Consider the following 56,538-nt stretch of genomic DNA (forward strand, 5'->3'; position numbering starts at 1 on the left):
TTCCGGTGGTTCTTCAGGCCACACTGGCCTTTGAAGCGCGGGTGCCATCTGCAGGACCCAGAGGATGCAGCAAACGTCAGCAGGCCTTGCTTCGCACTATTTACGAGAACGACTTTCCGGATATCGCCCTGCGCGCCTTCTTGGACCGCGGCCTGCCGATCCAGTGTGCGGTGACACCTGGCAGTGATGAAATTCCCGTCTGGTGGTCTGTGGCCTCCCCTCAACCTGGTTTCGATCTGGATACAGAGCGAATTCGGCGTTTGGAGATTCTAGGGATCGACCTGTTGCAGCAGAACGGTCAGGGCCTGGACCTTGTGGGTGCCAATCCGAACTACTTCATGTCAGGAGCATCAGATGCCACATTGCTGCGGCTCTTTGAGCTTGGCCTGCGCGACCAGGCCGACGGCCGTACGCCCCACGGCCTGGTGATCGAGGTGATGCGGCGCCGGTTCGGCTTGGGCACGGCAGATTCCGATTCTGCGGACTTTGCGCGCCTGTATGAGCGGGTGGGAGACCCGACCAGGGAACAGCTACTGCATGTTGAAGCAAAAGCTCCATGGATGTTGCCATCGACTACACAGGCCTTGAGCGGGAATGAAGCGCGTTTGAGGCAATACGTTGCGCAACGTCTGGCGCAATAGCTGTTTGGGGAAGGCGCAGGGTACGAGACGATTGGCAACAACCTGCGAGATCCCCGCAGCAGCAGACTTGCAACTCAACTGGTGACCCCATCCCGCGGCCCTGGCGGAAGTCACGCACGTTCTGGCGCAGACTGATGCCCCTGACCCCCCCCGAAAGGGGCCCGCCAAAAGTCGTGGAAAATAGAGGGTTTCCTGCCGCTGAGTCCCTTGGCAGAACACCCGTCCGGCTTTCCAACTTTTTTGCTCCCCTGAGCCTGTCCATGCAAGACGTTCAAAACTCCAAGATCTCTGTCGAGAAGATCGGCGGCACTTCCATGACCGCCTTTGGCGATGTGCTGCGCCACATCATGCTGCACGACCCCAAGCGCATTTACGGCCGGATTTATGTGGTGTCCGCCTACTCGGGCGTGACGAACCAGTTGCTGGAGCACAAGAAGACGGGCGAGCGCGGCATCTACGCCCTGTTTGCTGAAGGCAAGGGCTACCAGGACGCCTTGACCCAACTGGCCGCCAGCCTGAAAAAGCTGAACGCGGGCTACGCCGACCTGCGCCTGCCGCTGGATGTGGCAGACGCCTTCATCGACCAGCGCGTTGGCCAGGCGCGTGAGTACCTGAACGCCATGCAGCACGTGCTGGCCAGTGGCTATCTGAGCCGCAAGGATGTGCTGCTGGCTGCGCGCGAAGTGTTGGCCTCCATTGGCGAGTCGCACAGCGCGTTCAACTCGGTCGAGATCCTCAAGGCCAATGGTGTCAACGCCATCCTGATGGACCTGGCTGGTTTTGACGACAACGAAGCCTGGACCATCGACGAGCGCATTGCGCAAAGCTTCAAGGGCCTGGACCTGAGCGACAAGGTGGTGGTGGCCACTGGCTACACCAAAGGCACTGAAGGCATCATGCGCGAGTTTGACCGGGGCTACTCCGAAGTCACCTTCAGCAAGATCGCCGTGGAAGTGCGCCCCGCCGAGGCCGTGATCCACAAGGAATTCCACCTCTCGTCCGCCGACCCTAACCTGGTGGGCCTGGAAAACGCCATCGTGGTGGGCGCCACCAACTACGACGTGGCCGACCAGCTGGCTGACGTGGGCATGGAGGCCATCCACCCCAAGGCCGCCAAGCCCATGGAGCTGGCCGGCATTCCCATCCGTCTGAAAAACACGTTTGAGCCCGACCACCCGGGCACGCTGATCACCAAAGACTTTGTGGGCGAGCGCGCACGCGTCGAGATCGTCACGGGCACCGACAAGGTCACGCTGATTGAGATCCACGACCCCAGCATGGTGGGCACTGTGGGCTTTGATGCGGGCCTGATGAACGTGTTCTGCAAGCACGATGTGAGCTACATCCTGAAGGCGACCAACGCCAACTCCATCGCTCATCTGGTGTGGGACAACCAGGTCACGCCCGAACTGGTGGCCGAGCTGCAGGAGGGCTACCAGGTCGTGACGATCAAGCCAAGCGCCATCGTGTGCACCATTGGCTCCAACATCAGCATCCCAGGCGTGCTCGCCAAGGCAGCGCAGGCGCTGGCTGATGCGCAGGTCAACGTGAACTGCGTGTCGCAAACTTTGCGCCAGGTGAACATGCAGTTCGTGATCGAACGCGAAGACTACAAGACAGCCATCAAGGCGCTGAACATGGCCTTGTGCGTGAACTCCGGCACACCCGTTCCGCGCGTTTGATCCCGCCACGGTGTTATCTGAAAGCCCGCTGCATGCGGGCTTTTTTGTGCATGGTGCGTGGTGCTTCTATCCGTTTGCCAACACTGCACCCCAGCCTCACGTTCTGCCCATCCACCAGCAACATAGCCACTTATCCCAGCAAAACCCGTAACGGCAGCCCCGTCATACGCACCCGCGCGCCTTGGTCGCTGGCGTGGCCGCGCCTATTTGCTGCGGTTAGTGTGATTCGCCTGCGCCGAGCGGGGCGCCCGCTCGCGGCGGTTGTGCCACGGCGGCCACCGGCCGTTTGCTTATCAGCAGCACCCCTGCCAGCACCAGCACGGCGCCGCCCATCTGCCAGGCGGTCAGCGGCTCGCCCAGCAGCCATGCGCCAAAGAAGATGGTGAGGATGGGCCCCAGCGTGCCGATCAGCGCGGTTTTGGGTGCGCCGATGCGGCGGATGGCGGCGGAGGTCATGAACACCGGCAGCACGGTGGAGAACACCGCCATGCCCAGGGCATGCAAATACACCGGCGCGGGCTGCACCAGCGCAACCGCCGGCTGGGTGGCGGCGAAGTGCAGCAGGGTGGCAACGGTGGACACCAGCATGGCCAGCGCCGTGAAGCGGGCGGCGCCCAGGCGGCGTATGGCGGGTTCGCTGCCTGCCTGGTAGAACGCATACGACACCGCCGAGCCAAAGACAAAGCCCGCGCCAATCAGCACCGCGCGCGTGTCGCCCGCAATGTGCAGGTCGTGCGCAAACGCCAGGCCAATGCCCGCATACGACAGCAGCAGCGCTGCCATCTCCCGGCGCGACGCGGTTTTGCCGAGGAACAGCACGCCGATCAGGATGGTGAGCGTGGGGTAGGTGAACAGAATCAGCCGCTCCAGGCTGGCGGTGATGTATTGCAGCCCCACGAAGTCCAGAATGCTGGCGCCGTAGTAGCCCAGCAGGCCGAGCGCCACCACCGCCAGCCAGTCGCGCCGGGCCAGCGGTGCCAGATTGCGGCTGGCGCGCCAGCCCACCCAGGCGAACACCGGCACCGAAAACAGCATGCGCAGCGCCAGCAGGGTGACCGAGTCCACCTGTACCGCCTGCGGCACGGCGTAGGCCAGCTTCACAAAGATGGCTTTGAACGAGAAGCCGAACGCTGCGAGCACGGCCAGGGCCAGCCCAACGCGTTCGGGGGACCATGTTTTGATGGACATAGGGGCAACTAACTTGGCAAGGGGCTAAGGGACAAGGGTGGGGCGGACCTTTGAGCGCAGTCCTCTGACGCTGTTTCGTTCGGTTTTTGAATGGTCGGTGCATTTGCAGCAAGGCACAATTGCCCATCTCCCAAGCCAGCGTTCGTTGCAGGCGAACACAGCACCCCCATGAACTACGACCTGACGGACCTGCGCCTTTTTGTGGCGGTTGCGGAAGAGGGCAACCTCACCCGTGGCGCGGCGCGCGCGTTTCTGGCGCCGTCTTCGGCCAGCCACCGCATCCGGCGGCTCGAAGACGCGCTCAACGCCACGCTGCTGGACCGCCAGGCGCGCGGCGTGGCGCTGACCCGCGCGGGCGAGGCGCTGCTGCGCAACGCGCGCCAGGTGCTGGCCAGCCTGGAGCAGATGCACGCCAACCTGTCGCCGTTTGCCACGGGCATACGCGGCCATGTCAGCCTGTGGGCCAACACGCATGCCACGCACACGTATTTGCCCGACGACCTGGCAGATTTTTTGCGCCAGCACCCGCAGGTCAGCGTGAGTCTGGAAGAGCGCACCAGCACCGACATCGTGGTGGCCGTGGCCGGCGGCGAGATTGACGTGGGCGTGCTGGCAGACAGCGGCCACAGTGCAGGCGTGGACCTGCTGCCCTACCGGCAAGACCGGCTGGTGCTCATCGTCCCCCGGGGCCACGCGCTGTCGTCACGCACGGGCGTGGGTTTTGCCGAGGTGCTGGGCCACCCGTTTGTCATGCTGCATGCGGGGTCGTCCATTCACACTTTCACCATGAATGCTGCCGCCGCCCTGGGCCAGCACCTGGACGTGCGAATTCAGGTGCGCAGTTTTGAGGCCGTGTGCCGCATGGTGGGCGCGGGTGTGGGCATTGGCATGGTGCCGCGCAGCGCGGTCAGCACGGCGGGCCTGGCCGAGCCGCCCGTGGTGCTGGAAATGAACGAGCCCTGGGCGCAGCGCGACCTGCAGATTTGCACCCGCAAGGGCGTGCTGCTTTCCGGCTTTGCCGCCGCGCTGGTGGCGCATTTGCAGGCGACAGCGCCGGGCCATGTTGCAGATCCCGTGCAGTAGCTGGCGTGATGGCGCCCGCACCCGTTCCTTCTGGTCAGACCAACCATTCAAAAATGATAGCTGCTAGCGCATGATGTATAAGCGCTAGCGGCCAAAAACACTTCAACTTTTCTATGCAAGCCCTGCTCGACACCATTGCCACCATGCCTTTGCCCACCGACGCCATGCGCGTCTTTCATGGGCGGGGTGGCAAACACCCGGGCGATGAGCAGTGGGTGCTGGACGCCTACCCGCCCGTCTTCGTCGTCACCGGCTTTGCACCGGCCACCGATGAGCAACTGGCCGCTATCGGCGCCGCGCTGGAGGCACGCTGGGCGCAGATTGCCCCGGCGGGCGAGGTGTTGAATTGGGTGTTTCAGCACCGGGGCGAGGCCCTTCGCATGGAGGGCCGCAGCGAGACGCGCTTGATGGCCGGCGCCGTGCCCGACCCGCATGTAGTGACCGAGGCGGGCGCGCGCTACCGCGTGCATGTGCTGCGTGGCCAGAACCACGGCCTGTTTCTGGACATGGCCGAAGGTCGGCGCTGGGTGCGCGACTATGCCGCCGCCCGCAGCACCGACCGCTATGGCCTCAAGGTGCTGAACCTGTTTGCCTACACCTGCGCGTTTTCGGTGGTGGCGCTGCAGGCGGGCGCCAAACAGGTGGTGAATGTGGACATGGCCCACGGCGCCATTGCCGTGGGCCAACAAAACCACCAGCTCAACGGCATCACCACCGGCGCGGCGTTTTTGCCGCACGACATTTTCAGCAGCTGGGGCAAGATCAACCGTAGCGGGCCGTATGGTCTGGTCATCGTCGACCCGCCCAGCTACCAAAAGGGCAGCTTTGTGGCCACCAAGGACTACGCCCGCCTGATGCGCCGCCTGCCCGACCTGCTGGCCCCCGGCGGCCACGCGCTGCTGTGCCTGAACGCGCCCGAGCTGGGCCTGGCGTTTTTGCAGGACCAGATGCGCGAGCTGGCGCCTGAGCTGCAGTTTGTAGAGCGCGTGGCCAACCCAACCGTGTTTGCCGATGTGGACGAGGAGCGGGCGCTGAAGGTGCTGGTGTACCGCGCGCCTGCGTGAGGGGGGATGGCACGCGCGAACGCGATCTGGACGAGGGCGCGAACCATGTTCGTGCGAGTCCCGGGGAGTGGAGCGTTTGGTTGGCTGCCCGTTGCGAACTGTGAACCTACGGACGCAGGAGAGATCGCCCTGTTGCGTGGGAGCAGGGTGTATTCGGCTGCGTTCCGCCAAACGGGTGGCCTCAGGCAATGCCCTGCGCCAGGCACTGGCTACCGTCCTCCACCGACAATTCCGGCTGGCCAGTCGCCGGAGCAGGTGGTGCTCCTGTTTCGGCCTTGATTATTTCTTCCACGCCCCATATCGGAGAACCTTATGCCAGACGATGACCGTTGTTGCGGCACCGGCACCTGCATCATTGATACCGAGGGGCGCTGCTGGTGCGGGCAGGTGTGGAATGGCGAACAAATGTGCCGACCTGCGCTGACGGACGCCATTCCCGACGCCACCCCTGACGCCACCCCCGCTCGCGGAACATGTGCCCCTGATCAGCCGGCAGGCACGGCTCCATGAGCGCCATCGCCCACACGCTGCTCAACAACGACTACACGGCACGCTGCGTGATTGATAGCCAGGCATTGCCCTGGCAGCAGTCGCCATCGCCGCTGGTGCACCGCCGCCTGCTCGAGCGTGACGGGGGCGAGGTGGCGCGAGCGACCTCCATCGTGCGCTACGACGCCGGTGCGCGGTTCGACCACCATTCGCATGGCCTGGGTGAGCAGATCCTGGTGCTCGAAGGCACGCTGAGCGATGAACTGGGTGACTACCCCGCAGGCACGTATCTGCAAAACCCGCCGGGTTCCGGGCACGCTCCGTATTCCATTGATGGCTGCACTCTGTTCGTCAAGCTGCGGTATCTCGACCCCGCTGATACGGAACGGGTGGTCATCAACACCCGCACTGCTTCCTGGTTTCAGGGCATGGTCGGCGGGCTGACGGTGCTGCCGCTCAGTGCTTTCGGCTCCCGTCATACCGCCATGGTGCGCTGGGCGCCCGGCACCTATTTCAATCCCCACCGCCACCATGGCGGCGAGGAGATCCTGGTGGTCGAAGGCGTGTTCTCCGACGAGCACGGCCACTACCCGGCGGGCAGCTGGCTGCGCAGCCCGCATGGCAGCCAGCACCAGCCCTACAGTGTCGAGGGCTGCCTGATTCTGGTCACCACGGGGCACCTGCTGAACACCTGACCGGACACGCCGTCCTGTGTGTCCAGTCCGCTCCCGCCCGGGGGGCGCCGCAAGGGGTGCACCATCTGTGCTCCATTTCAGGGTTTCCGTGATCGGGCCTGGCGCTGGTGGGCATGGGCCTGTCCGTCTTCGGTGTCTGGCTGGCGCGCCGCTGATCCGCCGCAAGCCCTATCGCAGCGTCATCAGTTCGGTGGTGATCACCGTCCACTCGTCTTGCGACACGGGTGTGATCGACAGGCGGCTGCCACGCTGCAGCAGGCGCATGGTGGCCAGCTCGGGCCGGGCCCGCAGCTCGGGCAGGCCGATGAGCCGGGTCTTGCGCAGCGCCTGCACGTCCAGCAGCAGCCAGCGGGGCGCGTCTCGTGGCGATTTGGGGTCGTGGTATGGCGACGCGGGGTCAAACTGCGTGGGGTCGGCCCGGATGCCGCTGGCCACACGGGCAATGCCCGCAATGCCGGGCGCAGGACAACTGGAGTGATAGAACAACACCCCATCTCCCACCTGCATGTCGTCGCGCATGAAGTTGCGGGCCTGGTAATTGCGTACGCCCGTCCAGGGCACCGTGGCGTTGGGCGCGGCCAGGGCATCGTCGATGGAGCACTCGTCGGGCTCGGACTTCATGAGCCAGAACTGGGCCGGGCGGCCAGCGGCGGCGTGCGAGGAGCGTGAATGAGTAGGAGCGGTGACCATGGCCGCATTCTGTCAAAGATGCCGAGGGTGGTGGCGGGCGCCTCAGGCCAGGGCACAGGCGGTGAGCTGCTATCTTTGTGATAGCTGTCCAGGCATGTTCCACTAGCGCTTGTGGCTTAAAACACCATAAATCGGCTGCGATCGCGTTGAAATGAGCCTGCTGTCTACATGGCAGATTGCGCCGCCCGGGGAGGCGCCGCAGAATCTGACAGTGCAAGGCTGGGGGGCGCCGGTCCAGGCCGCATGTGGCGGCATTCACCAGGTCCATCACCCCGTCGGTTTGTTGTCTTTTTTGCCCCGAATTTTGTCCATGACAAGACGCTCTTCTTCAACCCATGCGCAGGGTGCGCGCGGCCCCGCTGCCCGCGGTGGCCAGCGCGCTGGGGGCTGGCTGCTGGGCCTGTTTGCCCTGCCGTTTGCAGCTGTGGGCGTGGGCATGTTGCTGCTTAGCGTGTTGCCCACGCTGTACGACTGGGCGCGCATGCAGTGGTGGCAGCCCGTTCCGGCCACGTTGGAGGCTGCGCGGCTGGAAACCAGCCGTAGCAGCAAATCCAGCTCCTACACCGTCAAGGCTACCTACCGCTATCAGGTGGCGGGACGCGAGTACCAGGGCGAGCGCGTGGCGATCAGCGGTGGTGGCGACAACGTGGGCGATTTTCAGGAAGCGCTGGGTGCGCGGCTGGAGCAGGCACTGCGCGATGGCGCGCCCGTTCAGGTCTGGGTCAGTCCGTCTGACCCGGCAGACGCAGTCATTGACCGCAGCCTGCGGCCCGGCCTGCTGGCCCTGAAGATGGTGTTTGTGGTGGTGTTTGGCGGTGTGGGCGTGGGCCTGCTGGTGCATGTGCTGCGCCCAGCCCGGGCCGCGCGGGGCAGTGCAGGCGGCAGCGCCCAGCCACTGACAGCCGGTATGCCCGGGCGGGTGGAGCGCACGCCCGGCGGGGTGGCCATGTACTTTCCGGCGGGCCGATGGTGGGGACTCAAACTGGCGCTGGCCTTGGTGGGGGCTGTGTTTTTGGCCGTCGGGGCGCTGGTGCCCTGGGAGCAGGAATCATCGGGCGATATGGCGCCGTGGCTGTTCCGCCTGCTGTTTGGCGGTGTGGGCGGTGTGGTGCTGCTGGCCAGCTTCTATGCCCTGGCCAACAGCCTGCGCGTACAGCTGGACCACACCGGCCTGCGCACCGAGCGGCGCCTGCTGGGCCTGATGCTGCGCTGGCACCAGGTGCCCCCGCACGACATTGCCCGGCTGCGGGTGGTGGAGAGCTACACGGTCGAAAGCAACGGCAACCGCCAAGCGTACTTCCGCATCGTGGCTGAGCTGCGGGGTGGGCGGCAGCTCACCATCGCCCAGGACCTGAAGGGGCGCGCCCAGGCCGACAAGCTGCTGGCGTCCATTGGCGGCTGGACCGGCTACGCCACGTGTTGATTTCAGCAGGGTCGCTGAGACGACCTCAACCGGCCTTTCTGAAGGTGAGGTTGATGCGGTGGGCCCCCGTCAGCGGGTGGTGCGCCTGTGGCAAAGGCAACACCCCATGAAAGCGCAACCGCGCGGGCCCGCCCCAGACCACCACGTCGCCGTGCAGCAGCGCAATACGACGGGTCTTGTCCGCCCGCTGCGCGCCGCCCCACAGAAACATCGCCGGAACGCCCAGTGACACCGACACGATGGGGTGGGCGTAGTTGCCTTCATCGCGGTCCTGGTGCAGCGACAGCCGGGTGCCCGGCTCATAGCGGTTGACCAGGCAGGCATCGGGCGCAAAGCCCGGAAAGCCCGCTACTTCCGCAGCATCAAGCGCCAGTTGGCGAAACAGCGGTGGCATGGCGGGCCAGGCCTGCCCGCTGTCTGGGTCGATGGGGTCGTAGCGGTAACCGCTGCGATCACTCACCCAGCCCAGTGCACCGCAGTTGGTCATGGCCACCGACATGCGCAAGCCACCGGGCGTGATGAGATGCCTGAAGGGTGCCTGAGACGTGATCTGCTGCACCGCAGCCAGCAAGTCTGTGGCCTGCCTCAGCGCAAAGCTGCGCAGCACCATGGCGCCGGGCTCCAGCACCTCGGGTGGCTGGGCGGGCTGGGGCGGGTCATCGAACAGGCTGGCGGTCATGGCATTGGTCATGCGTGGCGATGGTGCAGCATGCGACGGCCACCGCGAACGTCGTCACTCTGCGTCATGAAAAATGACGCCCAGCGTGTGCCGCTGCCCGCTGCGCAAGCGGCTCACACCGTGGCGCATCAGCACGCGATACGGCCCGCGCGTGCCCTGCAACGGGCGGTGGTGCACGGCAAAGACCACGGCGTCGCCGCGCGAGAGCGGCACCACCTCGGCCCGCGACTGCATGCGCGGGCGCTGCTCGGTCAGTACGAATTCGCCGCCCGAGAAGTCGCGCCCTGGCTGACACAGCAGGATGGCCACCTGCAGCGGAAACACATGCTCGCCATACAGGTCCTGGTGCAGGCAGTTGTAGTCGCCAGCGGCGTACTGCAGCAGCAGCGGGGTGGGGCGCACCTGGCCTGCGGCGTGGCAGCGGGCAATGAAGTCGGCATGCCGCGCGGGGTAGCGCACGTCGATGCCCATCGCGGTGTTCCACTGGTTGGCGATGGGGGCCAGGTGGGGGTACAGCGCCCCGCGCAGACCTGCCACTAGCGCGGGCAGCGGGTAGCTGAAATACCGGTATTCACCCTGGCCAAAGCCGTGGCGCTGCATCACCACGCGACTGCGAAAGGTGGCCTCACCCGCATGGCCATACAGCCGGGCCAGCGCGGCGCATTCGGTGGCGTCCAGCAGCTGGGGCAGCACTGCGTTGCCTTGCAGGTGCAGGGCCTCGGTGGCGGCATGCCAGTCGATGGCGGCCGCACGCTGGGGCCAAGCCCCATCTGCGGCGGGGGCTGGTGTGGGAGGTGCCACAGCGCTCATGCCACCTTCTCCACCAGCGGCTGGGTGGGCTCCGTAGCGGATTCACGCGTCAACAGCGCTCTTTTGCGCTCCACGCCCCAGCGGTAGCCCGACAGCGCGCCATCGCTTTTCACCACCCGGTGGCAGGGGATGGCCACCGCCAGCGCGTTGGCTGCACAGGCCTGCGCCACGGCGCGCACAGCCTTGGGGCTGCCGATGCGTTGAGCCACCTCGGCGTAGCTGGCCGTCTGCCCTGGGGGAATGGTTTGCAGCACCCGCCACACCCGCTGCTGGAACACCGTGCCACGTACATCCAGCGGCAGGTTCAGCCCCAGGTCCGGGGCCTCGACGAACGCCACCACCTGTGCGACCAGGGCTTCAAACGCAGCGTCGCCCCCGATCAGGTGGGCCTGCGCAAATCGGTCCTGCAACTCATGCAACAGCGCCTCGGGGTCGTCCCCCAGCAAGATTGCACAGAGGCCCCGGTTGCTTTGTGCCACAAGAATCGCGCCCAGCGAACACTGTCCGATGGCGAAACGGATGTCCTGCGCCGCACCCCTTGCGCGGTAGTCGCTGGGCCTCATGCCCAGCACCTGGGCCGACTGTTCGTAGAACCGGCTGCTGGACTGGTAGCCCGCACCGTAGATGGCATCGGTTACCGAGGCCGTCGGCTGGTTGTCGAGCGCGCTGCGCAGCCGTTGGGCACGCTGGTCCACCGCGTAGGCCTTGGGTGTGAGGCCTGTGGCCTGCTTGAAGATGCGGTGCAGGTGTGATGGGCTCAGCCCCACCCGCGCCGCCAGTGCATCGAGCGTGGGGGCTTCACCGGGCGATGCGCTTTCGATGATGCGGCAGGCCTCTGTGACCAGTGCCGCATGGTGCGACAGCGCGCTGGTCTGGCGCGGCTTACAGCGCTGGCAGGGGCGAAACCCGGCGCGCTCGGCGTCGTCGCAACTGCCATGGAATCGCACGTTCTCCGGCCGTGGCGTGCGCGACGCGCAACTGGGGCGGCAGTACACGCCCGTGGTCTGCACGGAATACCAGAAGGTTCCATCCGCCGCCGCGCTGCGTGCCACCACTGCGGCCCAGCGTGGGTCGGCCTGGGTGCTGGTGGCCTGCGTGGCCTTGGCAGAGGTGGGGTGGCGGGTCGGCATGGTGGCGCTGTGGGGAAGGGCGTTCACATTCATCATGGTGCATGGCTCACAAGGTGGGTTGCGATGCCATGCACTCTAGGGATGGGGGGCGTGGGGCGCACTCCGAAGCTTGCTTTTGAATTCTGCGCTTTTTAGGCGCACGCCATTTTCCAACTATTCGCTCATTTATTGATAGCTGTCAGCGCATGATTCACATGCGCTATAGGCCAGAAAGGCTCAAAAACTAAAGCTCGGGAGGCTGCAGCGGCCGGGGCCGCCGTTTGCCTGTGCCGCCCCAGCGCAGCGCATCTTCGCCCGGTATGCCCAGCGGGTTGTTGGCAGGCTCGGTGAGTGGCGCCAGCAGCGCGTGCAGGTCGGCCTCACTGAACTTGACCGCTCCCTCGGCGTCATGGCCCAACACGCCTTGGGACAAGGCCGCTTTGCGGGCCTGCAGCTCCAGCATGCGCTCTTCGATGCTGCCTTCGACCACCAGCTTGTAGACAAACACGGGCTGGTCCTGCCCGATGCGGTGGGCGCGCGCGGTGGCCTGTTCTTCCACGGCAGGGTTCCACCAGGGGTCCAGGTGGATCACGGTGTCGGCGGCCGTGAGGTTCAGGCCCAGGCCCCCGGCCTTGAGGCTGACCAGCAGGATGGGGGCGCTGGTCTCGTCCTGCGACTGGAACTGCCGCACCACCGCGCCACGCTGGCGGGGTGGCGTCTGGCCGGTGAGTGTGAGGTAGGGCAGGGCCAGGGTGTCGAGCAGCTCGGCTGCCAGGCCCAGCATTTCGGTGAACTGCGAGAACACCAGCACGCGGCGGCCTTCATCAACCAGGGCGGGTAGCAGGTCGGCCAGCAGTTCGAGCTTGGCGCGCTCCATGGCGTGGGCTGTCTTCGTCGTCCCCTTCACCAATCGCGGGTCGCAGCAAACCTGGCGCAGCTTGAGCAGTGCATCCAGGATGGCGATTTGCGAGCCTTCAAAACCCTGCCGCTCCAGTGCGCGGCGCACCTGTTTGTCGGCGGTGGTGCGCACGGCCTCGTACAGCTCACGCTGTTTGCCTTGCAATTGCACGCGCAGGATGGTTTCGGTGCGCGGCGGCAGTTCGGTGGCCACGTCCTGCTTGCGGCGGCGCAGGATGAAGGGGCGCACACGCTGCGACAGCAGCTGGGCGCGCAGGGTTTCGCCGTTTTCCTCGATGGGCTTGCGCCAGCGGGCGTTGAAGCTGCGCACATCGCCCAGAAAGCCGGGCATCAAAAAGTCGAACTGCGCCCACAGCTCGCCCAGGTGGTTTTCCAGCGGCGTGCCGGTCAGGCACAGCAGGTGCGGCGCCTGCAGCTTGCGCAGGGCGCGGGCGCTGCGGCTGCCGGCGTTTTTCACCATCTGGGCTTCGTCCAGGATGAGCAGGTGGAAGGGCTCGGCGGCCAGCGCCTCCACATCGCGCCAGAGCAGTGGGTAGGTGGTCAGTACCAGGTCGTGGTCAGCGATGTGCAGGTAACGTTTGCCACGGTCGGCGCCATGCAGGGCCAGCACGCGCAGGCTGGGCGCCATGCGCGCGGCCTCGGCCTGCCAGTTGAAGAGGAGCGAGGTGGGTAGCACCACCAGCGCCGGGCGCTTCAGCCGCCCGGCCTCCTTTTCGGTCAGCACATGGGCCAGCGCCTGTGCGGTTTTGCCCAGGCCCATGTCGTCGGCCAGGATGCCGCCCAGGCCCTGGGCGCGCAGGTACTGCAGCCAGGCCAGGCCTTCAAGCTGGTAGGGGCGCAGCTGCACCTGCAGGCCCTGCGGTGCGGCCACCGGCTGGGGCGCACCGATAGAGCGCAGGCGCTTGGCGAGCTGCGCCAGGCCCGCGTCGCCCTGCAACTGCCAGTCGTTGTTCCAGCCGTTCACCGTGCCCACGCGGTGCACCTGCACGAGTCCTGCGCGCAGGGCCTCGATGCGGCGGGCCTCCCAGGCGCCCAGGCGCAGCGGGTCGCCGTCTTTCAGCTGTTTGCGGGTGGGGTCGGTCAGCAAGTCCACCATGGCGCCCACGATGGCCTTGAGTGGCCCGGCAGGCGCCTCGATGCGCTTGCCGCCGGGCGCGCGCAGCGAAATGATGGCGATGTCATCGATGGCGGCCATCTGCCGCGCGTTGAGCCAGCGGGCGTCGCGGCGCAGCAGGTCGGCCAGCATGGGGGCCAGATCCAGCGTTTCACCGTCGATCTCGATGCCCAGGCTGAGCAGCCAGGCGCCCTCGCGCTCGGGCAGCATGAGCTTTTGCACGGGGCGCTGGCGTGTGCCCAGCGGGCCATCGACTTCCTTGGCCAGCAGCTCGCCAGTGTCGGGGGCGATGACCAGCTTCCAGCGCGACACGGGCACGCTTTCGTGCGCAAAGCCGGGGTGCACCACCACGCTCCAGCCCTCGGTGCGCAACCGGGGAACCACGTCGGCCCAGAAGTCGCCAAAGTGCGCCTCCTGCGCCAGCGTCCACACAGGGCCCAGCGTGGTGGCGGCTGCGCGGTGGCGCCACTGCAGGCTTTTGGGGTCTACAGGGGTCAGGCCCAGGTCCCACACGCGGTCCATGGCGTCGGCTTCAGCCGCCAGGTTGCGCTGCATGCGCACCACCGGGCCACCGGTGTCGAAGAGGTCTTGCACCGGGGCCGGGCGCGCGTTGAGGATGGAGGTGGGGGCCGGCGTCTGCCAGGTGGCGCCATCGTCGGTGCGGTAGGTCCAGTCAATCTGCACCAGCGTCACGCTGTCACCACGCGGGCCCAGTTTGCCCTGGGGCGCCATGCCCAGCAGACCATCGCCCCGACCCAGCGTCATGAGGGTGATGCGCGGGCGAAAGTGGCCGGGGACGACGCCATCGGGTGTGTTGGGCGCCGGGCTGTGGCCCGGCGGGTGGCTGCCATCGCCCCGCAGCTGGGCCATGACCTGCGCGGCCTCGGCGTCGGTCAGCGGGGGCAGCTGCTGCAGGGCGGCGCTGTCAGCACGGTTGCGCAGGGCCTGGGCCCATTGCGCAACCACATGGGCACGGCCTGCGGGGGGCGTGGGTGGAACGGGTGACTGCGGCAGGCTGGGCATGGGCTGGCATTGTGCCCATGCGTGGCGTACCCTTTCGTCTAAACGCTGCGTTGGGTGCCCAGCGCCAGTGCAAACAGCTCGTTGCGAAAGTGGATGCCCAGGCGGCTGAATGCGCGGTTGCGGTAGGTTTTGACGGTGGGAAGGCTCAGGCCCAGGTCGCAGGCAATGCCCTCCTGCGTCATGCCTTGCAGCAGGCGGGCGCACACGTCCAGCTCGCGCTCGGTCAGCCCCGCGTGGGCGCGCAGCAGGCGTTCGCGCAGCGCGGGCAGGCTGTGGGACAGCGCGGGGGCCGTGGCCTGTGTCGGGGGCTGCAGTGCGGGTTGCAACACCCCGGGGCGCTGGGCCAGGGCGATGTGCTTGCGGGTCAGCGCCAGCAGCACCGGGGCCATGCCCTCAAAGTCGCTGATCTGCCGGTCCTGGAACGGCTTTTGGTGCTGGTGGCGGTAGAAGTTGACGGCAAAGACCGAGCCATCGCTCTCGTGTTCGACCACCGACACCCGCTCGGCCACGCCATGGGCCTCGTACACGCGGGCGCGGTGTTCTGCGTCCACCTCGGGCGCCGTCAGGTGGCACAACTGGGTGGGCGCTTCGGCCGGGGCGGCTTCGTCCAGCGAGCGGCCCCAGGTGCGGTCGGTGCGGTAGGGGCCTGACAGGTAGGCCCACCAGCAGTCCTGCGTGGTGTCGGGAATGCCGTAACTGGCCGACATGAACAAGGTGGGTTTGCAATGGCGCCCGGTGCGGTACACCGACCACGACGCTGCGGGCAGCACGGGTGCCAGCTCCTGCAGCATGCCGCAGGCAAACCCGTCGTCACCCAACTGGTGAACCATGGCGCCCAGGGCTGAGCCCGTGAGGTTGGGCGTGGGCGCAATGCTGCTGCCCGAGGTGCTTGCAGGGAGCCAGTGCCTCATGGGTTGCGCGGGGTATGCCGGGTGGGCTTTGTCATTGCTGTCATCTTCAGGGATGACAGGGGTCAAGCGCCACGGGATTTACGCTAGGTGCAACCCCCGCAAGCAGGCTGGGTGCACGCCGCCCCTGGCCGCTTGCCTGCCAGACACCCGAAAGATGGAGCCCATGACCGAACCCTTGCCCTTTGTGGAACCCCGTTTGCGATTTTTTGCCGACCTGCGCGTGGAGGTGGGCGTGCCCCAGGAGGTGGGCCGCACCGTGCACGGCCTGCGTCGGCTCATCCCCATCCTGGGCGGTCAGGCGCAGGGCGATGGCTGGCAGGCCCGGGTGATGCCCGGCGGGGCGGACTTTCAGCTCATCGTGAGCGACACCCTGGCCGAGCTGGACGCGCGCTACACGCTGGAGGCGGATGGCGGCGACTTGATCTATGTGCAAAACCGCGCCGTGCGGTCCGGCCCGCCCGAGCTGATGGCGCGCCTGGTGCGTGGCGAGGTGGTGGACCCGGCGCAGATCTACTTTCGCTGCAGCCCCCAGTTCGAGACAGCGTCTCCCGCGTTGCGATGGATCGGGGAGCGCATGTTCACGGGCACCGGTGCGCGGTTCCCTGATGCAGTAGCCATGCGGTTCTGGGAGCTGATGTAGCCGCACAGCAGTCCCGCATTTCACTTTTTTGATGACCGACAGCACACAACAACACCCTGGAGACCTTGTCATGACCTCTTTTTCCACGCTCACCCGCACCCTGTCCCGCAACTTCTCTCGTCGGCATGCCCTGCGCAGCGTCTGCCTGGCAGCCACGGTGGTGGCGGGCCTGGCCCCCGCCACTGGTGCCCTGGCGCAGACGGCCAGTTACCCCAACAAGCCGGTGCGCATCATCGTGGGCTTTCCGGCAGGCACCGGGCCGGACATCGTGGCGCGGCTACTGGCGCAGAAGTTATCGGAAGGCTGGGGCAACCTGGGCGTGATCGTGGACAACAAGCCCGGCGCCGGGGGGCTGATCGCTGCGACCGAGGCCGCACGCGCCACCCCTGATGGCTACACGCTGATGCTGGGCGAAACCGGACAGCTCAGCATTGCGCCCAGCAGCTACAACAAGCTGCCCTACGACCCGCAAAAGGACTTCGCGCCCGTGAGCCAGGTGGTCACCGCCGACTTCGCGTTGCTCGTCAACCCACAAAAGGTGCCGTCGCGCAATGTGAAGGACTTTGTGGCCTGGACCCAGCAGCAAAAGGGTCTGTTCCTGGCCACCTTTGGCGCGGGTACCCCGGGGCACTTTGGCGCCTTCATGTTTGGCGAGGCCGTGAAGCTCAAGCCCGAACCGGTGCACTACAAGAACACCACCGACGCGCTGGGTGGCCTGTTCAGCGGTGATGTACAAGGCGTGTTTGCCAGCGTGGGCCTGGCTGCGCCCAACGTGAAGGCCGGCAAGCTGGTGGCGCTGGGCACCACAGGCGGCACCCGGTCCAACGCACTGCCCGATGTGCCCACCATCAAGGAGCAGGGCTACCCCAGCCTGGAGTTCAACTCGTGGTTTGGCATCGTGGCCCCGGCCAAGACGCCCCCCGAGATCGTCGCCAAGCTGAGCGCTGACATCATCAAGGCCGTGCAGTCGCCCGAGGGCAAGGCCAAGATGGAAGAGGCTGGTTTCCGCGTGACGGGCACCAACCGCGAGGAGTTCGCACGCATCATCGCGGCCGACACGGTGACCTGGGGCAAGGCCGTGGCCGCCACGGGATTCAAGGCCGACTGAGTCGGCACTGCCCAGTGATTGCCGGGCGCTACGCATTCCGCTCGCAGGGCGGCGCCAGGCGATAGGGGCAACGCCCTTCGATTTCCCAAAAAAATCAGCGCACCTCCCTCAGCGACGCCCTGACGGCCGTCGCCGGGCGTTCCTGCGCCAATGGTTCAACCCCACAAGACCGATCAACCGAGGAGACCACCATGCCATCCCTTTCGCTGGATACCCCCATCGCGCAACGCGTCGCGCTGCCCGCCGCCGTGCTGCTGCCGTTATTGCTCAGTGCGTGCGGCGGCGGCAACGCTGTACTGGTGACCGAGAGCGCCAACCCGGCCGCCGCTTGCGCCGCATTGAGCACCAACGCGCAGCTCAGCAACACCAACTTGTCCACCAGCTATGTCCCACCGGGCACGCGCCGCCCCGGTGGCGCTGCCACGGGCGACTTTTTGCCCGGGCACTGTGTGGTCACGGGGGCCATCAACCCGCGTGTGGGTGTGGATGGCAAGAACTATGCGATCGGCTTTCAGTTGAGCCTGCCCGACCGCTGGAACGGACGCTTTCTGTTCATCGGCGGGGGCGGCAACGACGGCATCCTGCGCGACACCTCGCTCAGCTCCAGCATTTCGGGCGGCACGCCATCGCCGCTGGGGCAGGGCTTTGCGGTGGTGTCCACCGATGCGGGCCATACCGGCACCAGCGCCAGCTTTGGCGCCGACCCGCAGGCGCGCACCGACCATGCCTACAACTCTTACGACAAGACGGCCGTGGCCTCCAAGTCGCTCATCAACACGCGCTACGGCCGCAAGCCGGACTACTCCTACTTCTCAGGCTGCTCCGGCGGCGGGCGCCAGGGCATGATGTTCTCGCAGCGGTTCCCGGACTACTTTGACGGCATCACCGCCGGAGCGCCCGCCATGCGCGTGTCCAGCGGTGCCACGGTGGCCGCCATGTGGAACACCATCCAGTTCAACGCCATTGCGCCCCAAGACGCCAGTGGCAACCGCATCCTCTCCAAGGCCTTCAGTAACAGCGACCTCAAACTGGTGGCCACTGCAGTCAATGCCACCTGCGACGCCGCCGACGGCGTGGTGGACGGCCTGGCCCAGAACGTCAACGCCTGCAAGGCGTTTGACCCCGCCGTGCTGCAATGCGCGGGCGGCAAGACCGACAGTTGCCTGTCGTCCGCCCAGGTGGGTGCGCTCAAGAGCGTGTTCGCCGGGCCCCGCAACTCGGCGGGCAAGGCGCTGTATACGGGCCAGCCTTGGGATGCCGGACTGGCGGCTCCCGGCTGGCGGTCCTGGACGCTGGGTAACTCGACCACGGCCACACCCGACGCACGCTACATCACGCTGATGGTGGATGCCCTGGTCAACGAGTTCTTCACACCGCCGGATCTCTCGTTCAACCCGCTGGCCTTCAACTTTGATACCGACCCCGCACGCATGGCTGCGTACTCTGCCGTCTACGACACCTATGCCGACGACAAACTGGCGGCCTACAAGCAGCGCGGCGGCAAGCTGCTGTTCATCCACGGCATGTCTGACCCGATCTTCTCGGCGTTTGACACGGTGGACTACTACGAACGTCTGGCCGCTAACAACGGCGGCATGGCGGCTACGCAGAACTTTGCGCGGACCTTCCTGGTGCCGGGCATGAACCACTGCTCGGGCGGTCCGGCCACCGACAACTTCGACTCGATCCAGACCATGGTGGATTGGGTAGAGAAGGGCATTGCCCCACAAAGCATCGCGGCCAAGGCGCTGCCCACCAACGCAGACTTTCCCAACCGCACGCGTCCGCTGTGCCCCTACCCGCAGTTTGCCAAGTACAAGGGCTCGGGCAGTGTGGAGGATGCCAGCAGCTTTGTCTGCTCGGCCAGTTGATGCAACGTCAGTGTGAGTCCGTAACGATGCACAAAGGGCCCTCTCGGGCCCTTTGTGCTTTTTGCCGCCGGTTCATTGGGGGTCAGCGCTTGGCCGCTGAAGAGGCCACCGGCGGCGGTAGTCGCAACTGTGCCTGTTGCACCACGCGGATGCAGTCGCGCAGGTGCTGCTCGCCCAGGTAACGTAAGGTGGCGTAGCCAATGGTGGCTGCGATGGCCTGGCCTGCCAGGGGCACGTACTTGGCTGCCTGTTTGGTGCTCAGTCGCAGCCCCACCGTCTGGGTGGCACGGATGACCAGCTCGCGGGTGATCAGCTTGCCGATGAGCACGGACCCCACCAGGCCCACGGCCTTTTGCACCTGCTCCCGCTTTTTCGGGTCCATCTGGTCGATCTGCTCTGCCGACAGGCCGAATTCGGTATTGATCTGAGGGATCAGGCGGGAGAGCAGGGCGGCATCGACCGCCCAGTCAAGCCCCGGCACCGGCACCAAGCTGGCCGCCGCCGCCACCATGGCGCGGCGGTGTAGAAGCTTGCGTGCGCGGCGTACAACCGCGGCCAGTTCAGGGTCTCCAGCGGCCATTTGCAATGAGGTGGGCATGGGTGACAAGGTGATGGAGGTTGAATGGGTGGTGAAAGTGGGTGATCCAGTGTGTGATTCAGGGATCGGGTGGCGGCCGGTTCTGGGGGCGCTACTGCCGCTCAGGATTTGCTTTTGACCAGGCTATAGACCACCAGCAGTGCGGCAGCCCCCAGCACAGAGGCAATCCAGCCAGCGCTGTCACCCTGGGCATACCAGCCCATCGCCATGCCCACATAGCTGGCCAGGAACGAGCCTGCAATACCGAGCAGCGCGGTCATGATCCAGCCCAGTTTGTCGTCCCCGGGTTTGATGGCACGGGCAATCAACCCCACCACCAAACCAATCAGTAGCATCCCAAGCAGTGACAGCATGTTTTTCCCCTTGATAGTTGGTTCAGACGATAGAGTCACTTTACAGATGAGGTAGTCAAATCGCTGTCGGACAATGCCCCCTGTCAGCGTCCCCCAGGTGTGGTGCCGCTCAAAGCCCTGGAGCCCCATGGATGCAACGGGCGCTCGAAAAGGCATCGCTCAAAGCGGTGCGCATGCAGTTCCATGCCCGATATCTGGTGGTCGGTGCGGGCACAGACATAGCGGCCCGCAGGCAGGCTGGTGCAGGCGGCCTCTGTGAGCAGGATCTCGTTGGCCGTGGCAATGTCTTCGCCCAGCTTGCATGCGCAGTTCATCTCCGGGCCAAACAGGTCTTCGCGTGCAATGACCAGGGTGGGGCCAAAGCCTATGCCTGCGCTCACGTTCAGTGCCCGCTCGGGCGGCAACACGGTGTTCATGGCACTCAGGGCGCGCAGGGTGTCCAGCGCGGCCTCCAGGGCCTGCTCGGGTGTCGCGAATACCGCAAACAGGTTGTCCGCCTCCTGCTTGATGACCTCACCGCCATTGCCCTCGATGGCGGGGCGCGCTGCCTGCTCCATCTAGTGGATCATCGCCAGAAAGTGAATGATGCCGTGGCGCTGGGTGATGCGGGAGAAGCCGCACATGTCCAGCACCAGGATGGCAACACTGCGCACAAATGCCTGCTCAATGGCTGCGTCAATCGCTCCGGTGTCGCTGGTGGGGGTCTGGTTGCGCTCTGACAGCAGGCGCTTGAGATAGCCTTTGTCGTGCGCTGTCTCGGTGTCGGGTGGCAGTGCGGGGGTGTGGTGCATGGCAGCGCCCTGTGGGTGGTGTCCGACATGGTAGCGCGGCCCGTGCTGGCGCTGATCAGGTCCAGCCCAAGGCTACAGTGGGCTGTCCCAAGGGCTGGCCGGGTGTGCGCAAGACTTCTCGCATCGCCCCCGCTGCCTGCCCCACTACAGACAGAAAGGTGTACCCACCATGTTCACTACGTCATCCGCCCCCTTGTTTTCGCTCTCCGCTGCGCCAACTCCTGTGGCGAAGAGCCCCGCGTGGAAGCGCTTCCTGGCGCGCCCTGCAGCCATTCTGGTTGCTGCACTGGCCTTGGGCGGCGCACTGTCATGGCCCACCGCCGCCCAGGCGCAAAGCGACGAGGCATCCCTGGCGCGCGGTGCCGTGCCTGACACCACGCCGCAGCAGCGCTACCAGTCGGCCATTCGAGAAGCGGGGGGCGGGCTCAAGGTGAGCCTGGAAGAGTGCCGAACCATGCCGACAGTGCAGCGCAAGGGCTGCGAGTCCGAGGCCCGGGCGCGTTACCAGGCCGATATGTCGGCTGCCAAGGCGCTGTTGCGGGGCGATCCATCTGCGGGACCGGTCAACATCAGCGGCGGCCCGGTTCGCAGCACCGAGACGGTGTATGTGATCAAGCCCTGATGCACACATGAGGGCGCAGCGCCCTCAGTGGTCACGCGCTTATTTTTGCGTCTGGGGTGCCTGGGCGCTGTCGACGCCCTCGCCGGGCGTCACGCGGCGTGCGCCGTTGAAGCGGCGGGCCCAGTAGGCCATTCCCATGTCTTCAACCCGGATCTCCGAGCCGCTGCGGGGCGAGTGGATGAACTTGCCATCCCCCACGTAGATGCCCACGTGGCTGAAGTTGCGGCGCATGGTGTTGAAGAACACCAGGTCGCCGGGTTGCAGTTCTTTCTTGTCGATGATCTGGGTGGCTGCAGCCTGCTGATCGGCACGGCGTGGCAGAAGAAGGCCCACAGTCTGCTCATAGATAGCGCGCACAAAGCCGCTGCAGTCAAAGCCGGTCTCGGCGCTGTTGCCGCCGCGCTTGTAGGGCACGCCCAAAAAACCCATGGCGTTGACCACCAGATCCCCCGCGCGGCCTGCCACGGTCTGGGCCTTGTCAGCCACCTTGTGGCTCACGTCTTCGAGTCGGGTGAAAAGCCCTTTGTCCGCGAGCAAGCGGTCCATATCGTCAGAATTGGTGCCCTGGGGCGCAGCATGCGCAGCGGTGGCGCAGGCAAGGATGAGAATGCATAACCATCTGGACATGGGGACGAAGGGTAACACGGTACGGTTGTTTATCAAAAATAAGCGTTTTTGCAAGCTGTTGATTTGATTCAGATAAATGGATTAGCCTTGGTTTTTCAGATTGCAGGACGCGCGCCAGACCGGCTTTGCACCGCCCAGGTGCTGCCGGTGGCCGGGACACAGGCCATGAGGAGCTTGAGAGCATGGGTTGGAAATCAAATCCGCGGGTGGCGCTAGTGAATAAAGTACGGGCTGCTATATTTTTGATAGTGACTGGGGCGCATGCAGGCAGCCAGGCTCAAAACGCACCGATTCCCGCAGCAGCGGTGTCGCTGGCACCCGTGGCCAGCGGCCTCGCCCATCCGTGGGCGGTGGCCTTTTTGCCAGGCGGGCAGTTTTTGGTGACGGAGCGACCCGGCCGCCTGCGCGTGGTCAGCGCGACCGGGCAGGTGGGCCCTGCGTTGGCTGGCGTGCCGCCGGTGGCGGCGGGCGGGCAGGGTGGCCTGCTGGACGTGGTGACCGACAGCGACTTTGCACGCAACCGCCGCATCTACTTTTGCTTTGCAGAGCCTGCAGCGGGTGGCTCGGCAGGCAACAGCACAGCGGTGGCGCGTGCCAGCTTGTCGGCCGACGCTAGCCGCCTGCAAGAGGTGCGGGTCATCTTCAGCCAGCGCCCCAAGGTAGAGAGCGCACTGCATTTTGGCTGCCGCATTGCGCAGGCGGGAGATGGCAACCTGTTTGTGGCGCTGGGCGAGCGCTACCAGCGCAAGGACGACGCCCAAAAACTCGACAACCACCATGGCAAGGTCATTCGCATCACCCCAGACGGTGCCGTGCCGCCCGACAACCCGTATGCCAAGCAACCCGGCGCCTTGCCCGAGATTTGGAGCTACGGCCACCGCAACCCCCAGGGCGCCACAATAGGCCCCGACGGCAAGCTGTGGATGCACGAACATGGCCCGCAGGGCGGCGACGAGATCAATTTGCCCCAGCCCGGGCGCAACTACGGCTGGCCTGTGATCACCTACGGCGAGAACTACGGCGGCGGAAAGATGGGCGAGGGCACAACCCGCGCGGGCATGGAACAGCCGCTGCACCAGTGGACGCCGTCCATCGCCCCCTCGGGCATGGCATTTCTGACCAGCACGCGCTACGGCGCGGCGTGGCAGGGCAGCTTGTTCGTCGGGTCACTCAAGTTTGGCACGCTGCATCGGTTGGAAGTGGCCAGCGGCAAGGTGCAAAAAGAGGAACGGCTGTTGCAAGGCAATGGCGAGCGCATTCGCGATGTGCGCCAGGGGCCAGACGGCTTGCTGTACCTGTTGACCGACAGCCCACAGGGGCGCTTGCTGCGGCTGCAGCCCGCTGTGGCCCCGTGACTGGTTTTGCTTGATGCAGGTCAAGCAAGCCAGGAGATGGGGGCCCGAACCCGTTGACCCGGGGTGATCCCGCAGCTTGCGGCGGGCTTTTTCGGTATAGGCTGGTGCGATGCACGCCGAGCCCACCCTCTCATCCTCTGCCGTCCCCTCCGTTCCTGCTGCCGTCTTGGCGAACCCGGGCACCGCCCCCGCCGACACTGCGGGTGCGCCACCCCGTTCCCAGCTGGCCCTGCGCCGCGTGGCCATCGACACCTGGCGCGAAAACGTGGCCTACCTGAACCGTGATTGCGCCGTGTACCGGGCCGAGGGCTTCCAGGCCCTGTCCAAGATCGAGGTGCGCGCCAACGGCCGCCGCATCCTGGCCACTGTGAACGTGGTGGATGACCCCGCCATCGTGGGCTGCCACGAGTTGGGCCTGTCGGAAGACGCGTTTGCCCAGCTGGGTGTGGACAACGGCCACACCGTGTCGGTGGCGCAGGCCGAGCCGCCCGAGTCCATGGGCGCGCTGTTTCGAAAGATTGCCAGCGAGCGCCTCACCCGCGAGGACTTTGGCGCCATCGTGCGGGACATTGCCGACCATCGGTATTCCAAGATCGAACTCACCGCTTTTGTGGTGGCCTGCCACCGCAGTGAGCTGGACCGCGAGGAAGTGTTCTTTCTGACCGATGCCATGGTGGCCAGTGGCCGGCGGATCGACTGGCATGAACCCCTGGTGGTGGACAAGCACTGCATTGGCGGCATTCCGGGCAACCGCACCACCATGCTGGTCGTGCCCATCGTGGCCGCGCACGGCATGTTGTGCCCCAAGACGTCTTCGCGTGCCATCACCTCGCCTGCGGGCACGGCCGACACCATGGAAGTGCTGGCCAAGGTGGAGCTGCCGCTGGAGCAACTGGCCGACATCGTGCGCGACTACCGGGGCTGCCTGGCCTGGGGCGGCACGGCCAATCTGTCGCCCGCCGACGATGTGCTGATTTCGGTGGAGCGGCCACTGTCCATCGACTCGGCCGGCCAGATGGTGGCGTCCATCCTGTCGAAAAAAGTGGCGGCGGGCGCCACGCACCTGGTGCTCGACATTCCCATCGGCCCCACGGCCAAGGTGCGGTCCATGCCCGAGGCGCAGCGCCTGCGCCGCCTGTTTGAATATGTGGCGCGGCGCATGGGCTTGTCGCTGGACGTGGTCATCACCGACGGCCGCCAGCCCGTGGGCAACGGTGTGGGCCCGGTGCTGGAGGCGCGCGACGTGATGCGCGTGCTGCAAAACGACCCACGTGCGCCCGACGACCTGCGGCAAAAGTCGCTGCGCCTGGCCGGACGCCTGATCGAATGCGACCCCGATGTGCGCGGCGGCGACGGCTATGCGATTGCGCGCGACATCCTTGACTCGGGCCGCGCGCTGGCACGCATGAACGCCATCATCGCCGCCCAGGGCAGCACTGGGTTTGACCACAACCACCCGGCGCTTGGTGCGCTGACGCTGGACGTGGTGGCCCCGGCCAGCGGCGTTGTCGCGGGCATCGACAACTACCAGATCGCCCGCGTGGCCCGACTGGCCGGTGCGCCAAAGGTGCCCGGCGCCGGGGTGGACCTGATGCACAAGCTGGGCGACACCGTGGCTGCCGGAGACTTGCTGTACCGCGTGCACGCCAGCTACCCGGCCGACCTGGAGTTTGCGCGCCACGCGTGCGAACGGGACAGCGGTTACCGCCTGGGCACCGCCGACGAGGTGCCGCGTGTGTTTGTGGAGTTCTGACCATGTCCCCGCCCGAAGTTGCCTGTTTGCTGTATTTCGACGACGAAGCCGCGCCTGCCCTGCGCCTGGCGCAGGCTGCAGGCCTCACCGCCAAGGCCATCGAACGCCACCGTTTCCCTGATGGCGAACTCAAGCTGCGCCTGCCCGTGGATGCCACAGGCCGAATGCCAAGGCACGCCGTGTTGCTGCGCAGCTTGCACCAGCCCAACGAAAAGCTGGTGGAGCTGCTGCTGGCCGCGCGCACGGCCCGCAGCCTGGGCGTGCAGCACCTCACGCTGGTGGCGCCGTACCTGGCCTACATGAGGCAGGACATCGCCTTCCACCCCGGCGAGGCCGTGAGCCAGCAGGTGGTGGGCGGGTTTCTGGCCGGGCTGTTCGACGCTGTGATCACCGTGGACCCGCACCTGCACCGCATCGACCGGCTGGAGCAGGCCATCCCCGTGCCACAGGCGGTGGTGCTCAGCGGCGCCGAGCCACTGGCCGACCTGATTGCGGAGCAGCGCCCCAACGCCTTGCTGGTGGGGCCCGACGGCGAATCCGCCCAATGGATCGCCCAGGCCGCCGCGCGCCACGGTTTTGACCATGCCGTGTGCACCAAAGTGCGCCATGGTGACCGCCATGTGGCCATCGAGCTGCCCGCGCTCAACGCCCAGGGCCGGGCGGTGGTGTTGCTGGACGACATGGCCAGCACCGGCCGCACGCTGGCGTTGGCAGCACGGCTGCTGCTGCAGGCGGGTGCGGCATCGGTGGATGTGGCCGTGACCCACGCGTTGTTTGCGGGCGATGCACTTCAGGTGCTGCGCGATGCGGGTGTGGGCGAAGTCTGGAGCACCGACTGCATCCCGCACCCCAGCAACGCGGTGGCCATGGCGGGGCCGCTGGCGGCTGCGGTGCGTGCGGTATTGCAGTCCTCCTAGCCAATCACCCCCGCAGGGCTGCGACAATGCGCCACTCTTTGAAAGCGCTGCCGCCCCGGTCGGTGGCCCCACCAACAAACCACCCATCACACCATGCTGCTTGACGCCACCGAATCCCAACTCGTCCTGGTCGATTACCAGGAGCGCCTGATGCCCGCCATCTTTGAGGGCCCCGCCGTGCTGGCCAACGCCCGCCGCCTGGCCGAGATCGCCCGCATGCTGGACGTGCCCGTGTGGGGCACCGAGCAAAATCCTTCGCGCCTGGGCGCCAACGACGCCGCGCTGCGTGCGTTGTGCCAGAAAACCCTGGCCAAGATGCACTTCAGCGCTGCCGAAGAAGGCCTGGGCGAATGGCTGCGCCCACCGGCCAAGCCTCAGGGCGGCAACGCGCGCAGCCTGCCCAAACACCTGCAAAAGCCCGCTGCCGCCCAAGGCGACGAGCGCGGCACCATCGTGATTGCTGGGTGCGAAGCCCATGTCTGCCTGCTGCAGACGGCGCTCGACCTGCTGGAAGACGAGTTTGAAGTGTGGGTGGTGACCGACGCCTGCGGCTCGCGCACCGAACGCAACCGCGACGCCGCCTTTGACCGCCTGGCTGGTGCGGGGGCTGAACTGGTGACCACCGAGATGGTGGCGTTTGAGTGGCTGGGCAGCTGCGAGCACCCGGCGTTCAAGGACGTGCTCGGGCTGATCAAATAGCTCTTTTAAGCTAAATTGGCTGCTGGCGCATGATTTTCATGCGCTGGCAGCTATCAAAATAATAGTGATTCATGCAGTTTCCGGTCAGGCGAAGTAAGGCACCGCCAGCTTGACCGCCAGACCCGCCAACGCACACACGCCCAGCAGCGGCATGACGCCCAGCTTGAAGCGGAACAGCGCCACCAGCGCGCCCACGGCGATCAACGCTGACACGGCGTCGAAGCGGCCGCCAAAACCCTGCGGCCACAGCAGGTGGTACGCAAAAAACAGGGCCAGGTTCAGGATCACGCCCACCACGGCGGCGGTGATGGCTGACAGTGGCGCGGTAAAACCGAGCTTGCCGTGTGTGGCCTCCACCAGCGGGCCGCCTGCCAGGATGAAGATGAACGAGGGCAAGAAGGTCACAAAGGTCACCACAGTGGCAGCCGCTGCAGCGCCTGCAAACAGTGCGTCCGCTCCCCACACCTGCTGCAGCCAGCCGCCCACAAAGCCGACGAATGCCACCACCATGATCAGAGGGCCGGGTGTGGTCTCTCCCAGTGCCAAGCCGTCAATCATCTGTGGGCCGCTGAGCCACTGATAGTGCTCTACCGCGCCCTGGTACACATAGGGCAGCACGGCATAGGCGCCGCCAAACGTCACCAGCGCGGCCTTGGTGAAGAACCAGCCCATTTGTGTGAGCGTGCCTTGCCAGCCCTGGGTGGCTACCAGCAGGCCCATGGCCGCCAGCCACAGCGCCAAACCCGCCGCCAGTACCTTGACCAGGTGGCTGCGCGAAAAGCGCGCATGTTGGGGGGTAGGGGTGTGGTCGTCGATCAGCGCCGGGCCATAGCCTTTGTGCGCATTTGCGTGGCCACCTCCCAGCGCAAACACTGACGGCCAGCGCTGGGCGCCCAAGTAACCGATCAGGGCGGCAGCCAGCACGATGGCAGGAAAGGGCGTGTCGAACGCAAAGATGGCCACAAACGACGCGGCGGCAAGGGCCCACATCCAGCCGTTCTTGAGCGCCCTTGTGCCTATGCGGCGCGCCGCATGCAACACCAGGGCCGTCACGGCGGGCTTGATGCCGTAGAAGATGCCGGCCACCACGGGCACATCGCCAAAGCGCAGGTACACCCACGACAGCCCGACCAGAATGAACAGCGAGGGCAGCACAAACAGTGCCCCGGCCACGATGCCGCCCCAGGTGCGGTGCATGAGCCAGCCGATGTAGGTGGCCAGCTGCTGCGCCTCGGGGCCGGGCAGCAGCATGCAGTAGTTGAGTGCGTGCAAGAAGCGGTTTTCGCTGATCCAGCGCCGGCGTTCCACCAGCTCGGAGTGCATGATGGCGATCTGGCCTGCAGGCCCGCCAAAGCTGATGAACCCGAGCTTGAGCCAGAAAAGAAAGGCCTCGCCAAAGGAGATCGACGAGGGAGCTGGGGACGGTTCTTGATGCATGGCCCGGGAGTGTGACAGCCCCGTGTGACGCAGGTTGGCATATTGATATGCCTGCCGCGATGTGGCTCGGCGCTACCAGGGCACAGCGGGCTACGTCAGTTTGCAGCAAGCCCGTCATGAATAATTATGAATTCAAAACCTGCTGTCCTGGCAGGGCGAGAGAGATGCCGAGGAGACACCCACAATGACCGCACACAGCACCTACGCCGACTTCTACCGCCAGTCCATTGACCACCGCGACGCCTTCTGGAGCGAGCAGGCGAAGCTGATCGACTGGAAGACGCCTCCTCAGCAGGTGTGCGACTACAGCAACCCGCCGTTTGCGAAATGGTTTGTGGGCGGCACCACCAACCTGTGCCACAACGCGGTAGACCGCCACCTGGCCACGCGCGCCAGCCAGGCAGCGCTGGTGGCTATATCGACAGAAACCGACATCGAACGCAGCTACAGTTTTGCCGAGCTGCATGCCGAAGTGCAGCGCATGGCGGCCGTGCTGTTGTCGCTGGGTGTGAAGAAGGGCGACCGTGTGCTCATCTACATGCCCATGATTGCAGAAGCCGCGTTTGCCATGCTGGCCTGCGTGCGCATTGGTGCGTTGCATTCGGTGGTGTTTGGCGGCTTTGCGTCTGGCTCGCTCGCCTCGCGCATTGAAGATGCCGAACCCGTGGCCGTGGTCAGTGCCGATGCCGGGTCGCGCGGTGGCAAGGTGGTGCCCTACAAGCCGCTGCTGGACGAGGCCATTGCGCTGTCCAAGCACAAGCCCACAGCCGTGCTGATGGTGAACCGGGGCCTGGCCCCCATGCACCTGCAGGCAGGGCGCGACCACGAATGGGCCCCGCTGCGCGAGCAGCACCTGAACACCGTGGTGCCCTGCGAATGGGTGGAGTCCACCCACCCCAGCTATACGCTGTACACCAGCGGCACCACCGGCAAGCCCAAGGGCGTGCAGCGTGACACGGGCGGCTATACCGTGGCGCTGGCCGCCAGCATGAAGCACATCTTTGACGCCAAGGCGGGCGATGTGTACTTTGCCACCAGCGACATCGGCTGGGTGGTGGGCCACAGCTACATCGTCTATGGCCCGCTGATCGCTGGCATGACCACCATCATGTACGAGGGCCTGCCCACGCGGCCCGATGCGGGCGTGTGGTGGAGCATTGTCGAGAAGTACCAGGTCACCCACATGTTCTCGGCCCCCACGGCGGTGCGGGTGCTCAAGAAGCAGGACCCGGCCTACCTGGCCAAATACAACGTCAAAAGCCTCAAGGCCCTGTGGCTGGCGGGTGAGCCGCTGGACGAGCCCACGGCCCAGTGGATCAGCGACGCACTGGCCGTGCCCATCATCGACAACTATTGGCAGACCGAAACCGGCTGGCCCATCCTGACCCTGGCCAACGGCGTGGAGCAGCAGACCACGCGCTTCGGCAGCCCCGGCAAGGCCATGTACGGCTACGGCGTGAAGCTGATCGACGAGGCCACGGGCGAGGAACTGACAGCGCCCAACCAGAAGGGCGTGGTTGCCATCGAAGGCCCGCTGCCCCCCGGCTGCATGCAGACGGTGTGGCGCGATGACGCGCGGTTTGTGAACACCTACTGGAAGAGCATTCCCGGCCGCCTGATCTACAGCACGTTTGACTGGGGCATCCGCGATGCCGACGGCTACCACTTCATCCTGGGCCGCACCGACGACGTGATCAACGTGGCAGGCCACCGCCTGGGCACGCGCGAGATCGAGGAGAGCATTGCCTCCCACCCCAACATCGCTGAAGTGGCCGTGGTGGGTGTGGCCGACAGCCTCAAGGGCCAGGTCGCCATGGCATTTGCCGTGGCGCGCGATGCCTCGGGCCTCACTGACGATGCTGCACGCCTCAAGCTCGAAGGCGAGGTGATGAAGCAGGTGGACCACCAGCTCGGCGCCGTGGCGCGGCCGTCGCGCGTGTACTTTGTGACCGTGCTGCCCAAGACCCGCAGCGGCAAACTGCTGCGCCGGGCCCTGCAGGCCGTGGCCGAGCGGCGCGATCCGGGCGACCTGACGACGATGGAAGACCCAGCGGCGTTGCAGCAGGTGAAGGATTTGGTGGGATGAGTTGGCAGCGCGGCGCGGCACCCAAAGCGCAGTGCCTGGCCTGCCAAATCAATGCGGAGGTCTGGCGAAAAAGGCCTGTTTGCCATGCCGGTCAAACCCGGCTTGCTCGTAAAAGCGCAGGGTGTTTTCGTCTTTGCGGCCGGTCATCAGCATGACCTTGTAGCAGCGCTCCCGCCACGCGTGGGCGAGGGCGTGCTGCAACAGGGCGTGGCCCCGGCCCTGGCCGCGATGGGTCGAGTGCGTCACGACGTTCTCGATGACGCCATAGGGTCTGCATGCGCGGGTGAGGTTGGGTATGACGGTGAGCGTGCAAGACGAGACCAACATGCCCGCGTCCCACCCCCCAAAGTACCGAATGCGTGGATTGGCAAGCGCCTCGGCCCACATGGCTTGCACCTCGGGGGCCGCGGGTAAGGGGTCGTCGTATTCGTGCAGTTGGGTGTACAGCCCGAGCAGGGGGGCGAGGTCTTCGGCGCAGAGTTCGCGGATGTTCAATGCTCGTCTCCGATACTCACTGGATACCCTTTGAAACTATCAAAAGCATAGCTAGTCAGGCATATAGCACCGGCGCCTGGCTGGAATTTCAGTGTTTTTCACACCGGCCGGTTCCGTTGCCACCCCGCAGGTGGCTGCCAGGTAGGCGTCCAGCCGATGAAATCCTCCAGTGGCATGGGCCGGGCAATGCAGTAGCCCTGCGCCTGCAAGCAGCCCAGTTGCAGCAGCATCTGGCCCTGTTCGACGGTTTCCACCCCTTCAGCGATCACCCGGTAGCCGAACGAGCGGGCCAGGCCGATCACACCCTGCACAATGGCCAGGTCCCCCGGGTCGCCCATCATGCCGTGCACAAAGCTCTGGTCGATCTTGAGCGTGTCCATGGGCAGGCGGCGCAGGTACGTCAGCGACGAATAGCCGGTGCCAAAGTCGTCCAGCGCCACCGTCACGCCCATGGCGCGCAGGGCGTTCAGCGTGTCGGCCACAGCGCTCAGGTCGTACAGGGCGGCGCTTTCGGTGATCTCGATCTCCACCAGATGCGCGGGCACACCTGGGTGGCGGGCCAGGCAGCTGGCCACCCAGTTGGCAAAGTCTGGTTGCTGCAGGTGCTGGGCGGCAATATTGATGCTCAGCGGCATGGGCATGCCCCGGTCCTGCAACTGCTCCAGAACTGTGAGCGCGGCCTCGGCCACCCATTCGCCAAAGCTGATCTCCAGCTCGGTGCCCTCCAGCAGCGGCAAGAATTCACCGGGCGGCACCAGGCCCCTCTCGGGGTGCTGCCAGCGTGAAAGCACCTCAGCGCCCACCACCGAGCCACTGCGCATGTCCACCTTGGGCTGCAGGTACAGGGTGAACTGCGCTTGCGCCAGCGCCTCGCGCAGGTAGTGCCCCTGGGCGCGCAGCAGCTGCACGGCACGCTCCTGGGCGGCGTCGAACTGGTGAAAACGGTTGCGCCCCGCTTGCTTGGCCGCATACATGGCCTGGTCGGCATGGCGCAGCAAGGTGTCGGCGTCGGCATCGTCCTGCGGGAAGATGGTGTAGCCAATGCTGGCCGTGACGACCACGCGCTCGGTGTCGAGCGTGTAGGGGGCCGAGACGCTTTCCATCACACGCTCCAGCATGCGTTCGCAGTCGTTTACCGAGTCCAGGCCGGGCATGAGGATCACGAACTCGTCGCCTCCCAGCCGGGCCACCGTGTCCAGAGGCTGCAGTGCCCGCGTAAGCCGCCCGGCCACCACCACCAGCAGGCGGTCGCCCGCACCGTGGCCCAGGCGGTCATTGACGGGCTTGAAGCCATCCAGGTCGAGATAGGCCACGCCCAGCTGCTTGCCGGTGTCGCGGGCCTGGGCCATGCATTCCTGCAGCTTGCGTGCCAGCAGCACGCGGTTGGGCAGGCCGGTCAGTGCGTCGTACAGCGCCAGGCGTTGCAGCATCACCTCCTGCTCGCGCTGGGGGGTCACGTCAATGGCGACGCCCAGCATGCGTGCAGGGCGGCCTTGCTCGTCAAAGCCCACGATCTTGCCCAGGTTGCGCACCCAGCGCACCGGCTCGTTGGGCTGGTTCAGACGCCAGGTGGCGTCGAACGGCGTGCCCAGGTGGGCGGAGTGGCGCGACAGCTCGATGGTGATGCGGTCGATATCGTCAGGGGCGATGGCCGTGGTCCATTGCACGGCTGCCGAGGTGTCGCCTGTCACCGGCAGTCCTCGCATCGCACGCCAGCGCCGGTCGCCTGTCACCAGGCCGGTCTGCAGGTCCCAGTCCCACAGGCCCAGCGCTGCGGCGGAGATGGTCAGCGAGAGCAGGGCCTCGCGTTCGCGCACCTGCACCTCGTTGCGCTTGCGGTCGGTGATGTCGTGCACCGAAAACAGCCAGCAGGGTTCTCCGTCGAAATCGATGGCGCGCATGGATTGCAGCACGGTGAGCCGGGGGCCGTTGCGCACGTTCAGGGGCACTTCGTAGTCGCTGAGCTGGCCGGTCCGGCTGACCTGCTCCATCAGGCGCTGGCGGTCTTCGGCCGTGAAGATGCCCAACTCCACCGCCGTGCGGCCGATGGCCTCTTCACGGGGAATGCCCAGTATCTCGACCCAGGCGGGGTTGAGGTCCACGTAGCGGCCGTCGCTGCGGTGCGACAGGCCCATGGGGTAGGGCATGAGATGGAAGATGCGCGAGAAACGCTCTTCGGACTGGCGCAGACGCTGTTCGGCGCGTTTGGCCTCGTCGATGTCCTGCATCACGCCGCGCACCTTGACCACGCGGCCGTTTTCGATCACGGGCTCACCACGCGCGCGCACCCACAGCAGGTGGCCATCGGCATGATAGACCTCCATCTCCATGCTCCATTCGGCGCGAGAACGGATGCTCTGACGGAATTTTTCGCGCAGCGGCTCGCGGTACTGCGGGGCCACATGGCGGTCGATGTAGTCGCTGGGCGGGGGCTGGTTGGGGGACAGGCCGTGGATGTCAAAACACATGTCCGACCAGTACACCAGGCCTCGGCCGCGCTCGTCCTCCCACGCGCCCAGCCGGGCCAATCGGCCGGCTTGCTGCAGCTGGTTGTAGAGCGCCCGAAGTTCGTCGCTGGTGCGTTGGGCCTCGGTCATGTCGTGGAAAACGAAAACAAAGCAGTTTTCGCCATTCACAAGCACAGAGCGTGCCGACATCAGGCCCGGAACCTGCACCCCTTTGTTTTGCGCGACCAGGGGCAACCGGTCCACCTTGCCCTCGCTCTGGTAGGTGTCCAGAAGCCGCTTGCGCTCGTGCTCGTTGGCCCAGATGTGCAGCTCGGACGAGGTGTGACCCAGAACCTCCTCGCGCGTGAAGCCCAGCAGCTCGCAGAACGCCGGGTTCACATCGATATAGCGTCCGTCGGCAATGCGGGTGATGCCCGCCGGGTCGGGCAGCGTCTGGTAGAAGGTGGTGTACTTGGCCTCGGCCGACTGCAGGGCCTCCTCGACCTCGCGGTGAGCGGTGATGTCCACGTCCATGCCGATCATGCTGGTTGGGCGACCCTGGGCGTCGCGCCGCGCCACGGTACCGCGCGACATCAGCCAGCGCCACTGGCCCTGGGTGTTCATCACGCGGAACTCGGCCTCATAGCTTTCCTCCAGCCCGTCCATGGCACGTGCCAGCTTGGCGGCATTGCGCTCGGCATCCAGCGGGTGACGCCGGGCGTACCAGCGTTGCCACAAGTCGGGTGACTTCGCATCTGCACCGGAGATGCCGTATGCCTCGTAAAAGCGTCCATCGCAGATAAACCGGCGCTCGACCACGTCCCATTCCCAGCGGCCGCCACCCAAAGCATCCAGCGCCAGGCGCAACTGTTGCTCTTGCTCACCCAGCGTCTGCTGGATGTTGCTACGCGCCAGCTCGGCGCGGGCTTTGCTGGCAATCACCAGCCAGCCGATCCCGAGCATCAGCACCCCTGCGCCGTGGTGCCAGTGCAAGTTGTTGGCACCTCCCTCGGCCGCACCGGTAGCTGCTATAGCCAGCGAAACCACCAGCGGCAGTGTGATGGTCAGGCCAGCCAGCGGCGCCCATTCGGGCCAATGCCAGCGTGCGCCAAGTTTTCGCCAGGCCCAGCCCGAGGTGAGCGCGCTGCCCAGCACGGTGGTGGCGGACAAGGCGGCTGAGGTGTCTGCCCAGAGCGCTGCCTGCAAGGTCAGCAAGGCGGTGATGGCCGCAGCGGGAACGCCAAAAAACAGCGCCATGAAGGCCGTGGCGGTGGGGTAAGCCACGATGTTGAGTTCTGGCGCGTTCCAGCGCAGGGTCTCAAAGGCGGCGATGGAGACAACACCCCCCGCCACCCCCAGCAGGACCAGGGTGCGCCGCGACGGGTGGAGAGATTCCTGCGGCGAGAGCCAGACCAGCACGAGCAGCAGCAGCATGACGGCGGTGCCTGCCAGCAGCGTGGCGTTACCCATGGCGCTTTCCTTGGTTTGCCTGGGCTGGGCGGAAGGCTGCGGCGTGTCTGCGGGCTCGCAGTACGGCGGCGTGGGCCGGAATCGGGAGCGGGGGCGTGTCGCAGCCTGCGCCGCATGTGGTCAGAAGGCGTGCACCCGATAAAAAACCCATGTAGCAAGTTTAGGCCCGTTCTGACGATGCGGCGGCGGCGCGACCCGTCCTGATAAGCCCGGTTGACAACAACGTGCCGCACACGATCACCAGCGCGCAGCCCACCATCCACGGCGTAATGGTCTCGCCCAGGAACAGCGTGCCGTACAGCACGGCAAACACCGGGGTGATGAAGGTCACAGCCAGCGCACGGCTGGGGCCCGCGTGTTCGATGAGGCGAAAGTACAGGATGTAGGCAATTCCGGTGCACAGCACGGCAATCGCCACGATGGCCCCCCAGGCGCGCGGGCCAGGCATCTGGGCCGGCCACAGCCACAGCGTGGGCAGGGCCAGGCCGAGCGCGGCACCCAGCTGGCTGCCAGCGGCCGTGGCCAGCGGTGGCAGCCCCGTGAGGTGGCGCCGCGCGAAACTGGCCGACACACCGTAGAACGCCGACGCCAGCAGGCACGCCGCAATGGCCCAGTGGGCGTGGTCGGTCTTGAACCCGGTACCGGCCGGTGCGCGCCAGGCCAGCAGGGCCACACCCACAAAACCCAGCGCCAGCCCCACCCAGCGCAGACGGTTGATGCGGTCGCCCAGCCACACCCAAGCGATCAGGGCACCGAACAGCGGCACCGTGGCGTTGAGGATCGAGGTCAGGCCGGTGGCAATGTGCAGCACCGCCCAGGAGAACAGCGAAAACGGAATCGCCGAGTTGATGACCCCCGCAAACAGGATGGGCCGCCAGTGCTGGCGCAGAGCGGGCCAGTGCCCCTGCCGCAGCATGATGGGCCACAGGAACACCGTGGCCAGCGCCACCCGCAGCCCGGCAGTGGGCAAGGGGCCAAAGTCGGACGCCCCCAGGCGCATGAACAGGAACGACGCGCCCCACAGTGCAGCCAGCAGGATGAATTCTCCGATCCAGGCGGAGACGGGCCGGGTGGCGGGGCTGTTCATGCGGTGGCTTCCATGGGATGGGCTGCGGCGGCAAAAAGGGGTGCATTCTCCAGCGTCAGCAAAGCCCTCTTGCGATCGAGGCCGCCTGCATAGCCGGTCAGGCTGCCGTTGGCACCCAGCACACGGTGGCAGGGCACCACCACGCTCAGCGGGTTGCGACCCACGGCGGCACCCACCGCCCGCACCGCGCTGGGGTTGCCCAGCTGGAGGCCCAGCGCGCCATAGCTGATGGTCTGGCCCCGGTCTATCTGCAGCAGCGCACGCCACACCGACTGCTGAAAAGCAGTGCCACCCGACAGGTCCAGAGGCAGGTCGAAATGCAGGCGTTGCCCGCCCAGGTATTGCTGCAGCTGACGGGCGGCCTCTCGCAGCACGGGGTGGTCGCCTGGCCCGATGGCCCAGGCGCAGGGGCCGTGCAACTGGGCGGTAGGTTCGTGGCGCTGGCCCTCAAACCAGACGCCCGACAGGCCAGCGGGCGAGGCCGCCAGCCGCACGGGCCCCAGCGAGGTGTCGGCCCGTGCCTGCACGGTGAGGGGGTGAAACTGCATGCCGGGAGGTCTCCAGAGAGTGGTGTGTGTCGTTTTTGATGGAGATCAGCACGATGCGCCAGTGCTGATTGCCTGGGGTGCTATTGTTTTGGTAGTAAACGGGGTTCTGTACCCTTGGCCAGGGCCACACTGCTGACACCAGCGGCCCAGGCGCGCAGTACCGCGTAGCTGCGCCAGGGGCGCCAGGCTTGGGAGGCCTCCAGCGCCGCGCGTGCCGGGTTCTTGTGCTGCTGCACCCCCAGCGCCTTGTGCAGGGCCACGTCACCCGCCGGGAAGGCGTCAGGCCAGCGCAGCACCCGCATGGCGATGTACTGCGCCGTCCAGTCGCCAATGCCAGGCAGTGCGCACAGGGCTGCGGTGGTGCTGGGCACGTCGGCGCCTGCATTCAGGGCCAGGGCGTCACTGTCCACCGCGCGGGCCAGCGCCACAATGGCCGCCTGCCGCTGGCGCACGATGCCCAACTGGCCCAGCGTGTCTCCATCCGCGTGGGCCAGGGTGGCGGCGGTGGGGAACAGCCGGTGCAGCTCGGGCCAGGGCGTGGCGATAGGCTCGCCCAGCCGCTCCACCAGCCGCTGGCCCAGCGTGCGTGCGGCGGCTACGGTGATCTGCTGCCCCAGCACGGCGCGCACGGCCAGCTCAAAACCGTCAAACGCCCCGGGCACACGCAGGCCGTCACCCTCCGGGAAGTGCGCGTGCAGCACGGTGTTGATGGCCGCGGGGTCAGCGTCCAGGTCCAGCATGGCGCGCACGCGGCGGATGATGAGCGGCAGCACGGGGTACAGGCTGTCGCTTGTCTGCAGCAGCACCTGGTGGCGCGTTACGTCAAAGCGGGCGCTCAGCCAGCCCGTGGTTTCTTGCGACAGGCCCGTGCAAGTGCTGGGCAACCGCACGGTGCGACGCAGGCCGGGGCCGTCCGCACCATGCACCACACACTCCACGCCGTGGAACTGCCGCTTTTCAAAAAAGGCCAGCAGCGCAGCCACATCCAGCGGCGGGCGCCACGCCAGGCGCACGGCGCTGGTGCGCCCTGCGCTTGCTGCGGCGCTGCCACCGCCGTTGCGCCGCAGCTGGGTGGGGTTGAGCCCGTAGTGCCCCACAAAGGCGGCATTGAAACGGCGCACGCTGGCGAACCCGCTGGCCAGTGCCACCTGCGTCACGGGCATGGTGGTGTCGGTGAGCAGCTGCTTGGCCGTGAGCAAGCGCCGCGTCTGCAGATATTGCAGCGGCGATACGCCCAGGGCCGCCTCAAAAATGCGGCGCAGGTGCCGGTCGCTCACGCCCAGGCGCTCGGCCAGCCGGGCCACGGTGGCGCTGCCATCTCCCGGCGCGGACGGGGCCTGCCACAGGTCGGGCGCATCCAGCAGGCGCACGGCCTGCTGCACCAGGATGCCACTGGCGTCCTGCACCGACCACACCAGCGCCTGCGGCGCCAGCTCGGGCCGGCAGCGCAGGCAGGGGCGAAAGCCCGCGTTTTCAGCCTGCGCGGCCAGCACAAAAAAGCGGCAGTTCTCGCGCCGGGGCGTGCGTACGGCGCACACGGGGCGGCAGTAGATGCCGGTGGAGGTCACCCCGGTGAAAAAATGCCCGTCAAACCGCGCGTCGCGCGCCTGCAGTGCCAGGTAGCGGCCTTCGTCGGAAGCCGCATCAGCAGAGATGGACTGGGATGATGCGGTCAGGGTCATGGGCCAGATCATAGGAGCCTTGCTCCACGCTACTGGCCATTTTCGGACCTGTGCCTGCAGCGGCTACCGGGCACTTATCTGCGCAGCGCGGCATCCGCTGACAAAGGCCCCCGAGGGGGCCGCCTACAATGCAGCGGACTTTTCAACCCCATCGCGAAAGGCCCCCCTGCGTGCAACCAACCCCCGCCATCTTCAAAGCCTATGACATCCGCGGCATCGTGCCGTCCACCCTGAACGAAGACGTGGCCCTGGGCCTGGGCCGGGCCTTTGGCACGGCTGCCCGCGCGGAGGGGCAGACCACTGTGGCAGTGGGGCGTGATGGACGCCTGTCGGGCCCCGCCATGTCTGCGGCGCTGATCCGGGGGCTGGTGGAGGCGGGCATCGAGGTGATCGACGTGGGCCTGGTCACCACGCCCCTCTTGTACTTTGCGGCCAGCACGCTGTGCAACAGCGGCATCCAGGTCACCGGTAGCCACAACCCCAAGGACTACAACGGCTTCAAGATGGTGCTGAACGGCCGCGCCATCTATGGCGATGAGATCCAGGCCCTGCGCAGCACCATGGAGCAAGAAAGCTGGCGACTGCTGCCCGGCGGCTCGGTGCGCCATGTGGACGTGCTGCCCGCGTACCGCGAGCGCATCGTGGGCGATGTGCAGCTGGCCCGGCCGCTCAAGATCGTGGTGGACTGCGGCAACGGCATTGCTGGCGCGTCGGCCCCCGCCATCTTCCGTGCGCTGGGCTGCGAGGTGATCGAGCTGTTCTCGGAGGTGGACGGCAACTTCCCGAATCACCACCCCGACCCGAGCAAACCCGAAAATCTGCGTGACCTGATCAACGCCCTGAAGGCCAGCGACGCTGAACTGGGCCTGGCGTTTGACGGCGACGGCGACCGCCTGGGCATCGTGACCAAGGAAGGCACCAACATCTTTCCTGACCGGCAAATGATGCTGTTTGCGCAAGATGTGCTCTCGCGTGTGCCCGGCGGCGAGATCATCTTCGACGTGAAGTGCACCCAGCGACTGGCGCCCGCCATTGCGGCCGCAGGCGGCGTGCCGGTGATGTACAAGACCGGCCACTCGCTGATCAAGGCGCGCATGAAGGAGACCAACTCCCCGCTGGGCGGCGAGATGAGCGGCCACATCTTCTTCAAGGAGCGCTGGTACGGTTTTGACGACGGCACTTACGCAGGTTGCCGTCTGCTGGAGATTTTGAGCCGCAGCAGCGACCCGAGCGCCGTGCTGAACGCACTGCCCACCAGCTTTTCCACCCCGGAGCTGAATGTGGCCTGTGCGGAGGGCGAGCCGCACCGCCTGACTGCACAGCTGCAGGCCCTGGCCGCAGAGACCTTTGCAGCCCCCGCTGCCATCAGCAGCATCGACGGCCTGCGTGTGGACTGGCCGGACGGCTTTGGCCTCATCCGCGCCAGCAACACCACGCCTGTGCTGGTGCTGCGCTTTGAGGGCCACACGCCCGAGGCCCTGGCCCGCATCGAGGCCGCCATGCTCGCGCTGCTGCACCGGGTCAAGCCCGACGCCCATGTGGGCGCGGCCAGCCACTGATTGCGGGCTGCCTGCACGATGCTTTCTCTCTCCACCCCCCTGTGCGTAGCCGCCGCCCAGACGCCGTCGGCGCCGGGCGATATGCAGCGCAATCTGCAAACGCACCTGGCCTGCGTGCGGGCTGCCGCCCACCAGGGGGTGCAACTGCTGCAGTTCCCGGAGCTGTCGCTCATCGGCTACGAGCCCGCGCTCATGGCAGACCACGTACTGACGGCCGACCACCCCGTGCTGCTGGCCTTGCGCCAGGCGGCCCAGAGCCATGGAATGGCGTTGGTGGTGGGCGCTCCGGCAGCGCCGGTGGAGCAGGGCGCACTGCCCGCCATCGGTGCCTGGCTGCTGGGGTCTGACGGCAGCGTGGCGCTGTACCGCAAGCGCCACTTGCACGACAGCGAAGAGCAATTTGCCAGCGCGGGCACGGACGACGCGCAGGTGCAGCTGGTGGCCGGCGAGCCCACGGCACTGGCCGTGTGCGCCGACATCACCCATCCCGAGCATGCCAAGGCTGCCCGCGGGGCTGGCGCGGCCTTGTATGCGGCAGGCGTGCTGATCTCTGAAAAGGCCTATGCGGCCGAATCGGCCATGCTGGAAGGCTACGCGCGTGACCATGACATGGCCGTACTCGCAGCCAACTACAGCGGCACCTCCGGTGGCTACGTGAGTGCGGGGCGCAGCGCCTTCTGGGCGCCCGGTGGCCGCTGTGTGGTGGCTGCGCCGGGTGACGTGCCCTGCATCGTCTGGGCACAGCGCAGCGACAGCGGCTGGGCGGGTGGTGTGCTGAGCTTGCCTGTGCCCGCATGAACGCCGCGCGGGCCCTGTATTCGCTGCTGACCTGGGGTGCGCAGCCGCTGCTGCGCCGCAAGCTGCGCCGCCGTGCGGTGGCCGAGCCTGGGTACGCGTACGCGGTGGGCGAGCGTTTTGGCCGATACCCTGTCCCCATCGACAGCCTGATGCCCCACAGCAGCACCGACCCGCTGGGCCGGTTTGTGTGGGTGCATGCCGTGTCGCTGGGCGAAACCCGCGCGGCCGCCATCTTGCTGGCCCAGTTGCGTGAACAACTGCCGGGCATGCGCCTGTTGCTCACCCACGGCACCGCCACAGGGCGGGCCGAAGGCGAAAAGCTGCTGCTGCCCGGTGACGTGCAGGTGTGGCAGCCCTGGGACACGCCGGGCGCTGTGGGGCGCTTCCTGCGCAAGTTTCGCCCGGCCATCGGCATCTTGATGGAAACCGAGGTGTGGCCCAACCTGGTGGCGGGCTGCCGGCAGCGGCGCATTCCGCTGGTGCTGGCGAATGCGCGCTTCAACGAGATATCGCTGCGCAAGGCGCAGCGCCTGTCGGCGCTGGCTAGGCCTGCGTATGGTGGCCTGACGGCGGTCTGGGCCCAGACCCAGGAGGACGCGACGCGGCTGGAGGCCATGGGCGCACCGGTGCGTGGTGTGCTGGGCAACCTCAAGTTCGATGTGGTACCCGACGCACAGCTGCTGGAGCGGGGCCGCGAGTGGCGCACCCGCACCGGCCGCCCGGTGGTCTTGCTGGCCAGCAGCCGCGAGGGCGAAGAGGCCATGTGGCTGGAACAGATCCAGAAAACCCGGCAAAAAGCGCCTCAAGCGCCAGTGGACCATGCCTCGGAAGCTATCAATAGTGAAGCATTGGGGGCTGATCAGCCCGCCGTGCAATGGCTCATCGTACCGCGCCACCCGCAGCGGTTTGACGAGGTCCACCAGCTGCTGCAACGGGCCGGCCTGTCGGTGTCGCGCCGCAGCACCTGGGCGGCGGCACCTGCTGCCGCTGACGTGTGGCTGGGGGACTCGATCGGCGAAATGGCGCTGTACTACGGCGTGGCCGATGTGGCCTTGCTGGGCGGGAGCTTCGCCCCACTGGGCGGCCAGAACCTGATTGAGGCCGCTGCCTGCGGTTGCCCGGTGGTGCTGGGCCCTCACACCTTCAACTTTGCCGAGGCTGCCGATCTGGCGTGCGCGGCGGGGGCGGCACAGCGCGTGCCCGACTTGGCGCAAGGAATGGCACAGGCTACTGCGCTGGCGGGGGACGCCCGCGCTCATGAGCAGGCCAGCGAGCGGGCTACCCGATTCGCAGCCACGCACCGAGGGGCCGCGCAGGCCACGGCGCGTGCGATTGTGGCGATGGTGCAGCCCGAGGGCGGCCTGCACTAGGCCTCAGCAATTCGTGCACAGGATGCACCCCGGCGCGGGGTGCAAGGACCCATTACTTGGCCAGCAGTGCGTTGACCGCTTCGATGTCCTGCTGCGACAGCGTGCCTGCCGCCTGGCGCAGCTTGAGCCCGCCCAGAAGCACGTTGTAGCGGGCCTGGGCCAGGTCACGCTTGGTCTGGTAGAGCTGGCTTTGGGCGTTGAGCACGTCGATGTTGATGCGCACACCCACCTGGTAGCCCAGCTTGTTGGCGTCCAGCGCGCTCTGGCTGGAGGCTTCGGCCGCTTCCAGGGCCTGCACCTGGCCCTGGCCGGACTGCACGCCGTAGAACGCTGCGCGCGTGGCCTGGGCCACGTTGCGGCGGGCGGTTTCGAGGTCGGCCTCGGCCTTGGTTTCGAGGGCCAGGGTTTCCTTCACGCGGTTTTGCACGGCAAAGCCTGCAAACAGGGGGAGGTTCAGTGCCACGCCCACGCTGGCGGCATTGCTGCGGGCCGTGACGCCGGGCGAGGTGATGGTGCCGTGCAGGTTGCGCGTGACGTTGTAGCCCGCCTGCAGGTCCACCGTGGGCAGGTGGCCGGTTTCGGCTTTTTTGGTCTCCAGCCGCGCAATGTCCAGCGCAATGGCGGCCTGGCGCACGCCGGGCTGCTGGTCGCGGGCGGTGTCCACCCAGGTGGCAAGGTTGTCCGGCACTACGCCAGGCAGTTGCACCGGCAGTGCCAGGGGCTGCGGCTTGGTGCCGGCGATGCCGACCAGCTGGTCCAGCGCCAGGCGCTTGACGCGCAGGTCGTTCTCGGCGGCGATCTCCTGGGCAATCACCAGGTCGTAACGGGCCTGGGCTTCACGCGAATCGGTCACCGTGGTGGTACCGACCTCGAAATTGCGCTTGGCGGCGGCCAGTTGCTCGGACACGGCGGCCTTCTGGGCCTGCACAAAGGTGAGGGTGTCTTGCGCCGCCAGCACGTCGAAGTAGGCCTGGCTCACCCGCACCAGCAGGTCTTGGGTGGCGGCATCCAGCTGGGCCTGGGCCACATCCACGCCGCGTTGGCCTTGTTCCAGCGTGATGCGATTGGCAGGCCGGTACAGCGGCTGGGAGGCATTCACCCCCACGGTCTGTGCCGTACCGGTGTTCTCGATCTTGGGTTTGCTCAGCTCTACGTTGGAGCGGGTGAGGCCCCCGGTGAGTGCGGCGGAAGGCAGCAGGCCGGCGCGGGCCTGGTCGGCCTTGCGGGCTGCGGCGTCCAGCTGTGCGCGCGCCGACTGCCAGGCCGTGTCGTAGGTGCGGGCCGATTCCACCAGCTGCAGCAGGCTTTGGGCCTGGGCTGGTGCGCACAGCGCTGCGCCCAGCGCCAGGGACAGGATGGACAGGGACAGGGGCCTAAACGGTGTCATTGGGGGTCCTTCGGAAGAGTCTGCGAATCGAATCGGGGTGGGCAGCGGCGGGCAGCACTGGGGCATGGGTGCGGCAAGTGCGGTCCATCAACAACGGTCCATCAACCACAAAGGGCGTCAGTAGCGCGGCACCGCCGGATCGCTTTCGTGCGACCAGGCGTCAATACCGCCGGTGATGTTGGCCAGATGCTCGAACCCGTGGTGCTGCAAGAACGAGGCCACGCGCAGGCTGCGGGCGCCGTGGTGGCACAGGCAGGCAATAGGGCGTTGCGCCAGGCGAGCGGGCTCCAGCTCGGCCAGCCGCGCGGGCAACTCGCCCATGGGGATGGCCACCAGCTCAAACCCGTCGGCGCGCACGCTGGCGGTCTGCAGCTCCCAAGGCTCACGCACGTCCAGCACCAGGGGCTGGCTGCCTTCAGGTGCAGCGGCAAACCAGGCAGACAGCTGGGCGGGGCGGACGTGATCGATCATGCAAAACTCCGAAGGCAACCGAAGGGCAGGGGTCAGAACGTGAAGCCAGAGGGCTCGGGGAAGTTCACCAGGCGCGGCGCGATGGTGTCCCAGGGCGATGTGGTCTCAAAGCGGTCGCCGGTGCGGCGGGTCAGGGTGAAACGCATCACGGGCTCGCCACCCACGATGGCGCCCAGGCGGCCCCCATCGCGCAGCAGGGACAGCAGGTGGCTGGGCACCTCGGCCACGGAGCCACTGAGCACAATCACGTCAAACGGGCCGTCAGGGATGGCATCGCGGGCTCCATCGGCCTGGCGCACGTCGGCGTTCTGCACGCCCGCGTCGCGCAGGTTCTCGCGGGCCATTTCGGCCAGCTCGGGGTGGATTTCGAGGGACACCACGCGCTCGGCGCGTGCGGCCAGCAGGGCGGCCATGTAGCCCGAGCCGGCGCCGATTTCGAGCACGCGGTCGGTGGGCAAAATCCGCAGGTCTTGCAGGACACGCGCTTCCACGCGGGGTTGCAGCATGCTGTGGCCTTTGCGTACGGCTTCTTCAGCGTCCGTGCCCAGCAGGGGGACTTCAATGTCCATGAAGGCCATGCTGCGGTAGGCCGGGGGCACAAAGTCTTCGCGGCGCACCACGGCCAGCAGGTCCAGCACGTCGGCGTCGAGCACATTCCAGGGGCGGATCTGCTGCTCGATCATGTTGTAGCGGGCCTGGGCGATGGGATCGCTGATGTTGGCGGACGTGTTCAGGGGCAGGTTCATGGGATTTCTCCGTGGGGCAGATGCAAGGCCGATCAGGACGATCAGGACAAACCTTCGATTTTAGGCGCTGCCGGGGCGCGTCCCATCTTGCGAAGCGCCCACTGGGCCAAGTCGTCCATATAGCAATACACCACCGGCACCACCACCAGGGTCAAGAGAGAAGAGGTAATGACCCCGCCGATCACGGCCTGGCCCATGGGCGCGCGCTGCTCGGACCCTTCGGACAACGCGAACGCCAATGGCACCATGCCAAAAATCATGGCCAGCGTGGTCATGAGGATGGGGCGCAGCCGCACCCGGGCGGCCAGCAGCAGCGCGTCGGCGCGGGGCAGACCGGGCACGGTCTGGCCCTGGTCATTCACGTGTTCCTCGCGGGCACGGATCGCAAAGTCCACCAGCAAGATGGCGTTCTTGGTCACCAGACCCATGAGCATCACCACGCCGATGATGGAGAACATCGACAGCGTGGAGCGGAACATCAGCAGCGCCAGCACCACGCCGATGAGCGTGAGCGGCAGCGACGTCATGAGCGCCAGAGGCTGCAAAAAGCTCTTGAACTGGCTGGCCAGGATCATGTAAATGAAGATGATCGCCATGGCCAAGGCCGAGATGGCGTAGCCAAACGACTCGGCCATGTTCTTGGTGGAGCCGCCAAACTGGTAGCGATAGCCGGGCGGGAAGGTCACGGTCTCCAGTGCCTTTTTGATGTCATTCGAGACTTCACCCGCCGAGCGCTGGGACACGTTGGCGTTCACCGCCACTTCGCGGGTCAGGTCACGGCGGTTGATCTGGTTGGCGCCGGTGGATTCGGTGACGCTGGCGACCTGGTTCAGGCGCACGATGCGGGTCGTCCCGTCGGTGGCGGCCAGGGCAAAGGGCAGGCGCTCCAGGTCGGCCGGGGTGGTGCGCGCCTCGGGGGCCAGGCGCACATTCACGTCATAGGTCTGGTCGTCGGGCGCACGCCAGTTGCCCACCGTGGTGCCTGCCACCAGCGTGCGCAGCGAGGCCGCCATGGGCGCCACCGACAGGCCCAGGTCCGACGCCACTTCACGCTTCACATCCAGCGCAATCACAGGCTTGTCAGGCTTGGCGCTGGTGTCCAGGTCCACGAGGCCGGGGATGCCACGGATCTTCTCGGTGACGATTTTGGTCAGGCGCTCCAGTTCGCGCAGGTCGGGCCCCTGCAGCGAGAACTCCACCTGCTTCTGGCCGCCCACCGCGTCCAGCAGGCCCACATGGGTCACGGTGATGCCGGGCACGGTCTTGAGGCGCTCGCGCAGCACGTCGGACATCTGGTCCACGCTGCGGCTGCGGTCCTTGCGGTCTACCAGTCGCACGTAGATGCTGGCGTACATCTTGCCCTGGGCGTTGCCGGTGTTGATGGTGGCCAGCGTGTAGCGCACTTCGGGCATCTCGCGCAGGATGCCTTCCACCTGCCTGGCCTTGGACTCGGTGGCCTCGAGCGACGAACCCACGGGGGTGTAGAAATTGAGGGAGGTCTCTGAAAAATCGGCCTTGGGCACAAACTCGGTGCCCAGCAGCGGCACCATGACCACGCTCAGCACGAACACCGCCAGGGCAATGACCATGGTGGCTAGCTTGTGCACCAGCGACCACCGCAGGATGTGCTGATAGCCCTCTGCCAGCGCATCGGTGGCGCGGTCAAACCAGCCGGTGACGCGGCCAATGGTTTTGTCGTAGAAGGTGACGGGCGCCGTCTTTTGGCCGTGCGCATGGATGCTCGGGTCGTGCCAGATGCTCGACAGCATCGGGTCGAGCGTGAAGCTCACAAACATCGAAATCATCACCGCCGCGACGATGGTGATGCCGAACTCGTGGAAGAACTTGCCGATGATGCCGCCCATGAAGCCGATGGGCATGAACACTGCCACGATGGACAGCGTGGTGGCCAGCACGGCCAGGCCGATCTCCTGCGTGCCGTCCATGGCGGCTGCGTAGGCGCCTTTGCCCATCTGCACGTGGCGCACGATGTTTTCGCGCACCACGATGGCGTCGTCGATCAGCAGCCCCACGCACAGGCTCAGCGCCATGAGCGTGATCATGTTGATGGTGAAGCCAAACATGTTCATGAACAGGAACGTGCCGATCAGCGCGATGGGCAGCGTCAACCCGGTGATCACGGTGGAGCGCCAGGAGTTCAGGAACAGAAAGACGATGAGCACCGTGAGGATGGCCCCCTCGATCAGCGTCTGGCGCACGTTGTTGACCGCCACGCGGATCGGGCGGGCGCTATCGCCAATGGTTTCGAGCCGCACCCCGGGTGGCAGCTGGTTCTTCAGTTCCACCACGGCAGCGTTCAGGCCATCGACCACCTCAATGGTGTTCTCGCCTTGCGACTTTTGCACCGACAGCAGCAGCGTGCGCTGGCCGTTGTAGAGCGCCAGGCTTTCCACTTCCTGCGCGCCGTCGTTGACGCGGGCCACCTGGTCCAGGCGCACGGGCGCCCCGTTCTTGCGGGCCACGATGATCTTGCCGAAATCCTCGGGCCGCTCCATGCGCGCGTCGATCTGCACCACGCGCTCCTGCGCCAGCGAGCGGATTGCACCCACGGGAAGGTCCTGGTTCTCGTTGCGCACGGCATTGGCCACCTGGTCGGGTGTCACACCAAAGGCTTCCAGGGCCTGTGGGTTGAGGTAGATGTTGATTTCGCGCTTGGTAGCACCCACCAGGTTCACCGCACCCACGCCGCGCACGTTTTCCAGGCGCTTCTTCAGGATCTGCTCGGCCCAGGTGGTCAGTTCCACCGCGCTACGACCCGATTTTTCCTCGGGCAACACGGCCAGCGACCATACGGCGCGGCTGGCGGGGTCAAAACGCAGCACGCGTGGCTCCTTGACCTCGGTGCGCAGCAAGGGGCGCACGGTGGCGACCTTTTCGCGCACATCCTCGGCGGCCTTGCGGCCGTCGATGTGGAGCTGGAACTCGATGATGACAACCGCCGTGCCCTCATAGCTGCGCGAGGTGAGGGCGTTGATGCCCGCAATCGAGTTGACACCTTCCTCGATCTTCTTGGTGACCTCGCTCTCGACGATTTCAGGCGACGCACCGGGGTAGTCCACGGTGACCACCACCACCGGGAAGTCGATGTTGGGAAACTGATCGACCTTCAGGCGCTGGTACGAGAACAGGCCCAGCACGACGATGGCGAGCATCACCATCGTGGCGAACACGGGGTTTTTAAGACTGACTTTGGTGAACCACATGGCGCGTCCGCTGGTCAGGGCGCAGTGCGCGAGGCGGGAGCGGCTTGTGGCGCAGCAGTTGCCGCCGCCACGGGCGTGCCCTCGCGCAGCGAACCCATGCGGCCTGCAATGACCGTCGTGCCCACGGGTACGCCGTCCACCGCGACCAGGGTCTGCCCATTGACCACGGCGCGCGCTCCCGTCTGTACCGGCGCATAGGCCACGCGGCCCTCCTTGATCGTCTGGAGGTAGGGTGCCGGTTTGTCGGTGCGCACGGCATCCAATGGAACGGTCAGTACCTGCGCACTGCCCGTGGCCAGAAGGCCTTGCACAAACAGGCCCTGGCGCAGGCTGGCGTTGTGGGGTGCCTGGTCCACCCGCAAATAGACTGGCACGGTGCGGCTGCCCGCCTGGGCGCTGGGGTTGATGCGCACGACGGTGGCTTGTACCGGCGCCGGGGCGCCTTCGACCGTGAGCTGGGCCTTCTGACCCACACGCACGCCGATGGAGTCAGCCGGGGTGAGCAGGGCTTCGAGTTCCAGGCGGGAGAGGTCCACCACTTCGATGATGCGGGCGTCGATGGGCACCCGCTCTCCCGGCTGGGCCAGCCGCTGCGCCACCAGGCCGCTGATGGGGCTTTTGAGGACGGTGTCTTCGAGCGCCTTGCGGGCGACATCGGCGGCCGATACGGCGGCCTGGTAGCTGGATTGGGCCGCTTCCAGGCTGGCCTGCGAGGTGACCAGCGCCGTGGCAGAGATAAAGCCCTGGTCTACCAGTGCACGGTTGTTGTTGTACTGCCGCTGGTTGATGTCCACCTGCGATTTGGCTGCATCGGCCTGTTGCTGGGCCTGGCGCAGTCGTGCACGGGCTTCGGTCGGGTCGATGCGGGCCACTTCCTGTCCCGCCTTGACGCTGTCGCCTTCCCGCAAAGTCAGGCCCTGCAGCTCGCCGGCCACGCGTGCCTTGACCATGGCCGAGTCCACGGCGCGCAAGGAGCCTGATACCGGCACCCCCAGCGAGAGCAGAGACGACTGCACGGTGAGCACTTCATTGGCTGCCAGTTGCAGCGGCGCCTCGGCGCGCTGGGTGGAGGCATCGGCCAAAGCCTTCTGCTGCGCCTGCCGCACCGCCATGGCACGCCATACACCGCCGCCGAGCAGCACAACAACGATGGCTGCGGCCATCCAGGGAATCCATCGTTTCATGGTCAGGGTGTGCGCAAGCGCGTGAAAGAAGGGGGAGGGGACGGCTTGTCAGACGGCAATGTGCCCGCTGCGCGCGAAGCTTCCGGCGCTTCGGGGCGCACACACAGACCGTGCAGGAGGTTGTCGATCTGGGTCTCGATGTACTGCTCAGGCGTCAGCTCCTGGGCATCGGGCACGCAGGCGCCCACCGAGTGCTTCCACATCATGAGAAAGATCATGGGTGCGAGCACCAGGTACACGGCGTAGTCGAGGTTCACGGGACGGAACTCGCCCCGTGCAATGCCACGCTCCAGGATGCGGCGGATCAGCGCCTGGCCGGGCAGAATGACTTCGTGCTGGTAGAACTGCGCGATCTCGGGGAAGTTCTGCGCCTCGCTGAGCATGAGCTTGGTGATGCCGGATGCCTTGGTGCACCCGATGCGCTCCCACCAGACCTGGTAGCAATAACGCAGGACCTCGCTGGTGGTTCCTACAAAGGTCTCCAGTTCGCTGTTCCACTCGGCAAAGCGACCGGCGATGTTCTCGCGCACTACAGCCTTGAAGAGTTCTTCCTTGCTGGGGAAGTACAGAAACAGCGTGCCCTTGGATACTCCGGCGCGCGCTGCCACCTCGTCCACCCGGGTGGCGGCAAACCCTTTCTCGACGAACAGGTCAAGCGCGGCCTCCAGCAGCTCTCCTGGGCGGGCTTCCTTGCGGCGCTCGCGTTTGGTGCTGGTCGTGGCAGTGGAGGGCAGGGGGGTGGGGGACAAACCGGGTATTTTTAATGACTGACTGGTTAGTAATGTAGCCAATGCCTGTGGGCGCGTCAATGCGGCCTTGTCGCATGGCGTCATACAGGCTGCTTGCTTTGTTTCGCTGCGGGGCCCATCCGGCCTCGCTGGCACGGTGGTTGCATGTACTCGGTTGTGTGCACCGGCGACACAAATGTCTGCAACATGGCAAATTTTGCTCTTAAATGTCTTATTGACAGGACATTAGAACTATTCCTAACATGACCCCCATGCCTTCCAACAACCTGCCGCTCCCCAAGTACCACCAGATCTATCTGGTGCTGCGTGAACAGTTGCAGGAGGGCCGCTTTGCCGACGGTCTGCCCGGCGAACTGGCGTTGATGCGGCAGTTCGCGGTGGCGCGCGTGACGGTGCGCCGTGCGCTGGAACTGCTGGAGGGCGAGGGCATGATCTCCCGCGAGCCCGGCCGGGGCACCCGCCCTGTGCCACCCGCCCCATCCATTGCCAACGGCACAGGTGGCGAGGGCGAAAACAGTCGCGCGCATCTCACCGGCCTGCTGGAGAACCTGGTCAGCATGGGCCTGCGCACCTCCGTCAAGGTGCTGGATGTGGACACGGTCACTGCGTCCCGTGCGGTGGCCGGCGCGCTGAACATTGCGGTGGGCGACGCGGTGCAAAAGGCGGTCCGGGTGCGCAGCACCAAAGAGGGGCCGCTGTCCCATATCACCACCTATGTGCCTGCCGATATCGCCCGCCAGTTCGGTCGGCGTGAGCTGGCACGCAAACCCATCCTGGTGCTGCTCGAAGAGTCGGGGGTGAAGGTGGGCCGCGCCCACCAGACCATCTCGGCCAAGCTGGCCGACGCCGTTGTGGCTCGGCACCTCGATGTCTCGGTGGGCTCGGCCCTGCTGGCGGTGCGCCGATTGATCTATGACGACCAGGAGCGCCCAGTGCAATGGCTCCACGGCCTGTACCGGCCGGACCGCTACGAATATGAAATGCAGCTGTCCCGCGTGGGCAGCATCGACGCCAAGGTCTGGGTCAGCAAAGAGCTGTCGGCCCAGTTCCACTGAATCAATCCCCCAACCTCAACCCCACCCACCTGCCAGGAGAATGCCCATGAGTACTCGCCGCCATTTCATGTCCCAGTCGGCCGCCGCCGCGTCGGCGCTGGCCTTCCCATTGGTGGGCGGGGCGCAGGCCAAGTCCGTCAAGGTGGGGGTGCTGCACCCTGTGACCGGCGCACTGGCCTATTCGGGCCAGCAGTGCCGCGAAGGCGCAATGATGGCTATCGAAGACATCAACAAGGCCGGCGGCATCAAGGCTCTGGGCGGCGCCAAGCTGGAAGCCCTGCTGGGCGACGCGCAGTCTCAGCCCCAAGCCGGCGCAGCCGAAGTGGAGAAGATGAATGAAGCGGGCGTGTCGGCCGTGGTGGGGGCGTTTGCCTCGGCCATCTGCCTGGCCACTACGCAGGCCGCCGCCAAGTACAACCTGCCGCACATTGTGGATGTGGGCGTGGCTGACCAGATCGTGGAGCGTGGCCTGAAGAACACCTTCCGCTTTGGCCCCGGCTACAAGAAGTGCGCTGAAACCGCCGTGGCCAACCTGCATGTGCTCAACACGGCAGCAGGCAAGCCTGCCAAGACGGTGATGATCATCCACGAGGAGTCGCTGTTCGGAACCGGCACCGCACAGCTGCTGGCACGTGAGCTGCCCGGCTACGGCTACGAGATCAAGGAAGTCGTCAAACACGCCAACCCCACGCGCGACTTCAACAACATCGTGCTGCGCATGAAGGCGATCAATCCCGACATCGTCATCCCCGCCAACTATTACAACGAATACGCATTGCTGGTGCGCACCATGCAGCAGCAAAAGGTCACGCCCAAGGCCATCTACTCGGTGCTGGGTGGCGCTGCGTCAAGCTACAAGTTCGTCAAGGAGTTTCCCGACGCAGCCAACGGCATCATCGACTGCAACCACTGGTTCAACCCCAAGGACAAGCGCGCGCAGGACTTGAAAAAACGCGTCGAAGCCAAGGGCCTGTTCTTCAGCTACGAACTGTTCATGACCTACACCTCGATGTGGCTGCTGGCCGATGCGCTGGAGCGTGCCAAGTCGATGGACCGCGCCGCCCTCATCGACGCGCTGGAAAAGAGCACCTTTGCCGATCACATCATGCCGTACGGCCCGACCAAATTCGTCAATGGACAGAACCAGGGCGCCCAGCCGCTCATGACCCAGGTGCTGAATAAGGACATCAAGGTCATCATCCCGCGCGACTACCGCGAAGCGGACCCGCTCTTCCCGTTGAAGGCCTGAACTCCACCACTTTTCGGCCCTGAATGCAGGGGCTGCGGGGCGCTCCCACGCGGAGCGCCAGGCCGCGCCTTTGCCTTAACGCCGAACTCCACACCCATGTTCGAGCTCAGCATCCTCTTTCCTTCCATCCTGAACGGCCTGACGACGGGCGCGGTCTACGCCCTGATCGCGCTCGGGCTCACGCTGATCTACGGCGTGCTGCACATCATCAACTTCGCGCATGGCGCGTCGCTGATGCTGGCGCTGTATGCCGTGTACCTGCTCAAGCAGCACTTCGGGCTGGACCCGTACCTCGCGCTGCCCATCCTGGTGCCGGGCATGTTTGCCCTGGGCTACGGCCTGCAGCGCCTCGTCATCAACCGCGCCAGCCACGGCAAGGACGAGAACATCCTGCTCGTCACGCTGGGTATCTCGATCGTCATGGAGAACCTGGCGCTGCTGTTCTTCAAGTCCGACACACGCACCATCGATACGGCCTACACGCTGACCACCGTGGCTGTGGGCCCCGCCATGATTGCACTCCCGAAGCTAGTGGCCTTTGCCGGGGCGCTGGTGGTGTCGGGCGTGTTGCTCTGGATCGTGGGCAAGACGGACCTGGGCCGCGCCATCCGGGCCGTAGCCAAGGAAAAGCATGGCGCCAAGCTCATGGGCATCAACGTGGACCACGTGTATGCCATGAGCTTTGGTATCGGTCTGGCTTGTCTGGGTGCAGCCGCGTGTTTTCTGCTTCCGGCTTACTACGTGAATCCGCAGGTGGGCGGCGGCTTTGTGCTGGTCGCCTTCACCATCGTGGTGCTGGGCGGCATGGGAAGCTTTACGGGTGCGCTGGTGGGGGGGCTGCTGATCGGGGTGGTGGAGTCGCTGGGCGGCCTGTATCTGGGCGAATCGCTGGGGCAGATCGGCATTTTTGCCATCTTCATCGCGGTGCTGCTGTTTCGCCCGCAGGGCCTGTTTGGAGCCAAGGCATGAAGCAACTCTGGACCATTGGATTGTTTACCGTCGTCGTGGCGGCCGTGACGGGCGTGTCGGACTCCGGCGTGCTGCTCAACTTTGTGATGATGGCGCTCTACGCTGCCTTGCTGGCCCAGGCTTGGAACATTCTGGGCGGCTTTGGCGGGCAGTTCTCGTTTGGCCACGCGCTGTTCTTTGGCACGGGGGCCTACATCCAGGCCATTGCGCAGATGCAAGGCGGCATCAATCCCTGGGTGGCCTTGCCCATGGCGGTGGGGGGCAGCGCGCTGGTGGGGTTGTTCGTGGGCGGGCTGTCGTTCCGCTACGGGCTCAAGGGCTCGTACTTTGCGCTGGTCACGCTGGCCTTTGCCGAGGTGTTTCGCATCCTGGCACTGTCGGTGCCGTTCACTGGCGCGGGTGTGGGGCTGATGCTGCCGCTCAAGGAGTCATTGGGCAACATGCAATTCGGCTCGCGCAAGGGTTATGTCTTTCTCATCCTGGCGCTGGTCACGCTGGCGCTGCTGGTGAGCTGGTGGCTCAAGAACTCGCGCTTTGGCGCCTGGCTGCAGGCCGTGCGCGACAACGAAGACGCGGCGCGTGCCATTGGCGTGAATCCTTTCAACGTGAAGATGGGCGCCATCGCACTGTCGGGCGGTTTCATGGGCGCAGCCGGTGCGTTTTATGTGCAGGTGTTCCAGTACATCGACCCGGGCATTGCCTACGGCTCCGTCACGTCGGTGGAAGCCCTGGTGGCCGCCATCGTGGGCGGCATCGGCACCGTTTGGGGGCCCGTGCTGGGCGCTCTGGTGCTGCACATCCTGGCCGACATCACGCGCAACCTGTTCGGGCAGCTGCCGGGCATCAACATGGTGATCTATGGCGTGGTGCTGGTGCTCATCGTGATGTTCCTGCCGCGCGGTATCGCGGGTATCGGGCAGTCGGTGGTGGCGGTTTGGAAACGTTCGGGAGGCCGCCATGGCCAATGACCTGTTGCAGCTCAGTGGATTGAGCAAATCGTTTGGTGGGCTCAAGGCAGTTCAAAACGTGAGCCTGGCTGTGCCAGAAGGTTCGCTGACCGCGCTCATCGGCCCCAACGGGGCTGGCAAGACCACGCTGTTCGCGCTGATGTCGGGCTTTGTGCGGCCCGATGCAGGCACGGTGCGCTTTGCAGGGCAGGACATCACCGGCCAGGCACCCCACATCATTGCCCGGCTGGGCATGACGCGCACTTTCCAGATCGTGCAGCCCTTTGCGGCACAAACCGTGCGTGAAAACATTGCCGTGGGCGCGCATCTGAAGCAGCCCAACCGCCGCGAGGCGCTGGCGCTGGCCAGCGACGTAGCGGCCCGCGTGGGCCTTTCGCCCCAGCTGGACAAGCCTGCAGCCGACCTCACGGTGGCGGGCCGAAAGCGGCTGGAGCTGGCGCGCGCGCTGGCGACACAACCGCGCCTGCTGCTGCTCGATGAAGTGCTGGCAGGCCTCAATCCCCAGGAGATTGCCGAGATGATTCCCGTGGTGCGCGGCATTGCCGATGGTGGCGTGACCGTCTTGATGATCGAGCACGTGATGCAGGCCGTGATGAACCTGGCCGAGCATGTGTGGGTGCTGGCGCAGGGCCAGTTGATTGCCGAGGGCAGCCCGGGCGTGGTGACTTCCGACGAGCGCGTGATCGAGGCCTACCTGGGTCACGGCACGGCGGCGCGCCTGCGTGCCGCTGCAGCGAAGGAGGCCGCATGAGCAGCACAGCTCCATCGTCTGCACCCAGCGCCTTGCTCAGCGTGATGGGCCTGCGCGGTGGCTATGGCCGCGTCGAGGTCCTGCGTGGCGTGGACCTGCAGGTCCAGCCCGGCGAAACCATCGCCCTGCTGGGCAGCAACGGCGCGGGCAAGTCCACCTTCAACAATGTGGTCTGTGGCATTTACAAGGCCTGGGGCGGTACCGTCGCCTTCGGGGGTGTCGACCTGAGCGGCGCGCACTACACCGAGGTCGTCAAGGCTGGACTGATCCAGGTGCCCGAAGGGCGCAAAATTTTCCCCAACCTCAGCGTGCTCGAAAACCTCTCGCTGGGCAGCTTCACCCGCGCGCGGGAGCGCAGGGCCGACAACATCGACAAGGTGTTTGCCACCTTTCCGCGCCTGAAGGAGCGCACCACCCAGCTCGCCGGCACCATGAGCGGCGGCGAGCAGCAGATGCTGGCCATTGGCCGCGGCCTGATGGCAGAGCCGCGCCTGCTGATTCTGGACGAGCCCTCGCTGGGCCTTTCGCCCCTGCTGGTCGAGGAGATGTTCGGCCTGATCCGCCAGCTTCGCGCCACCGGGCTGGCGGTGTTGCTGGTCGAGCAGAACGTGGGCCAGTCGCTGGAGATTGCGGACCGTGCCTACGTGATGGAAAACGGCAGCATCCGCTTTTCTGGCGCGCCCGACGAACTGCTGCGCAGCGACGACCTGCGCCGCGCCTATCTGGGGCTTTGAATCCCATGCTCCTCGCCCATGCCATCCTGTTTGACCAAGGCACGGTGATGCCTGCGCTGTGACCGAAGAAGGAGACACCACACCATGATCCAACGCCGCAGAATCCTCCAAGCTCTTGCCCCTGTGCCGGCCTTGCTGATGGGCGGGCGGGCCTTTGCCCAGTCCGCGCCCATCCGCATCCTGGTTGGCGCCCCGGCCGGTGGTTCCACCGACACCCTGGCGCGCACCCTGTCCATCGAAATGGGCCGCCTGCTGGGCCGCACCGTGATCGTCGAGAACCGGCCCGGTGCGGGCGGCAACATCGCGGCCGATGCTGTAGCCAAAGCCGCACCCGATGGCAACACGCTGCTCATGAGCTTCACCAGCCATGCCATCAACGCCAGCCTCTATCCCTCGCTGCCGTTCGACCCTATCAAGGACTTCACCCCGCTGACCTGTGTGGCCACCTCGCCTTCGGTGCTGGTGGCCCACCCCTCGCTGCCTGCCAAAGATGTGCGTGAGCTGATCGCACTGGCCAAGGCCAAGCCAGGCAAGCTCAACTTTGCGATCGGCGCGGTGGGTTCATCGCTGCACCTGGCGGGCGATGCCTTCAAGATGCAGTCGGGCGCCTACATCGTCAACATTCCGTACCGGGGCACTGCGCCCGCGTTGCAGGATGTGCTGGCCGGGCAGGTCGACCTGATGTTCGCCGCCGTGGGCAATGCGCAGGCGCAGATCCGCGCGGGCAAGCTCAAGGCGTTGGGCGTGACCAGTGCCAAGCGCCTGCCCGCCTTTCCGGATGTGCCAGCGATTGCCGAGGTGCTGCCGGGCTACGAATCCAGCGCCTGGTTTGGCCTGTTTGGCCCCGGTCAGATGAACCCTGAGCTGGCCAAGCGCCTGAGCGATGCTGCACGCCAGGCCATTGCCACCCCCGACGTGAAAAAGCGCCTGGAGCTGGAAGGCGCCGTGCCCGTGGGCAACAGCCCTGACGAGTTTGCGCGCTTTGTGCAGGCCGAGATCCCGCGCTGGGCCAAGGTGGTGAAGTTTGCTGGAGCCAAACCCGAATGACCGCCACCCTTGATGCTGCAGCCAGCACACTGGCCCAGAAGCTCGTGGCCCGCGCCAGCGGCCGCGCCAGCGTCACGCCCGGTGAAATCGTGAACTGCCGGGTGGATCTCGCCATGTTCCACGACTCGTCCGGCCCCCGGCGCCTCAAGCCCATGCTCGACGAACTGGGCGC

Annotated in this window: 50 protein-coding genes (2 of these 50 running past the window's edge); 26 read left to right on the plus strand and 24 right to left on the minus strand. The window is 66.1% G+C overall.

All coding sequences use genetic code 11. The annotated features are described in order from the left end of the window. Positions 1 to 641 carry the final stretch of a hypothetical protein gene (locus AC1Q64_RS13670; protein ID WP_492251694.1) on the plus strand. Its footprint begins 727 nt before the window's first position, so only the last 641 of its 1,368 coding nucleotides appear in the window; its start codon lies off the left edge, out of view; it ends in the stop codon at positions 639 to 641. A 260-nt stretch (positions 642 to 901) separates the two neighbouring features. After that, on the plus strand, positions 902 to 2,323 hold the full coding sequence (locus AC1Q64_RS13675; RefSeq protein WP_291434490.1) for an aspartate kinase: 1,422 nt from the start codon (positions 902 to 904) through the stop codon (positions 2,321 to 2,323). A 216-nt stretch (positions 2,324 to 2,539) separates the two neighbouring features. On the opposite strand, the gene AC1Q64_RS13680 is transcribed toward AC1Q64_RS13675, so the two are convergent. Beyond that, entirely contained in the window at positions 2,540 to 3,511 is a 972-nt protein-coding gene (locus tag AC1Q64_RS13680; protein ID WP_492251695.1) for a DMT family transporter, read from the minus strand. Positions 3,512 to 3,679: 168 nt separating this feature from the next. Here AC1Q64_RS13680 and AC1Q64_RS13685 point away from each other — a divergent pair, with 168 nt between their 5' ends. From AC1Q64_RS13685 to AC1Q64_RS13695, 3 genes are all read left to right on the plus strand, one after another. Further along, the gene (locus AC1Q64_RS13685) at positions 3,680 to 4,594 is read left to right on the plus strand and encodes a LysR family transcriptional regulator (protein WP_291434493.1); all 915 of its coding nucleotides are present in this window, start codon (positions 3,680 to 3,682) and stop codon (positions 4,592 to 4,594) included. Between the two features lie 113 nt (positions 4,595 to 4,707). Next, the gene (locus AC1Q64_RS13690; RefSeq protein WP_291434495.1) at positions 4,708 to 5,658 is read left to right on the plus strand and encodes a class I SAM-dependent methyltransferase; all 951 of its coding nucleotides are present in this window, start codon (positions 4,708 to 4,710) and stop codon (positions 5,656 to 5,658) included. Between the two features lie 506 nt (positions 5,659 to 6,164). After that, the gene (locus AC1Q64_RS13695) at positions 6,165 to 6,842 is read left to right on the plus strand and encodes a cupin domain-containing protein (RefSeq protein ID WP_291434498.1); all 678 of its coding nucleotides are present in this window, start codon (positions 6,165 to 6,167) and stop codon (positions 6,840 to 6,842) included. A gap of 168 nt (positions 6,843 to 7,010) precedes the next feature. Here the strand turns inward: AC1Q64_RS13695 and AC1Q64_RS13700 are convergent, their stop codons facing one another. Further along, a complete protein-coding gene (locus tag AC1Q64_RS13700; protein WP_291434500.1) occupies positions 7,011 to 7,532 on the minus strand; it encodes an EVE domain-containing protein in 522 nt (173 codons plus the stop codon). A 310-nt stretch (positions 7,533 to 7,842) separates the two neighbouring features. Here AC1Q64_RS13700 and AC1Q64_RS13705 point away from each other — a divergent pair, with 310 nt between their 5' ends. Beyond that, positions 7,843 to 8,955 (plus strand): DUF3592 domain-containing protein, encoded by a 1,113-nt coding sequence (locus AC1Q64_RS13705; protein WP_492251696.1) that lies wholly within the window; start codon positions 7,843 to 7,845, stop codon positions 8,953 to 8,955. A 25-nt stretch (positions 8,956 to 8,980) separates the two neighbouring features. On the opposite strand, the gene alkB is transcribed toward AC1Q64_RS13705, so the two are convergent. The 5 genes from alkB to AC1Q64_RS13730 all read right to left on the minus strand — a co-directional run bounded on the left by alkB (position 8,981) and on the right by AC1Q64_RS13730 (position 15,519). Next, positions 8,981 to 9,634, minus strand: coding sequence for a DNA oxidative demethylase AlkB (gene alkB, locus AC1Q64_RS13710; protein ID WP_291434559.1), 654 nt, complete (start codon positions 9,632 to 9,634; stop codon positions 8,981 to 8,983). A gap of 54 nt (positions 9,635 to 9,688) precedes the next feature. Next, a complete protein-coding gene (locus AC1Q64_RS13715) occupies positions 9,689 to 10,444 on the minus strand; it encodes a 2OG-Fe(II) oxygenase (RefSeq protein WP_492251697.1) in 756 nt (251 codons plus the stop codon). Continuing rightward, positions 10,441 to 11,574, minus strand: a complete 1,134-nt coding sequence (gene ada / locus AC1Q64_RS13720; protein WP_492251903.1) for a bifunctional DNA-binding transcriptional regulator/O6-methylguanine-DNA methyltransferase Ada — start codon at positions 11,572 to 11,574, stop codon at positions 10,441 to 10,443. The genes AC1Q64_RS13715 and ada overlap by 4 nt, the downstream gene beginning before the upstream one ends. Positions 11,575 to 11,797: 223 nt before the next feature. Continuing rightward, entirely contained in the window at positions 11,798 to 14,608 is a 2,811-nt protein-coding gene (locus AC1Q64_RS13725; protein ID WP_492251698.1) for a DEAD/DEAH box helicase, read from the minus strand. A gap of 38 nt (positions 14,609 to 14,646) precedes the next feature. Continuing rightward, positions 14,647 to 15,519, minus strand: coding sequence for a helix-turn-helix transcriptional regulator (locus AC1Q64_RS13730; RefSeq protein WP_492251699.1), 873 nt, complete (start codon positions 15,517 to 15,519; stop codon positions 14,647 to 14,649). 163 nt (positions 15,520 to 15,682) lie between these two features. Here AC1Q64_RS13730 and AC1Q64_RS13735 point away from each other — a divergent pair, with 163 nt between their 5' ends. The 3 genes from AC1Q64_RS13735 (at position 15,683) to AC1Q64_RS13745 (ending at position 19,138) form a co-directional block, all read left to right on the plus strand. Continuing rightward, entirely contained in the window at positions 15,683 to 16,159 is a 477-nt protein-coding gene (locus AC1Q64_RS13735) for a DUF3237 domain-containing protein (protein WP_492251700.1), read from the plus strand. Positions 16,160 to 16,229: 70 nt separating this feature from the next. Then, a complete protein-coding gene (locus AC1Q64_RS13740; protein WP_200938932.1) occupies positions 16,230 to 17,267 on the plus strand; it encodes a Bug family tripartite tricarboxylate transporter substrate binding protein in 1,038 nt (345 codons plus the stop codon). Between the two features lie 191 nt (positions 17,268 to 17,458). After that, on the plus strand, positions 17,459 to 19,138 hold the full coding sequence (locus AC1Q64_RS13745) for a DUF6351 family protein (RefSeq protein ID WP_288850318.1): 1,680 nt from the start codon (positions 17,459 to 17,461) through the stop codon (positions 19,136 to 19,138). 82 nt (positions 19,139 to 19,220) lie between these two features. Here AC1Q64_RS13745 and AC1Q64_RS13750 read toward each other — a convergent pair whose 3' ends face one another. From AC1Q64_RS13750 to AC1Q64_RS13765, 4 genes are all read right to left on the minus strand, one after another. Next, positions 19,221 to 19,736, minus strand: coding sequence for a hypothetical protein (locus AC1Q64_RS13750; RefSeq protein ID WP_492251701.1), 516 nt, complete (start codon positions 19,734 to 19,736; stop codon positions 19,221 to 19,223). A gap of 101 nt (positions 19,737 to 19,837) precedes the next feature. Further along, positions 19,838 to 20,089 (minus strand): GlsB/YeaQ/YmgE family stress response membrane protein, encoded by a 252-nt coding sequence (locus tag AC1Q64_RS13755; RefSeq protein ID WP_291434516.1) that lies wholly within the window; start codon positions 20,087 to 20,089, stop codon positions 19,838 to 19,840. A gap of 83 nt (positions 20,090 to 20,172) precedes the next feature. After that, the gene (locus AC1Q64_RS13760) at positions 20,173 to 20,646 is read right to left on the minus strand and encodes a nucleotidyl cyclase domain-containing protein (protein WP_492251702.1); all 474 of its coding nucleotides are present in this window, start codon (positions 20,644 to 20,646) and stop codon (positions 20,173 to 20,175) included. Continuing rightward, positions 20,647 to 20,880: a hypothetical protein gene (locus tag AC1Q64_RS13765; protein ID WP_492251703.1), complete on the minus strand. Its 234-nt coding sequence runs from the start codon at positions 20,878 to 20,880 to the stop codon at positions 20,647 to 20,649. A 169-nt stretch (positions 20,881 to 21,049) separates the two neighbouring features. On the opposite strand from AC1Q64_RS13765, the gene AC1Q64_RS13770 reads away from it, so the two are divergent. Beyond that, positions 21,050 to 21,502, plus strand: coding sequence for a hypothetical protein (locus AC1Q64_RS13770; RefSeq protein WP_492251704.1), 453 nt, complete (start codon positions 21,050 to 21,052; stop codon positions 21,500 to 21,502). A 39-nt stretch (positions 21,503 to 21,541) separates the two neighbouring features. Here the strand turns inward: AC1Q64_RS13770 and AC1Q64_RS13775 are convergent, their stop codons facing one another. After that, on the minus strand, positions 21,542 to 22,129 hold the full coding sequence (locus tag AC1Q64_RS13775; RefSeq protein ID WP_291434523.1) for a C40 family peptidase: 588 nt from the start codon (positions 22,127 to 22,129) through the stop codon (positions 21,542 to 21,544). A gap of 182 nt (positions 22,130 to 22,311) precedes the next feature. Here AC1Q64_RS13775 and AC1Q64_RS13780 point away from each other — a divergent pair, with 182 nt between their 5' ends. From AC1Q64_RS13780 to AC1Q64_RS13795, 4 genes are all read left to right on the plus strand, one after another. After that, complete coding sequence (locus tag AC1Q64_RS13780; RefSeq protein ID WP_492251705.1) at positions 22,312 to 23,484, plus strand: PQQ-dependent sugar dehydrogenase; 1,173 nt, start codon at positions 22,312 to 22,314, stop codon at positions 23,482 to 23,484. Between the two features lie 223 nt (positions 23,485 to 23,707). Beyond that, a complete protein-coding gene (locus AC1Q64_RS13785; RefSeq protein WP_492251904.1) occupies positions 23,708 to 25,237 on the plus strand; it encodes a thymidine phosphorylase family protein in 1,530 nt (509 codons plus the stop codon). Between the two features lie 2 nt (positions 25,238 to 25,239). Then, positions 25,240 to 26,154: a ribose-phosphate diphosphokinase gene (locus AC1Q64_RS13790; RefSeq protein ID WP_492251706.1), complete on the plus strand. Its 915-nt coding sequence runs from the start codon at positions 25,240 to 25,242 to the stop codon at positions 26,152 to 26,154. Positions 26,155 to 26,247: 93 nt separating this feature from the next. Next, positions 26,248 to 26,853, plus strand: a complete 606-nt coding sequence (locus AC1Q64_RS13795; RefSeq protein ID WP_492251707.1) for an isochorismatase family protein — start codon at positions 26,248 to 26,250, stop codon at positions 26,851 to 26,853. An 84-nt stretch (positions 26,854 to 26,937) separates the two neighbouring features. On the opposite strand, the gene chrA is transcribed toward AC1Q64_RS13795, so the two are convergent. After that, on the minus strand, positions 26,938 to 28,290 hold the full coding sequence (chrA, locus tag AC1Q64_RS13800) for a chromate efflux transporter (RefSeq protein ID WP_492251708.1): 1,353 nt from the start codon (positions 28,288 to 28,290) through the stop codon (positions 26,938 to 26,940). A gap of 184 nt (positions 28,291 to 28,474) precedes the next feature. Here chrA and AC1Q64_RS13805 point away from each other — a divergent pair, with 184 nt between their 5' ends. Then, on the plus strand, positions 28,475 to 30,376 hold the full coding sequence (locus AC1Q64_RS13805; RefSeq protein ID WP_492251709.1) for a propionate--CoA ligase: 1,902 nt from the start codon (positions 28,475 to 28,477) through the stop codon (positions 30,374 to 30,376). A gap of 48 nt (positions 30,377 to 30,424) precedes the next feature. Here the strand turns inward: AC1Q64_RS13805 and AC1Q64_RS13810 are convergent, their stop codons facing one another. The 5 genes from AC1Q64_RS13810 to AC1Q64_RS13830 all read right to left on the minus strand — a co-directional run bounded on the left by AC1Q64_RS13810 (position 30,425) and on the right by AC1Q64_RS13830 (position 38,105). Next, entirely contained in the window at positions 30,425 to 30,871 is a 447-nt protein-coding gene (locus AC1Q64_RS13810) for a GNAT family N-acetyltransferase (RefSeq protein ID WP_492251710.1), read from the minus strand. A gap of 98 nt (positions 30,872 to 30,969) precedes the next feature. Next, positions 30,970 to 34,788, minus strand: a complete 3,819-nt coding sequence (locus AC1Q64_RS13815; RefSeq protein WP_492251711.1) for a sensor domain-containing protein — start codon at positions 34,786 to 34,788, stop codon at positions 30,970 to 30,972. A 160-nt stretch (positions 34,789 to 34,948) separates the two neighbouring features. Beyond that, complete coding sequence (locus AC1Q64_RS13820; RefSeq protein WP_492251712.1) at positions 34,949 to 35,875, minus strand: DMT family transporter; 927 nt, start codon at positions 35,873 to 35,875, stop codon at positions 34,949 to 34,951. Next, a complete protein-coding gene (locus tag AC1Q64_RS13825) occupies positions 35,872 to 36,423 on the minus strand; it encodes a methylated-DNA--[protein]-cysteine S-methyltransferase (protein WP_492251713.1) in 552 nt (183 codons plus the stop codon). Before AC1Q64_RS13825 ends, AC1Q64_RS13820 begins: the two co-directional genes overlap by 4 nt. A gap of 80 nt (positions 36,424 to 36,503) precedes the next feature. Continuing rightward, positions 36,504 to 38,105 (minus strand): DNA-3-methyladenine glycosylase 2 family protein, encoded by a 1,602-nt coding sequence (locus AC1Q64_RS13830; RefSeq protein ID WP_492251714.1) that lies wholly within the window; start codon positions 38,103 to 38,105, stop codon positions 36,504 to 36,506. A 170-nt stretch (positions 38,106 to 38,275) separates the two neighbouring features. Between AC1Q64_RS13830 and AC1Q64_RS13835 the strand changes: the two genes are divergently transcribed. Genes AC1Q64_RS13835 through AC1Q64_RS13845 form a run of 3 tightly spaced genes read left to right on the plus strand, consistent with a single transcriptional unit; the run spans position 38,276 to position 41,832 of the window. Then, on the plus strand, positions 38,276 to 39,664 hold the full coding sequence (locus tag AC1Q64_RS13835; RefSeq protein ID WP_492251715.1) for a phosphomannomutase/phosphoglucomutase: 1,389 nt from the start codon (positions 38,276 to 38,278) through the stop codon (positions 39,662 to 39,664). An 18-nt stretch (positions 39,665 to 39,682) separates the two neighbouring features. Then, complete coding sequence (locus tag AC1Q64_RS13840; protein ID WP_492251716.1) at positions 39,683 to 40,462, plus strand: carbon-nitrogen hydrolase family protein; 780 nt, start codon at positions 39,683 to 39,685, stop codon at positions 40,460 to 40,462. Beyond that, the gene (locus AC1Q64_RS13845; protein WP_492251717.1) at positions 40,459 to 41,832 is read left to right on the plus strand and encodes a 3-deoxy-D-manno-octulosonic acid transferase; all 1,374 of its coding nucleotides are present in this window, start codon (positions 40,459 to 40,461) and stop codon (positions 41,830 to 41,832) included. The genes AC1Q64_RS13840 and AC1Q64_RS13845 overlap by 4 nt, the downstream gene beginning before the upstream one ends. 52 nt (positions 41,833 to 41,884) lie before the next feature. Here the strand turns inward: AC1Q64_RS13845 and AC1Q64_RS13850 are convergent, their stop codons facing one another. From AC1Q64_RS13850 to AC1Q64_RS13875, 6 genes are all read right to left on the minus strand, one after another. After that, positions 41,885 to 43,219: a TolC family outer membrane protein gene (locus AC1Q64_RS13850; protein WP_056744773.1), complete on the minus strand. Its 1,335-nt coding sequence runs from the start codon at positions 43,217 to 43,219 to the stop codon at positions 41,885 to 41,887. Between the two features lie 117 nt (positions 43,220 to 43,336). Continuing rightward, positions 43,337 to 43,690 (minus strand): rhodanese-like domain-containing protein, encoded by a 354-nt coding sequence (locus AC1Q64_RS13855; RefSeq protein WP_121942892.1) that lies wholly within the window; start codon positions 43,688 to 43,690, stop codon positions 43,337 to 43,339. A gap of 32 nt (positions 43,691 to 43,722) precedes the next feature. After that, a complete protein-coding gene (locus AC1Q64_RS13860; protein WP_492251718.1) occupies positions 43,723 to 44,436 on the minus strand; it encodes a protein-L-isoaspartate O-methyltransferase family protein in 714 nt (237 codons plus the stop codon). A gap of 41 nt (positions 44,437 to 44,477) precedes the next feature. Next, positions 44,478 to 47,660: an efflux RND transporter permease subunit gene (locus AC1Q64_RS13865; protein ID WP_492251719.1), complete on the minus strand. Its 3,183-nt coding sequence runs from the start codon at positions 47,658 to 47,660 to the stop codon at positions 44,478 to 44,480. Between the two features lie 14 nt (positions 47,661 to 47,674). Continuing rightward, a complete protein-coding gene (locus AC1Q64_RS13870) occupies positions 47,675 to 48,844 on the minus strand; it encodes an efflux RND transporter periplasmic adaptor subunit (RefSeq protein WP_492251720.1) in 1,170 nt (389 codons plus the stop codon). A 2-nt stretch (positions 48,845 to 48,846) separates the two neighbouring features. After that, positions 48,847 to 49,593: a TetR/AcrR family transcriptional regulator gene (locus AC1Q64_RS13875; RefSeq protein WP_291438476.1), complete on the minus strand. Its 747-nt coding sequence runs from the start codon at positions 49,591 to 49,593 to the stop codon at positions 48,847 to 48,849. Between the two features lie 242 nt (positions 49,594 to 49,835). Here AC1Q64_RS13875 and AC1Q64_RS13880 point away from each other — a divergent pair, with 242 nt between their 5' ends. The 8 genes from AC1Q64_RS13880 to AC1Q64_RS13915 all read left to right on the plus strand — a co-directional run. Further along, positions 49,836 to 50,648, plus strand: coding sequence for a GntR family transcriptional regulator (locus AC1Q64_RS13880; protein WP_291438478.1), 813 nt, complete (start codon positions 49,836 to 49,838; stop codon positions 50,646 to 50,648). Positions 50,649 to 50,694: 46 nt separating this feature from the next. Then, entirely contained in the window at positions 50,695 to 51,897 is a 1,203-nt protein-coding gene (locus tag AC1Q64_RS13885) for an ABC transporter substrate-binding protein (RefSeq protein ID WP_291438480.1), read from the plus strand. Positions 51,898 to 51,993: 96 nt separating this feature from the next. Continuing rightward, positions 51,994 to 52,866 (plus strand): branched-chain amino acid ABC transporter permease, encoded by an 873-nt coding sequence (locus AC1Q64_RS13890; RefSeq protein ID WP_492251721.1) that lies wholly within the window; start codon positions 51,994 to 51,996, stop codon positions 52,864 to 52,866. Further along, on the plus strand, positions 52,863 to 53,834 hold the full coding sequence (locus AC1Q64_RS13895) for a branched-chain amino acid ABC transporter permease (protein ID WP_492251722.1): 972 nt from the start codon (positions 52,863 to 52,865) through the stop codon (positions 53,832 to 53,834). The genes AC1Q64_RS13890 and AC1Q64_RS13895 overlap by 4 nt, the downstream gene beginning before the upstream one ends. Further along, entirely contained in the window at positions 53,824 to 54,585 is a 762-nt protein-coding gene (locus tag AC1Q64_RS13900; RefSeq protein WP_492251723.1) for an ABC transporter ATP-binding protein, read from the plus strand. The genes AC1Q64_RS13895 and AC1Q64_RS13900 overlap by 11 nt, the downstream gene beginning before the upstream one ends. Then, positions 54,582 to 55,319, plus strand: coding sequence for an ABC transporter ATP-binding protein (locus AC1Q64_RS13905; protein WP_492251724.1), 738 nt, complete (start codon positions 54,582 to 54,584; stop codon positions 55,317 to 55,319). Before AC1Q64_RS13900 ends, AC1Q64_RS13905 begins: the two co-directional genes overlap by 4 nt. Before the next feature lie 84 nt (positions 55,320 to 55,403). After that, positions 55,404 to 56,366, plus strand: coding sequence for a Bug family tripartite tricarboxylate transporter substrate binding protein (locus tag AC1Q64_RS13910; protein ID WP_492251725.1), 963 nt, complete (start codon positions 55,404 to 55,406; stop codon positions 56,364 to 56,366). Next, positions 56,363 to 56,538 carry the 5' portion of a 3-isopropylmalate dehydratase large subunit gene (locus AC1Q64_RS13915; RefSeq protein WP_492251726.1) on the plus strand. The gene runs 1,114 nt beyond the window's last position, so the window shows 176 of its 1,290 coding nt (coding positions 1-176); its start codon is at positions 56,363 to 56,365; its stop codon lies beyond the right edge, outside the window. The genes AC1Q64_RS13910 and AC1Q64_RS13915 overlap by 4 nt, the downstream gene beginning before the upstream one ends.

The organism is Acidovorax sp. GW835-FHT14G06, assembly GCF_058793595.1.

Bases quoted from the DNA above. Each gene is read 5' to 3' on its own strand.
- AC1Q64_RS13905 (WP_492251724.1), top strand. From the start codon at position 54,582: ATGAGCAGCACAGCTCCATCGTCTGCACCCAGCGCCTTGCTCAGCGTG.
- AC1Q64_RS13900 (WP_492251723.1), top strand. From the start codon at position 53,824: ATGGCCAATGACCTGTTGCAGCTCAGTGGATTGAGCAAATCGTTTGGT.
- AC1Q64_RS13805 (WP_492251709.1), top strand. From the start codon at position 28,475: ATGACCGCACACAGCACCTACGCCGACTTCTACCGCCAGTCCATTGAC.
- AC1Q64_RS13700 (WP_291434500.1), bottom strand. From the start codon at position 7,532: ATGGTCACCGCTCCTACTCATTCACGCTCCTCGCACGCCGCCGCTGGC.
- AC1Q64_RS13840 (WP_492251716.1), top strand. From the start codon at position 39,683: ATGCTTTCTCTCTCCACCCCCCTGTGCGTAGCCGCCGCCCAGACGCCG.
- AC1Q64_RS13705 (WP_492251696.1), top strand. From the start codon at position 7,843: ATGACAAGACGCTCTTCTTCAACCCATGCGCAGGGTGCGCGCGGCCCC.
- AC1Q64_RS13735 (WP_492251700.1), top strand. From the start codon at position 15,683: ATGACCGAACCCTTGCCCTTTGTGGAACCCCGTTTGCGATTTTTTGCC.
- AC1Q64_RS13745 (WP_288850318.1), top strand. From the start codon at position 17,459: ATGCCATCCCTTTCGCTGGATACCCCCATCGCGCAACGCGTCGCGCTG.
- AC1Q64_RS13855 (WP_121942892.1), bottom strand. From the start codon at position 43,690: ATGATCGATCACGTCCGCCCCGCCCAGCTGTCTGCCTGGTTTGCCGCT.
- ada (WP_492251903.1), bottom strand. From the start codon at position 11,574: ATGCCGACCCGCCACCCCACCTCTGCCAAGGCCACGCAGGCCACCAGC.
- AC1Q64_RS13715 (WP_492251697.1), bottom strand. From the start codon at position 10,444: ATGAGCGCTGTGGCACCTCCCACACCAGCCCCCGCCGCAGATGGGGCT.
- AC1Q64_RS13755 (WP_291434516.1), bottom strand. From the start codon at position 20,089: ATGCTGTCACTGCTTGGGATGCTACTGATTGGTTTGGTGGTGGGGTTG.
- AC1Q64_RS13750 (WP_492251701.1), bottom strand. From the start codon at position 19,736: ATGCCCACCTCATTGCAAATGGCCGCTGGAGACCCTGAACTGGCCGCG.
- AC1Q64_RS13775 (WP_291434523.1), bottom strand. From the start codon at position 22,129: ATGTCCAGATGGTTATGCATTCTCATCCTTGCCTGCGCCACCGCTGCG.
- AC1Q64_RS13760 (WP_492251702.1), bottom strand. From the start codon at position 20,646: ATGGAGCAGGCAGCGCGCCCCGCCATCGAGGGCAATGGCGGTGAGGTC.
- AC1Q64_RS13770 (WP_492251704.1), top strand. From the start codon at position 21,050: ATGTTCACTACGTCATCCGCCCCCTTGTTTTCGCTCTCCGCTGCGCCA.
- AC1Q64_RS13860 (WP_492251718.1), bottom strand. From the start codon at position 44,436: ATGAACCTGCCCCTGAACACGTCCGCCAACATCAGCGATCCCATCGCC.
- AC1Q64_RS13910 (WP_492251725.1), top strand. From the start codon at position 55,404: ATGATCCAACGCCGCAGAATCCTCCAAGCTCTTGCCCCTGTGCCGGCC.
- AC1Q64_RS13885 (WP_291438480.1), top strand. From the start codon at position 50,695: ATGAGTACTCGCCGCCATTTCATGTCCCAGTCGGCCGCCGCCGCGTCG.
- AC1Q64_RS13845 (WP_492251717.1), top strand. From the start codon at position 40,459: ATGAACGCCGCGCGGGCCCTGTATTCGCTGCTGACCTGGGGTGCGCAG.
- AC1Q64_RS13895 (WP_492251722.1), top strand. From the start codon at position 52,863: ATGAAGCAACTCTGGACCATTGGATTGTTTACCGTCGTCGTGGCGGCC.
- alkB (WP_291434559.1), bottom strand. From the start codon at position 9,634: ATGACCGCCAGCCTGTTCGATGACCCGCCCCAGCCCGCCCAGCCACCC.
- AC1Q64_RS13690 (WP_291434495.1), top strand. From the start codon at position 4,708: ATGCAAGCCCTGCTCGACACCATTGCCACCATGCCTTTGCCCACCGAC.
- AC1Q64_RS13790 (WP_492251706.1), top strand. From the start codon at position 25,240: ATGTCCCCGCCCGAAGTTGCCTGTTTGCTGTATTTCGACGACGAAGCC.
- AC1Q64_RS13725 (WP_492251698.1), bottom strand. From the start codon at position 14,608: ATGCCCAGCCTGCCGCAGTCACCCGTTCCACCCACGCCCCCCGCAGGC.
- AC1Q64_RS13795 (WP_492251707.1), top strand. From the start codon at position 26,248: ATGCTGCTTGACGCCACCGAATCCCAACTCGTCCTGGTCGATTACCAG.
- AC1Q64_RS13890 (WP_492251721.1), top strand. From the start codon at position 51,994: ATGTTCGAGCTCAGCATCCTCTTTCCTTCCATCCTGAACGGCCTGACG.
- AC1Q64_RS13815 (WP_492251711.1), bottom strand. From the start codon at position 34,788: ATGGGTAACGCCACGCTGCTGGCAGGCACCGCCGTCATGCTGCTGCTG.
- AC1Q64_RS13825 (WP_492251713.1), bottom strand. From the start codon at position 36,423: ATGCAGTTTCACCCCCTCACCGTGCAGGCACGGGCCGACACCTCGCTG.
- AC1Q64_RS13780 (WP_492251705.1), top strand. From the start codon at position 22,312: ATGGGTTGGAAATCAAATCCGCGGGTGGCGCTAGTGAATAAAGTACGG.
- AC1Q64_RS13685 (WP_291434493.1), top strand. From the start codon at position 3,680: ATGAACTACGACCTGACGGACCTGCGCCTTTTTGTGGCGGTTGCGGAA.
- AC1Q64_RS13765 (WP_492251703.1), bottom strand. From the start codon at position 20,880: ATGCACCACACCCCCGCACTGCCACCCGACACCGAGACAGCGCACGAC.
- AC1Q64_RS13695 (WP_291434498.1), top strand. From the start codon at position 6,165: ATGAGCGCCATCGCCCACACGCTGCTCAACAACGACTACACGGCACGC.
- AC1Q64_RS13740 (WP_200938932.1), top strand. From the start codon at position 16,230: ATGACCTCTTTTTCCACGCTCACCCGCACCCTGTCCCGCAACTTCTCT.
- AC1Q64_RS13730 (WP_492251699.1), bottom strand. From the start codon at position 15,519: ATGAGGCACTGGCTCCCTGCAAGCACCTCGGGCAGCAGCATTGCGCCC.
- AC1Q64_RS13680 (WP_492251695.1), bottom strand. From the start codon at position 3,511: ATGTCCATCAAAACATGGTCCCCCGAACGCGTTGGGCTGGCCCTGGCC.
- AC1Q64_RS13675 (WP_291434490.1), top strand. From the start codon at position 902: ATGCAAGACGTTCAAAACTCCAAGATCTCTGTCGAGAAGATCGGCGGC.
- AC1Q64_RS13820 (WP_492251712.1), bottom strand. From the start codon at position 35,875: ATGAACAGCCCCGCCACCCGGCCCGTCTCCGCCTGGATCGGAGAATTC.
- AC1Q64_RS13870 (WP_492251720.1), bottom strand. From the start codon at position 48,844: ATGAAACGATGGATTCCCTGGATGGCCGCAGCCATCGTTGTTGTGCTG.
- AC1Q64_RS13850 (WP_056744773.1), bottom strand. From the start codon at position 43,219: ATGACACCGTTTAGGCCCCTGTCCCTGTCCATCCTGTCCCTGGCGCTG.
- AC1Q64_RS13830 (WP_492251714.1), bottom strand. From the start codon at position 38,105: ATGACCCTGACCGCATCATCCCAGTCCATCTCTGCTGATGCGGCTTCC.
- AC1Q64_RS13865 (WP_492251719.1), bottom strand. From the start codon at position 47,660: ATGTGGTTCACCAAAGTCAGTCTTAAAAACCCCGTGTTCGCCACGATG.
- chrA (WP_492251708.1), bottom strand. From the start codon at position 28,290: ATGCATCAAGAACCGTCCCCAGCTCCCTCGTCGATCTCCTTTGGCGAG.
- AC1Q64_RS13880 (WP_291438478.1), top strand. From the start codon at position 49,836: ATGACCCCCATGCCTTCCAACAACCTGCCGCTCCCCAAGTACCACCAG.